38 protein-coding genes and 1 pseudogene (1 of these 39 only partly in view) are annotated in these 56530 nt (G+C 74.4%); 15 read left to right on the forward strand and 24 right to left on the reverse strand.

What is annotated here, in order from left to right:
* The 3 genes from ACIPSC_RS18845 to ACIPSC_RS18855 form a co-directional block, all read right to left on the reverse strand.
* Positions 1-329, reverse strand: partial view of a rhomboid-like protein gene (locus ACIPSC_RS18845; RefSeq protein WP_400826912.1) — the beginning only. The gene continues 397 nt to the left of window position 1, outside the view; only the first 329 of its 726 coding nucleotides appear in the window; it begins with the start codon at positions 327-329; the stop codon falls past the left edge of the window.
* Between the two features lie 113 nt (positions 330-442).
* Positions 443-1864, reverse strand: a complete 1422-nt coding sequence (locus ACIPSC_RS18850; protein WP_400826913.1) for a glycosyltransferase — start codon at positions 1862-1864, stop codon at positions 443-445.
* Between the two features lie 248 nt (positions 1865-2112).
* Positions 2113-4725 (reverse strand): SpoIIE family protein phosphatase, encoded by a 2613-nt coding sequence (locus ACIPSC_RS18855; protein ID WP_400826915.1) that lies wholly within the window; start codon positions 4723-4725, stop codon positions 2113-2115.
* A 362-nt stretch (positions 4726-5087) separates the two neighbouring features.
* On the opposite strand from ACIPSC_RS18855, the gene ACIPSC_RS18860 reads away from it, so the two are divergent.
* Together ACIPSC_RS18860 and ACIPSC_RS18865 are read left to right on the forward strand one after the other, a co-directional pair.
* Positions 5088-6005 carry a diiron oxygenase gene (locus ACIPSC_RS18860; protein ID WP_400826916.1) on the forward strand — a complete coding sequence of 306 codons (918 nt, stop codon included), beginning with the start codon at positions 5088-5090 and terminating at the stop codon, positions 6003-6005.
* Positions 6006-6117: 112 nt separating this feature from the next.
* Entirely contained in the window at positions 6118-7749 is a 1632-nt protein-coding gene (locus ACIPSC_RS18865) for an FAD-dependent oxidoreductase (protein ID WP_400826917.1), read from the forward strand.
* A 108-nt stretch (positions 7750-7857) separates the two neighbouring features.
* On the opposite strand, the gene ACIPSC_RS18870 is transcribed toward ACIPSC_RS18865, so the two are convergent.
* The 9 genes from ACIPSC_RS18870 to ACIPSC_RS18910 all read right to left on the reverse strand — a co-directional run bounded on the left by ACIPSC_RS18870 (position 7858) and on the right by ACIPSC_RS18910 (position 19320).
* On the reverse strand, positions 7858-9333 hold the full coding sequence (locus ACIPSC_RS18870; RefSeq protein WP_400826918.1) for an oxidoreductase: 1476 nt from the start codon (positions 9331-9333) through the stop codon (positions 7858-7860).
* A 39-nt stretch (positions 9334-9372) separates the two neighbouring features.
* Complete coding sequence (locus ACIPSC_RS18875; RefSeq protein ID WP_400826919.1) at positions 9373-10686, reverse strand: MFS transporter; 1314 nt, start codon at positions 10684-10686, stop codon at positions 9373-9375.
* A 127-nt stretch (positions 10687-10813) separates the two neighbouring features.
* Positions 10814-11833 (reverse strand): N-acetylglucosamine kinase, encoded by a 1020-nt coding sequence (locus ACIPSC_RS18880; protein ID WP_400826920.1) that lies wholly within the window; start codon positions 11831-11833, stop codon positions 10814-10816.
* Positions 11834-11964: 131 nt separating this feature from the next.
* Entirely contained in the window at positions 11965-13254 is a 1290-nt protein-coding gene (locus ACIPSC_RS18885) for a 6-phospho-beta-glucosidase (protein ID WP_400826921.1), read from the reverse strand.
* Entirely contained in the window at positions 13254-14165 is a 912-nt protein-coding gene (locus ACIPSC_RS18890) for a carbohydrate ABC transporter permease (protein WP_400826922.1), read from the reverse strand. Before ACIPSC_RS18890 ends, ACIPSC_RS18885 begins: the two co-directional genes overlap by 1 nt.
* Before the next feature lie 21 nt (positions 14166-14186).
* A complete protein-coding gene (locus ACIPSC_RS18895) occupies positions 14187-15185 on the reverse strand; it encodes a carbohydrate ABC transporter permease (RefSeq protein WP_400826924.1) in 999 nt (332 codons plus the stop codon).
* Between the two features lie 23 nt (positions 15186-15208).
* Positions 15209-16564: an ABC transporter substrate-binding protein gene (locus tag ACIPSC_RS18900; RefSeq protein ID WP_400826925.1), complete on the reverse strand. Its 1356-nt coding sequence runs from the start codon at positions 16562-16564 to the stop codon at positions 15209-15211.
* A gap of 208 nt (positions 16565-16772) precedes the next feature.
* Positions 16773-18002, reverse strand: a complete 1230-nt coding sequence (locus ACIPSC_RS18905) for an ROK family transcriptional regulator (protein ID WP_400826927.1) — start codon at positions 18000-18002, stop codon at positions 16773-16775.
* A gap of 193 nt (positions 18003-18195) precedes the next feature.
* Entirely contained in the window at positions 18196-19320 is a 1125-nt protein-coding gene (locus ACIPSC_RS18910; RefSeq protein ID WP_400827173.1) for a mechanosensitive ion channel family protein, read from the reverse strand.
* Between the two features lie 632 nt (positions 19321-19952).
* Here ACIPSC_RS18910 and ACIPSC_RS18915 point away from each other — a divergent pair.
* The gene (locus ACIPSC_RS18915) at positions 19953-20594 is read left to right on the forward strand and encodes an HNH endonuclease (RefSeq protein WP_400826928.1); all 642 of its coding nucleotides are present in this window, start codon (positions 19953-19955) and stop codon (positions 20592-20594) included.
* A gap of 104 nt (positions 20595-20698) precedes the next feature.
* On the opposite strand, the gene ACIPSC_RS18920 is transcribed toward ACIPSC_RS18915, so the two are convergent.
* Positions 20699-24652, reverse strand: a complete 3954-nt coding sequence (locus ACIPSC_RS18920) for a beta-N-acetylglucosaminidase domain-containing protein (RefSeq protein WP_400826929.1) — start codon at positions 24650-24652, stop codon at positions 20699-20701.
* 282 nt (positions 24653-24934) lie between these two features.
* Between ACIPSC_RS18920 and malQ the strand changes: the two genes are divergently transcribed.
* Positions 24935-27055, forward strand: coding sequence for a 4-alpha-glucanotransferase (malQ, locus tag ACIPSC_RS18925; RefSeq protein ID WP_400826930.1), 2121 nt, complete (start codon positions 24935-24937; stop codon positions 27053-27055).
* A 21-nt stretch (positions 27056-27076) separates the two neighbouring features.
* Positions 27077-27307: a hypothetical protein gene (locus ACIPSC_RS18930; protein ID WP_400826932.1), complete on the forward strand. Its 231-nt coding sequence runs from the start codon at positions 27077-27079 to the stop codon at positions 27305-27307.
* Positions 27308-27480: 173 nt separating this feature from the next.
* On the opposite strand, the gene pepN is transcribed toward ACIPSC_RS18930, so the two are convergent.
* The gene (gene pepN, locus ACIPSC_RS18935; protein WP_400826933.1) at positions 27481-30072 is read right to left on the reverse strand and encodes an aminopeptidase N; all 2592 of its coding nucleotides are present in this window, start codon (positions 30070-30072) and stop codon (positions 27481-27483) included.
* A 147-nt stretch (positions 30073-30219) separates the two neighbouring features.
* The gene (locus ACIPSC_RS18940; RefSeq protein ID WP_400826934.1) at positions 30220-31917 is read right to left on the reverse strand and encodes a PQQ-binding-like beta-propeller repeat protein; all 1698 of its coding nucleotides are present in this window, start codon (positions 31915-31917) and stop codon (positions 30220-30222) included.
* A gap of 491 nt (positions 31918-32408) precedes the next feature.
* On the opposite strand from ACIPSC_RS18940, the gene ACIPSC_RS18945 reads away from it, so the two are divergent.
* From ACIPSC_RS18945 to ACIPSC_RS18955, 3 genes are all read left to right on the forward strand, one after another.
* Positions 32409-33611 carry an ROK family protein gene (locus tag ACIPSC_RS18945; protein WP_400826935.1) on the forward strand — a complete coding sequence of 401 codons (1203 nt, stop codon included), beginning with the start codon at positions 32409-32411 and terminating at the stop codon, positions 33609-33611.
* Between the two features lie 244 nt (positions 33612-33855).
* Positions 33856-35769 (forward strand): 1-deoxy-D-xylulose-5-phosphate synthase, encoded by a 1914-nt coding sequence (gene dxs, locus ACIPSC_RS18950; protein ID WP_400826937.1) that lies wholly within the window; start codon positions 33856-33858, stop codon positions 35767-35769.
* 126 nt (positions 35770-35895) lie between these two features.
* Complete coding sequence (locus ACIPSC_RS18955; protein ID WP_400826938.1) at positions 35896-37413, forward strand: ArnT family glycosyltransferase; 1518 nt, start codon at positions 35896-35898, stop codon at positions 37411-37413.
* A 137-nt stretch (positions 37414-37550) separates the two neighbouring features.
* Here ACIPSC_RS18955 and ACIPSC_RS18960 read toward each other — a convergent pair whose 3' ends face one another.
* From ACIPSC_RS18960 to ACIPSC_RS18980, 5 genes are all read right to left on the reverse strand, one after another.
* Positions 37551-39680 carry a 3-hydroxyacyl-CoA dehydrogenase NAD-binding domain-containing protein gene (locus ACIPSC_RS18960; protein ID WP_400826940.1) on the reverse strand — a complete coding sequence of 710 codons (2130 nt, stop codon included), beginning with the start codon at positions 39678-39680 and terminating at the stop codon, positions 37551-37553.
* A gap of 2 nt (positions 39681-39682) precedes the next feature.
* Positions 39683-40900 carry an acetyl-CoA C-acyltransferase gene (locus ACIPSC_RS18965; RefSeq protein WP_045703814.1) on the reverse strand — a complete coding sequence of 406 codons (1218 nt, stop codon included), beginning with the start codon at positions 40898-40900 and terminating at the stop codon, positions 39683-39685.
* A gap of 305 nt (positions 40901-41205) precedes the next feature.
* On the reverse strand, positions 41206-42459 hold the full coding sequence (locus ACIPSC_RS18970; RefSeq protein WP_400826941.1) for an HRDC domain-containing protein: 1254 nt from the start codon (positions 42457-42459) through the stop codon (positions 41206-41208).
* A gap of 171 nt (positions 42460-42630) precedes the next feature.
* Positions 42631-43347, reverse strand: coding sequence for a response regulator transcription factor (locus ACIPSC_RS18975; protein WP_313765886.1), 717 nt, complete (start codon positions 43345-43347; stop codon positions 42631-42633).
* Positions 43348-43668: 321 nt separating this feature from the next.
* Positions 43669-44331 carry a DUF3000 domain-containing protein gene (locus tag ACIPSC_RS18980; protein ID WP_400826942.1) on the reverse strand — a complete coding sequence of 221 codons (663 nt, stop codon included), beginning with the start codon at positions 44329-44331 and terminating at the stop codon, positions 43669-43671.
* 259 nt (positions 44332-44590) lie between these two features.
* Between ACIPSC_RS18980 and hemE the strand changes: the two genes are divergently transcribed.
* Complete coding sequence (gene hemE, locus ACIPSC_RS18985; protein ID WP_400827174.1) at positions 44591-45604, forward strand: uroporphyrinogen decarboxylase; 1014 nt, start codon at positions 44591-44593, stop codon at positions 45602-45604.
* A gap of 91 nt (positions 45605-45695) precedes the next feature.
* On the opposite strand, the gene ACIPSC_RS18990 is transcribed toward hemE, so the two are convergent.
* Positions 45696-46757 carry a DUF4349 domain-containing protein gene (locus ACIPSC_RS18990; protein WP_400826943.1) on the reverse strand — a complete coding sequence of 354 codons (1062 nt, stop codon included), beginning with the start codon at positions 46755-46757 and terminating at the stop codon, positions 45696-45698.
* 168 nt (positions 46758-46925) lie between these two features.
* On the opposite strand from ACIPSC_RS18990, the gene ACIPSC_RS18995 reads away from it, so the two are divergent.
* Genes ACIPSC_RS18995 through hemQ form a run of 3 tightly spaced genes read left to right on the forward strand, consistent with a single transcriptional unit; the run spans position 46926 to position 49715 of the window.
* Positions 46926-47522: a Uma2 family endonuclease gene (locus ACIPSC_RS18995; protein ID WP_400826944.1), complete on the forward strand. Its 597-nt coding sequence runs from the start codon at positions 46926-46928 to the stop codon at positions 47520-47522.
* A 34-nt stretch (positions 47523-47556) separates the two neighbouring features.
* Positions 47557-48993 carry a protoporphyrinogen oxidase gene (hemG, locus tag ACIPSC_RS19000; RefSeq protein ID WP_400826946.1) on the forward strand — a complete coding sequence of 479 codons (1437 nt, stop codon included), beginning with the start codon at positions 47557-47559 and terminating at the stop codon, positions 48991-48993.
* Complete coding sequence (gene hemQ, locus ACIPSC_RS19005; protein WP_400826947.1) at positions 48990-49715, forward strand: hydrogen peroxide-dependent heme synthase; 726 nt, start codon at positions 48990-48992, stop codon at positions 49713-49715. Before hemG ends, hemQ begins: the two co-directional genes overlap by 4 nt.
* Positions 49716-49799: 84 nt before the next feature.
* On the opposite strand, the gene ACIPSC_RS19010 is transcribed toward hemQ, so the two are convergent.
* The 3 genes and pseudogenes from ACIPSC_RS19010 to ACIPSC_RS19020 form a co-directional block, all read right to left on the reverse strand.
* Positions 49800-50582, reverse strand: a complete 783-nt coding sequence (locus ACIPSC_RS19010) for a TIGR04222 domain-containing membrane protein (RefSeq protein WP_400826948.1) — start codon at positions 50580-50582, stop codon at positions 49800-49802.
* An 88-nt stretch (positions 50583-50670) separates the two neighbouring features.
* A complete protein-coding gene (locus tag ACIPSC_RS19015) occupies positions 50671-51705 on the reverse strand; it encodes a TIGR04222 domain-containing membrane protein (RefSeq protein WP_400826949.1) in 1035 nt (344 codons plus the stop codon).
* Between the two features lie 43 nt (positions 51706-51748).
* A pseudogene (locus ACIPSC_RS19020) lies at positions 51749-53042 on the reverse strand (DUF692 domain-containing protein).
* Between the two features lie 257 nt (positions 53043-53299).
* On the opposite strand from ACIPSC_RS19020, the gene ACIPSC_RS19025 reads away from it, so the two are divergent.
* The 3 genes from ACIPSC_RS19025 (at position 53300) to ACIPSC_RS19035 (ending at position 56363) form a co-directional block, all read left to right on the forward strand.
* Positions 53300-54232, forward strand: a complete 933-nt coding sequence (locus ACIPSC_RS19025; RefSeq protein WP_400826950.1) for a GNAT family N-acetyltransferase — start codon at positions 53300-53302, stop codon at positions 54230-54232.
* 170 nt (positions 54233-54402) lie between these two features.
* On the forward strand, positions 54403-55149 hold the full coding sequence (locus ACIPSC_RS19030; RefSeq protein ID WP_400826951.1) for a hypothetical protein: 747 nt from the start codon (positions 54403-54405) through the stop codon (positions 55147-55149).
* 179 nt (positions 55150-55328) lie between these two features.
* The gene (locus ACIPSC_RS19035) at positions 55329-56363 is read left to right on the forward strand and encodes an MBL fold metallo-hydrolase (RefSeq protein WP_400826952.1); all 1035 of its coding nucleotides are present in this window, start codon (positions 55329-55331) and stop codon (positions 56361-56363) included.
* The last annotated feature ends 167 nt before the right edge of the window (positions 56364-56530 follow it).

Genomic DNA, 56530 nt, shown 5'->3' on the forward strand with positions numbered 1-56530 from the left:
AACGCCCGCGCGGTGCCCAGCCGGTACTCCAGCCAGGCCAGGCAGGCGGCGACGCCGATGCCCAGGGTGATGAACGTGCTCACGAAGCTGGACGAACCGAGGTCGGTCAGGGTGCCGTCGAAGAACAGGGCGCTGCCGAACAGGGCGGAGAGCGGGTGGTCGGTGAGGTTGTCCAGGTTGGTGCTGACGTGGTGCAGCAGGACGGCCGAGTTGTCGGCCGGCAGCACGGACTCGACCCAGACGTGGGTGAGCAGCAGCAGGCACACATAGGCGAAGGTCAGCGGCGATCGCCTCGGGTAGGCCCGGACGGCGAGCGGGAGGCGGCCCATGGCTTCGGTTCCGTTCTCTTGCGGGCGGGGCATCGGCCCCGGGGAGGTCGTCCCCGGGGCCGGTGCCCCGCCCCTTGTGCGGGGGAGGGCTGGGAGGCTGCGTGTTCCGGTGCTCAGCCGGCCTCGGCGGCCAGCGCCTCGGCCCGGTCGGTGCGGCCGGGCCGGTCGGCGAGGTCGGCCGGGCCGGCCTGGTCGGTGCGGTGGGTCCGGTCGGCCGGGGTGGGGGTCAGGCCGGCGACCAGGTCGGCGATCACGTCCAGCGCACGATAGGCCTCCAGTTCGGTACGCAGCTCCTCGGCACGCCGACGGTACCCGGGGTCGGTCAGGACCCGCTCGACCGCGGCCGCCACGGCCTCGGCGGACGGCCGTCCGGTGCGCAGGTTGACCCCGGTGCCGGTCCACTCCACCCGGGCGGCGACCTCCGGCTTGTCCTCGCTCTCGCCGGCGACCACCAGCGGCACGCCGTGCCCGAGCGCGGTGTGCACGCCACCGTAGCCGCCGTTGCTGACCAGCACGTCCGCGTGCGGCAACAGCGCGTCGAACGGAACGTACCCGGCCGCTCGGACGTTGGCGGGCAGCCGGGACACCTCGGCGGCCAGCAGCCGCTCCCCGTCCCGGCGGCCGGTGGCCGCGATGACCAGCAGGTCCGGGCGCTCGCCCAGCGCGCGCACCGACGGTGCCAGCAGCGCCGTCACATCCCCGTTGGCGGCGGTGCCCTGGGTCACCACGACGACCTTGCGGCCCTCCGGCCGTGCCCGGGTGAGCTCGGGCCACCACGCCGGCAGCGGTGCGCCGTCCGGTGCGGGCAGCGGCAGGGCGCCGACGAACCGCAGGTTGGCGGGCAGGTCGCCGCGCGGGTACTCGAAGCCGGGCACGGTCAGCTGCAGGAAGTGGTCGGCGGCCTCGGTGACGGCCCTGGCCCGCTCGCCGGCGGGCAGCTCCACGCCGGCGGCGGCGAAGGCGCGGCGCACGTGCGCGGTGACCGGGCGGCCCCGCTCGGCCAACTGCTCGGCGAGCGCCGCGTAGCGGGCCCGCTCGGCCTCGTCCGCCGGGGGGAGCAGGCCCGGGCCGAACGGTGCGGTGTCCCGGCTCCCCACCATGACCGGGAAGGTGCCGACGGCTACCACGACCGGGCGGTCGCCGGCCTTCCGCTCCAGGGCCAGGGCGGCCCCGCCCAGGAAGAGGCTGTCGTAGATCAGGGCGGTCGTCGGGAACTGTGCCAGCAGCTCGTGCAGGGCGGCGAGTTGGGCGGGCACCGGGTCGCCGAAGATGTGCATGGCGTCCCAGGCGGTCCGTTCCGGGCCGGGCGGGACCAGCTCCCGCTCCGGGAAGCTCACGGCGAGGTCGCGGTCGTCGAAGTCGGCCTCCGCGGGCAGTGCACGGAAGCCGAGGCCCGCCGCCGCGACCGGTTCGGCGAAGCGCGCGCCGCCCAGGAACACCACGTCGTGGCCCAGACCGGCGAGGTGGCCGGCGATCCGCAGCAGCGGCCCGGTGTGCCCGGCGGCGGGCGTGGCCGCGACGATGATCTTGGGCATGGGGGTTCCCTTCGGGGGGAGGGCGGCAGCCGGGGGAGGCGGCGCCGTCGGCAGGGGGACGACGGCGTCGGGGCCGTCGGCACCACGGTGGCCGAGCGGAATGAACATCCGATCAACGTCCGATCGCCGCGGCGGGGGCCCAAGCCGACCGGCTCCTGGGAACGGCGGTGCGCACACCATGCTGACGGATGCTCGGCGGCCGCGTCACCATGCCATCGGCGGTCGGTCCGGTGATCCGGCGATGTGCTCTACGGCAGCTCCTGCTCGGCCCAGATGGTCTTGCCGTGCCGGGTGTAGCGGCTGCCCCAGCGGTCGGTGAGCTGGGCGACCAGGTAGAGCCCGCGGCCGCCCTCGTCGGTCACCTGGGCCCGGCGCATCCGCGGCTGGGTGGCGCTGGGGTCGGACACCTCGCAGGTCAGCCGCTCGGCGTGGATCAGCCGGACCTCCACCGGCCCGCCCGCGTAGCGGATGGCGTTGGTGACCAGCTCGCTGAGCACCAGCTCGGTGGTGAAGACCAGGTCCTCCAGCCCCCAGGCGGTCAGGCACTCCGCGGTCCGCTCGCGGACGGAGGCAACGGCGGCCGGGTCGGCCTCCACCGACCAGGTGGCGGTGGACTCGGGCGGCACGGCCCGGGTGCGGGCCAGCAGCAGCGTGACGTCGTCGGCGAGCCGGTCCGCCGGGCGGCCCTCGACCAGCTCCCGGCCGAGCTCCGGCAGCGGGGCGGTGGTGGTGCCGGGCCGGGCGAGGCGGCGGCGCAGCTCGGCCATGCCCTCGTCGAGGTCGACCGCGCCGCCGCGGCCGTGGATCAGGCCGTCGGTGTAGAGCGCGAGGAGGCTGCCGGGGGCGACCTCGACCTCCACCACCTCGAACGGGAGGCCGCCGACGCCGAGCGGCGGGCCGGGGCGCACCGGCACGTACTCGACGCTGCCGTCGGGAGCGGCGACGGCGGGCGGCGGATGGCCGGCCGAGGCGACCGCCAGCCGCCGGGACACCGGGTCGTAGACGGCGAAGACGCAGGTCGCGCCGAAGGCGACGGCGCGGCGGGGAGCGGGCCACTCGTCGCCGTCGGCCGGGCCGCCGGGGGCGGCCGCCGACCCGGCGCCGGAGCGGGACGCTGCGCCGTGCCCGTCCGGGCGGTTCCCGCCGAGGTCGAGCGCGTGCCCCCACCCCTGGTCGAGGCCGCCGCCGGGCGCCTCGGGGGCGTAGGGCTCGTCCTCGTCGGCCAGCAGCCGGGAGACCAGGTCGTCGAGGTGGACGAGCAGTTCGTCCGGCTCCAGGTCGAGGTCGGCGAGCGTGCGGACGGCGGTGCGCAGCCGGCCCATGGTGGCGCTGGCCTCCAGCCCGTGGCCGACCACGTCACCGGTGACCAGGGCGACCCGGGCCGAGGAGAGCGGGATCACGTCGAACCAGTCGCCGCCGACGCCGGTGGCGGTGTCGGTCGGCAGGTAGACGCTCGCGGTGCTGACGGCAGAGGTCTCGCTCTGCGCCGGTGGCAGCAGGCTCCGCTGCAGGCCGACGGCGGCGCGGCGCTCGCGGGTGTAGCGGCGGGCGTTGTCGAGCGCCAGCGCGGCGCGGGCGGCGATCTCGCGCAGCAGGTCGTGGTCGGCCGGCCCGTACGGCGGGCGGCGCGGGCCGCGGCGGACGGTCACCCGGCCGAGCAGGGTGCCGCGGGCGCGCAGCGGCGCGGTCATCGCGGTGGTGGGGTCGTCGGCGGGGTCGTCGCCGGAGGCCGGGGCGGAGGCTTCGGCGGTGGGCGCGGCGGTGGGCGCGGCGGTTGGCGCGGTGGTGGGCGTGGCGGTGCCGGCGCCGCCCGGCGGGTCGGTGGCGTCGACCAGGACCTGCTCGGCAGCCGGCACGGCGAGGGCGTCGACGCCGGAGCCGGGGTGCTGGTCGACGGCGACGGCGGCCCGCCGGAGCAGCAGCCGGCCGTTGCGGTCCGGCGCCGGCTCGTCACCGCTGAAGACCGCCTCGGCGATCTCGACCACCGCGAGGTCGGCCAGCCCGGGCGCGAGCACCGCGGCCAGCTCCTCGGCCGTCCTGGCGACGGAGAGCGAGCTGCCGACCGCGGCGGTGGCGCGGTGCAGGACGGCGAGGCGTTCACCCGTTCGGTGGAGCTCGGTCACGTCCGTGAACAGCGCGGTGACGCCGATCGCCTTGCCGTCGGGCGCCTGCAGCCGGAACGCCGAGACGGCCATCACCGCGCCGCGGCCCGGGTCGTCGATCGTGCGGACCAGCTCCTCGGCCAGCACCAGCGGCCGGCCGGACTCCAGCACCTCGTGCAGGTGGCGCTCGACCGCGGCCGCGTCGGCGGCCTGGAGGAAGTCCCCCAGGCGGTGGCCGCCGAGGTCCGGCGGGAGGCCGGTGTAGGGGAGCAGGTGGGTGTTGGTCCTGACCAGCCGGAGTCGGTCGTCGAAGACGGCGAGGCCCACCCGGTCCTGGAGGAACAGCTCGCGGGTGAACGCCTGGTCCTGGCGCCACTGGGCGACCAGGCCGGCGGGGGCGGCGAGCACGAAGTAGCGGGGCTGCGCGGCCCCGGGGTCGCCCGTGGCGGGGGTGGGGACGGCTTCGGAGCCGGAGTCGGGGGCGGCGAGCGGGAGGACCTGGAAGACGACCCCCAGGTCGTCGCCCCCGCCGGAGCGCACCACCGCCTGGCCGGACCAGGTGCCCGGCACCCGGTCCGCCAGCAGCGCGGGCCAGGTGTCCGGGTCCGCGAGCAGTTCCCGGACCGATCGGCCGCAGACCTGGTCGGCCCGCAGGGAAAGCAGCTGCTCGGCCTCCGGCGTCCAGCGGGTGATCCGGCCGGCCGCGTCGAGCAGCGCGCCGGCCGCGCGGTCGACGTAGGGGAACCGCCGGCTGTCCATGTGCACACCTCGGATGTGTCTCGCCCGTGTCCCGCCGACCGGCCGCCCGCCGTCCGGCGGTCGTGACCGCGACCGACCCGCGACTGACCGTGCTGCCCGTGCCGGCCGTCCGCTCCCGGCCGTGCACGCCCACCCCGCCATCATCCCTCCGACGGGCGCAGCCGCCAGCGGTACGGGGCGGCGCGGGCACGGCGCGCAGTGCCGCGGGCGCGCGGAGTGGCGGTGCGGGGTGCCAGGAGTGGCTGCGCGAGGAGCGGGAGGAGTGGCTGCGCGAGGGGTTCTCGGGCCGGGGCTCTTATTGTACTCTCCGTCAATAAGCGGGGTCGGCGGGGACCTCGCAGGCCACGCACCTGGAGGCAGCCATGACCCGGACCGGTACGGCGGCACGTTTCCCCGGCCACACCGCGGCCGACGACGACGTCTCGAAGCGGCTGCTGGACTCGGCCGCGACCCTCTCCTACGACCCGGCGACCGAGATCGACTGGGAGGCCCCGCTCCCCGACGGCCACTACGGCCTCAACCCCGAGTGGAGCACGCTGTACGGCACCCGCCTCTGGGGCGAGATGTCGGAGGAGCAGCGGGTCACCCTCACCCGGCACGAGGTCTGCTCGATCATGACCACCGGGATCTGGTTCGAGATGATCCTGCAGCAGATGGTGCTGCGCGACCAGTACCTGAAGGACCCGGGCAGCGCCGAGTTCCGCTTCGCGCTCACCGAGATCGCCGACGAGTGCCGGCACTCGATCATGTTCGCCCGGGCCTGCGAGAAGATGGGCGTCCCGCAGTACAAGCCGAACCGGCTGATCGCCCAGGCCGGCCGCCTCTACAAGGCCACCGCCCGCGGCGAACTCGCCTACGGCGGCATCCTCGTGGCCGAGGAGGTGCTCGACGTCATGCAGCGCGACTGGATGCGCGGCGAGAACGTCCTGGAGATCGTCCGCGGGACGTCCCGGATCCACGTGGTCGAGGAGTCCCGGCACATGAAGTTCGCCCGCCAGGAGATCCGCGAGCGGCTGCGGGACGCGGGCCCGGCGCGGCGGAGGGCCGCGGCGACCGGCATCGCCGCCGGCGCGTTCGTGATCGTCAGCAGCATGGTCCACCCCGGCGTCTACCGGGCCGCGGGCCTGGACATCGAGCGGGCGGTCGCCGAGGTGCGCGGCAGCGAGCACCGCAGGGCGATGATGCGGACCAGCTCGCGCCACCTGATGGCGTTCCTGGCCGAGGCCGGCCTGCTCACCCGCGCCTCGACGGCGATCTACCGCCGCATCCACATGCTCTGAGCCCGCCAACTGCTCTTCGTCCGAGCCGGGCCGGGCCGCGGTGCCGGCGGCCCGGCGCCGCAGCCCGCCCCGACCGACCCTCCCCCCACGCAGCGAGGACCCCACCCCGGCCATGGCCTACGCGATCACCCAGACCTGCTGCAACGACGCCTCCTGCGTCTCCGTCTGCCCGGTCAACTGCATCCACCCGACGCCAGACGAGCCCGCGTTCGGCAGCACCGACATGCTGTACATCGACCCGGTCGCCTGCATCGACTGCGGCGCCTGCGCCGACGCCTGCCCGGTCGACGCCGTCTTCCCGGTCGACCGGCTCGCCGGCCCCGACACCGTCTTCGGCGACCTCAACCGGCAGTACTTCCAGGACCACCCCAGCGACCACGCCTGGAGCGCGCCGGCCTTCCCCCGCAGCCTGCCCGACGGCCTCGGCCCGCTGCGCGTCGCCATCGTCGGCACCGGCCCCTCCGCGAGCTACACCGCGCAGTCGCTGCTCCGCACCACCGGCGCCGACATCACGATGATCGACCGCCTGCCCGTGGCCGGCGGGCTGCTGCGCCACGGCGTGGCCCCCGACCACCAGGCCACCAAGCGGATCGCCGAGAGCTTCGCCTCCGTCTTCCACCACCCCCGGCTCACCGTCCACCTCAACGTGGAGGTCGGCCGCGACCTCAGCCACGCCGAACTGGCCGCCCACCACCACGCGGTGGTCTACGCGGTCGGGGCCGCCGCCGATCGCCGGCTCGGCCTCCCCGGTGAGGACCTGCCCGGCAGCCTGCCCGCGACCACCGTCGTCGGCTGGTACAACGCCGACCCGACCGTGCCGGCCGACGCCGTCGACCTCTCCGCCGAACGGGTCGTGGTGGTCGGCAACGGCAACGTCGCCGTGGACGTCGCCCGGATCCTGCTGCTCGACCCGGACCGGCTCGCCGCCACCGACATCGCCGACCACGCGCTGGCCGCGCTGCGCGGCAGCCGGGTCCGTGAGGTGGTGCTGCTGGCCCGCCGCGGGCCGGAGCAGGCGGCCTGGACCAGGCCGGAGTTCCTCGCGCTGCGGCAGCTGCCCGGCGTCGAGGTGGTGGTGGAGGACCACCCGGAGGTCCGGGCAGCCCTCGCCGACGCCGCCCCCGGCTCCAAGGCGGCGCTGCTGGCCGGCCTGCCGCTGGAGACGGTCGACACCGCCGCGCCGCCGCGCCCCGGGAAGCGGATCGTGCTGCGCTTCCTCGCCACGCCCACGGCCCTGGTCGGCGACGGCCGGGTGGAGGGGCTGCGGGTCGAGGACGGCCGGGGTGGCGGGGGGACCGTCGCGGCCGGCCTGGTGGTGCGGTCCATCGGCTACCGGGGCGTGCCGGTGCCCGGCCTCCCCTTCGACGAGGACACCGCGGCCGTCCCGCAGCGCGCCGGCCGGGTGGTCGACCCGGTGACCGGCGCACCGCTGCCGGGCACGTACGTGGTGGGCTGGGCCAAGCGCGGCCCTTCGGGCGGTATCGGCGCCAACCGGGCCTGCGCCCAGGAGACGGTCGATGCCTTTCTGGACGACGCGGCCGCCGGGGTGCTGCCCGTGCCGACCGGGGGCGGCAAGGAGCTCGCCCGGCTGGTCCGTAGCCGTCGGCCGGACGCCCTCGGGCTGAAGGAGCTGCGCGCGATCGACCGCACCGAGCGCGACCTCGGTCAGGCGGCCGGCCGTCCCCGGATCAAGTTCACCACCGTCCCCGCCCTCCTCGCCGCCACCCGCCGCCGCCCTCGCTGACCCACGGGGCCGCGGGGCCGCGGGGCCGCGGGGCCGCGGGGTTCACGGGCTGCCCGCGCGCAGGAAGTCGATGGGGCCGACTTCTGGTGCGGGGGTGGGTGGTGGGCGTCACGCCCGGTTGAGCGCCCGGGTCACCCCCGCCAGCGCCGCGGTGGTGAGCAGCCACCCGGCCCCGACCAGCCCGTACCCCACCCACTGGTGGTAGTCGGACCAGTACCAGGCCGTGCGCTGCCCGAAGCCGCCGATCGGGATCAGCAGATCGAGCGTGTACACCACGGGGTTGAACGGCGCGCCCTGGCCGGGCTGGGTCTGCGTCGGCTGCCCGTGGGCGAACACCGTCGCCCCGGCCGCGACCAGCACCGCCAGCCACACGGCGGCCTGCCAGGGCCGGTAGCCGTACCCCACCGTGACGTCCAGCAGCCGTCCCCACACCCGGCCGAGCGGGCTGAGCGTGCGGCGCCGCCGCCGCTGCTTGGCGAGCAGGACCCGCCGGGCGTCGTCGTCGTGCCCGATCTTCCGGTACCAGGCGGCGAGTTGCTCGTACGGCTGCGGCGCGTACCCGGGCAGCGCCTCCAGCCAGGCGATCCGCCGGGCGACCGGCTCGACCCCGCCGGGCGGGAGGTGGAGCGAGGTGTAGACGAACCCGTCGAGCCGGCTGTCGGCCGGCCAGGTGTGGCCGTTGTCCTCGACCACGCCGACCTGCGCCTCCTGGAGGTCCACCGTTCCGGCCGGCGGCTGCGCGACGGTGAGCCGCAGTTCGCCCGCGCGCAGCCGGTTCGCCTCCAGGGCGACCGGGGCGCCGCCCAGTACCGCAGCGTCGAGCGAGAGCCGGCTGCGGACCGTCGCACCGGGCAGCCGGAGCGCGCCGTCCGCGGTCAGGCCGTCCAGGACGAGGGTGGAGGCGCTCAGGTCGTCGCCGGTCAGCGCGTCGCCGCCCGGGTTCTCGATCCGGGCCCGTTCCACGAACAGTCCGCCGTTGAACTGCGCGCCCACCAGGCGCAGTCCGCCGCGGGAGACGAAGCCCTTCCGGGCGAAGCAGCCGCCCTCCATCACCAGGCCGCCGGCCCACAGCGCCCACGCGCCGTGCTCCGCCGGGCCCTCCGACAGCTCCGGCGCGGTCAGCCGGACGCCGCTGAGCCGCAGTTCGCCGGTGATGTGGGCGCGGGTGAGGGTGAGCCGGCCGTCGATCACCGAGTCCTCGAAGAAGAGGTTGCCGTCGACCCGCAGCAGCCAGCCGTCCAGCCCGGGCAGCCGGCAGCGCACCAGGCCGGTCGAGCGCATCACCGCGCCCCGGAGCAGCAGCGGCTGCTCGAAGTGGCAGCCCTCCAGGTGCAGTCCGCGGGCCACCGTCGTGTCCGCCAGGTCCAGCCGGCCGGTGATCCGCGCCCCGGCCAGCCGCAGCGCGCCGCCCCCGGCCCCGAGCAGCAACTCCCGCAGCAGCGCGGCTGGTACGGTCCGTTCCTCGCCCCACTCGCCGCCGAGCGCAGGATCGTCCGCCGCGGCGTCCCCGCTGCGCAGGTCGACCGCCGTCCCGCTCTCGACGGCCTCTCGTATCCGCTGCTCCGGCCCGCCCGACTCCGCCACGCCGCTGCCCCTCCCGCCCCTGGTCCGAACCGCAGCACCCTACCGACCGGGCCCGTTGCACGCCGAGCCCGGGAGCCCCGGCTCCGTGAAATGGGAGGCTCGGGCGCCGGTCGCCGCCACGCCGGTGCTCCCGGCGGCCAGGGGCGTGCCGGAGCCGTCCGCGGCCGCACGAGAAGTCGGCCGGTCCGACTTCTCGTGCAGCAGGGACGGCACCACCGCCGCCGCCACCAGCGGGAACGCCACCACCAGCGCGTACGCCGGGCCGTAGCCGGCCGCCCCGATCAGCGCGCCCATCGTCGGGGCGACGCAGGCCGCGACCGCGTTCTGCACGGTGGTGTGCACGCCCAGCGCCCGGCCGGCCCAGGCCGAACCCGCGTACTCGGCCACGGCCGTGAACGACAGGCCGTTGGTCGACACCGTCAGCACGCCGGCCGCCGGCAGCGCCGCCACCGCGACCGCCGAGCCGGTGAGCGCGCCGGCCGCGAGCACCGCGAGCACGCCGGCCGCGGTCAGCGCCAGCCGCCGCATCGGGCCCACCCGGCTGCCGGCCACGTCCGACCAGCGCCCGGCCGCCAGCCGCGCGCCCGCTCCGGCCACCTGCACGCAGGCCAGCAGCGGACCGGCCGCCGCGGGCGGCCACCCGCGCTCGTCCACCAGGAAGACCAGCGCGAACACCGACACCGTGAACTGCGGCACCACCAGCAGCGTCGCCGCCCCGTGCAGCCGCCACAGCACCGGCGTCCGGTACGGGCTGCCGGCCCGCCGCCCGGCACCGGCCGGCGGACGCGCCGGATCGCGGACGACCGCCGCCACCAGCAGCGCCGCCCCCAGGCTCAACCCGCCCAGCACGACCAGCGCGGTCGCCCGCCCGTGCCCGGCCAGCGGCGGCAGCAGCAGCGCCGCGACGGCGACGCCCAGCGGCAGCGAGGTCTGCCGCAGGCCCATCGCCAACCCGCGCTGCCGCGCCGGGAACCAGCCGAGGATCAGCCGCCCGCTGGAGGCGTGCGCGGACGCCCCGGCCGCGCCCGCGAGCAGGAAACAGGCCCCGAGCCCGACCGTGCTGTGCACCCGCGCCGCCCCCAGCAGCACCAGCCCGCCGAGCCCCAGCCCGGATGCCAGCACCCACCGCTCGCCCCACCGGTCCGCCGCCGCGCCCCACGGGGTGAGCGTCAGCACCAGGCCGATCGTCGGGCACGCGGCCAGCAGGCCCGCCTGCGAGAGCGACAGCCCCTCGTCCCGCAGCGCCGGGATCAGGTACGGCAGCCCGTACTGGAACGCGCACCCGGAGGTCATCGCGAACATCCCGACCGCCAGCACCAGCCAGCGCCGCCGATCGCCCTGCTCCTCGTCCATGCGGGGCAGCTCATCAGATGAACGGAGGATTCAGTAGGGCCGCCCACCTGGCGGACGGCGGCTTCGCGTTCCCGTTCCCGCCGGGTGTGCGGACCCGGCGGGAACGGAGTCGGGGGAGGAGCCGCCGCTACGCCGCCAGGCGCCGCGCCGGGTCGTACGCCTCCCGGACCCGCGCCTGGGCGCCCGGGCCGGCCCCGAGGTGGTCCAGGCCGAGCAGGGCGGCGCCCAGCACGGGCGGTGCGACGACGACGCGCGGCTCGGCCCGCGGCGCCGCCGCGGCCAGCCGGGCGGTGACGTTGTCCAGCAGCAGCGGCTGCCGGGAGGCGAGCACCCCGCCGCCCAGCACCACCGGGGTGGGCTCGTCCAGCAGGTCCAGCCGGCCGAGCGCGACGACGGCGAGCCGGACGATCTCGTCGGCCTGCCGGTCGATCAGCTCCCGGGCCACCTGGTCGCCGCCCTCGGCCACCGCGAACAGCACCCGGACGATCTCGTGCAGCCGGGCGAACGGCAGCTGTCCGAGGTGGACGGCCTCGGCGACCGCGCCGGTGCTGGGCAGCGCGAAGTGCTCGGCGATGGCCGGGGCCAGCGCGGTGGGCCCGCCGCGGCCGTCCTCGGCGCGCACGGCGTGCCACATGCTGCTGACGGCGAGGCCGCCGCCACCGCCCCAGTCGCCGGTCAGCTCGCCGAGGGCGGGGAACCGGGCGGTGCGGCCGTCGGGAAGCAGCCCGACGCAGTTGATCCCGGCGCCGCAGACGACGGCGATGCCGCGCGGGCCGTCGGTGCCGGCCCGCAGGAGCCCGAAGGTGTCGTTGGCGACGGTGGTGCTGCGCCCCCAGGGGTGGGACTCCAGGGCGGCGCGCAGCGCCTCCTCCTCGACCGGCAGGTCGGCGTTGGCCAGGCAGGCGCTGACGTGGCTGGTCAGCACGCCGCTGCGGAGGGAGAGGCCGGCGGCGGCCGCCGCCTCCTCGACCAGGGGCGCGAGGCCGGCGACGGCGGCCGCGCCGCCGATGGTCTGGGGGGCGAAGCCGCCGCCCCGGGCGGAGCCGTGGACGGTGCCGTCGGCGCCGATCAGGGCGACGTCGGTCTTGGAGTTGCCCGCGTCGATGGCGAGGACGCCGGGCAGGAGTGGTTCGGGCTGGTGGGTCATGAGGTCCCCGCGGCTCGTCAGTGGCCCGGCCGTGGTCCCCGGCCGGGGGTGGTGGATCTCCTCGCGGCCCGGCCCGCGGGGCCCTCCGCGCACGGGCGGACGGGGCGCGCGGGCCGGGTGCGGCGGGCCGGTCAGGCCCAGGCGAGGTGCTCGCGGTTGTGGGCGAGCAGCCGGTCCGTCAGCTGGTCGGCGAGGTCGATCTGGCCGACCAGCGGGTGGGCGAGGAGGGCGTCGAAGACGCGGTCGCGGCCGCCGTGCAGGGCGGCGTCGAGGGCGAGGTGCTCGTAGGCGGTGACGGCCGCGATCAGGCCGGCGTACAGCGGCTCGACGGGCCGCTGCGGCAGCGGGCGCACGCCCGCCGCGTCGACCTCGGCCGGCACCTCGATGACGGCGTCGTCGGGCAGGAACGGCAGCACGCCCTCGTTGCGGGCGTTCACCACCTGCACCGACGTCCCGCCGCCGGTCCCCAGCAGGGCGGCGATCAGCTGCACCGCGGCCTCGGAGTAGAACGCCCCGCCGCGCTTGCCCAGCAGCTCGGGCTTGGTGTCCAGGGTGGGGTCGGCGTACAGCTCCAGCAGCTGCCGCTCGATCGCGGCGACCTCGGCGGCCCGGGAGCCCTTGGCCCGCAACTCCGCCACCACGGCGTCGTGCTGGTAGAAGTAGCGCAGGTAGTAGGAGGGGACGACGCCGAGGCGCTCGATCACCCGCTGCGGCAGCAGCAGTTCCTCGGCGATCTCCTTGCCGAAGCCGCCGAGCAGTTCGGGCAGCACCTCCCGGCCGGTGGCCGCACCGGGGGCGTCGAGCAGGGTGACGCCGCGCTCCCAGGTGAGGTGGTTGAGGCCGACGTGGTCGAGGCGGATCAGCTCCGGGTCGACGCCCAGGTGTGCGGCGAACCGCCGCTGGAAGCCGATGGCGACGTTGCAGAGGCCGACGGCCCGGTGCCCGGCGTTCTGCAGCGCGCGGGTGACGATGCCGACGGGGTTGGTGAAGTCGACGATCCAGGCGTCCGGGTTGGCGCGGCGGACCTTCTCGGCGATGTCCAGTACCACCGGGACGGTGCGCAGAGCCTTGGCGAGGCCGCCGGCCCCGGTGGTCTCCTGGCCGACGCAGCCGCACTCCAGCGGCCAGGTCTCGTCCTGGTTGCGGGCCGCCTGGCCGCCGACGCGCAGCTGCAGCAGCACCGCGTCGGCGTCGGCGACACCGGCCCCGACGTCGGTGGTGGTCGTGACGGTGGCGCCGTGGCCCTGCCTGGCGAAGATCCGCCGGGCGAGGCCGCCGATCAGCTCCAGCCGGTCGGCGGCCGGGTCGACGAGCACCAGCTCGCCGATCGGCAGGGTGTCCCGCAGCCGGGCGAAGCCGTCGATCAGCTCCGGGGTGTACGTCGAACCTCCGCCGACGATGGCCAGCTTGAGTGAGGACATCAGCCCTTGACCCCTGTCAGTGTCACGCCTTCGATGAAGGCTCTCTGGGCGAAGAAGAAGAGGACGATCACCGGCGCCATCACCAGCAGCGTGGCGGCCATGGTGAGGTTCCAGTTGGTGTGGTGGGCGCCCTTGAACGACTCCAGGCCGTAGGAGAGGGTCCAGGCACCGGGGTTGTTGCTGGCGTAGATCTGCGGGCCGAAGTAGTCGTTCCAGCAGTAGAAGAACTGGAACAGCGCGACGGCGGCGACGGCCGGCTTCGCCATCGGCAGGACCACCCGGAGCAGGGTGCGCAGGTCGCCGCATCCGTCGATCCGGGCGGCCTCGATGTACTCCTTGGGGATGGTCAGCAGGAACTGGCGCAGCAGGAAGATCGAGAAGGCGTCGCCGAAGGCCATCGGGACGATCAGCGGCCAGAGCGAGCCGCCGAGGCCGAGCTGCTTCGCCCAGAACAGGTACATCGGGATGACGGTGACCTGCGGCGGCAGCATCATCATCGCGATGACCGCCATCAGGGCGAGGTTGCGGCCGCGGAAGCGGAACTTGGCGAGCGCGTAGGCGACCGGCAGGCTGGAGACGATGGTCAGCAGGGTGCCGAGGCCCGCGTAGAGCAGGGTGTTGCGCCACCAGGTGAGGAAGCCGGGCGTCTCCCAGACCTTGGCGAAGTTGCCCCACTGCCACGAGGTGGGCCAGTAGTCGGTGGTGAGCGCCTGGCTGTCCGTCATCACCGCGGTGAGGAAGGCGAAGACGAACGGCAGCAGGAAGAACAGGGCGGCGGCGATGGCCAGCGCGTGGACGGCCACCCAGTTGAGGATCGTGCGCCGGCGGGCGGCGCGGGCGGCGGCGGTGGGCACGCGGCGGGCGGGCCCCTTCGCGGGCGCCTCGGCGGCGAGGGTCGGGCTGAGAGTCATGATCGGGTCCTCACTGGTCCGCTAGTCGTCGCTCGCCATGAAGCCGGACTTGCGGCGGAGCAGGATCGAGGTGACGGCCATCGAGATGGCGAACAGCACCAGGGCGACGACGCAGGCCGCGCCGTAGTTGAAGCGCTGGAAGCCGAGGTTGTAGACCATCTGGGGCAGGGTCCAGGTGGAGCCCTGCGGGTAGCCGGGCTCGAACTGCTGCCCGGAGTTGCCCGCGATGCCGCCGGCGACCTTCCCGGCGACGATCGCCTGGGTGTAGTACTGCATGGTCTGGATCACCCCGGTGACCACCGCGAACATGATGATCGGCGAGATGTTCGGCAGGGTGACGTACCGGAACCGCTGGAACGGGCCGGCCCCGTCCAGCTCGGCGGCCTCGTACTGCTCCTTGGGGACGTCCAGCAGCGAGGCCATGAAGATGACCATCAGGTCGCCGATGCCCCACAGTGCGAGCATGGTGAGCGCGGGCTTCGACCACTCCGGGTCGGCGAACCAGCCGGGCTGCGGCAGGCCCAGCTCCCCCAGGAGGTGGTTGAGCGGGCCGGTGCCGGGGTTGAGCAGGAAGGCGAAGGCGACCGTGGCGGCCACCGGCGGGGCCAGGTAGGGCAGGTAGAACACGGTGCGGAAGAAGCCGACGCCGGTCTTGATCCTGGTGATCAGCAGGCCGATGCCGAGGCCGAACGCCACCCGCAGGCCCACCATGACGACGACCAGCCAGAGGGTGTTCCGCAGGCCCTGCCAGAACGCCGGGAGGTCGTTGAGGACGTAGTCCCAGTTCTTCAGGCCGTTGAAGGCGGGCGCGCCGAAGCCGTTGTACTTGGTGAAGGAGAAGTAGACGGTGGAGATCAGCGGGTACAGGAAGAAGACGCCGAAGCCGATCAGCCAGGGGGAGAGGAAGGCGAGGGTGCGGGCCGCCTCCCGGCGGCGCTTCCGGCGCAGCAGGTGCTGCGTGGAGGGCGCCGCCGGGTCGGTCGGTCCGGTGCCCCTGCGGGTGCCGAACGTGAGTGACATGGGAGCTCCGTGGGCCGTTCCCGCTACTTCGCCTGGGCGATGGCGGCGTCGATCTCCTTGGCGGTGGCGGCGAGGCCGGCCTGGAGGTCGGTCTGCTTGCCGGACTCGTACTCGTAGCCGAGGTTCTGCAGCGAGACGATGTAGCCGCCGCCGTTGACGCTCGCCGGGGTGGTGCCCGAGTGGGCGTTCTTGGCGACGTCCAGGAAGGTCTTGAAGTTCGGGTCGCTGACCAGCTTCGGCGAGTTGAGCGCCTCGAAGGTGCTGGGCACGTTGTGGATCGCGTTGGCGAAGGAGACGACCGCGTCGGTGTCGGTGGTCAGGTACTTGACCAGCTCCCAGGCGGCGGCCTGCTTCTTGCTGGTGCTGGCGATGCCGACGATGGTGCCGGTCTGGTAGCCGCGGCCGTAGGTGTCGGCCTGGTCGTCCGGGACGGGGAACGGCGCGGTGGCCCACTCGAAGTCGGGCTTGTTCTCGGCGAGCGAGGCGGTGCGCCACTCGCCGTCGATGGCCATCGCGACCTGGCCGGTGTGGAAGGGGTTCTTGGCGCTGAACTCCTCGCCGAAGGTGGCCCGGTACTTGTCCAGCTTGTCGTAGCCGCCGAGCTTGTCGACCAGGCCCTTCTGCCACTTCAGCATCGCGGCGACCTTGGGGTCGGTGGCCAGGCCGGACTTGCCGTCGGTGCCGAAGTAGGCCGGGCCGTACTGGCCGAGGAAGTGCTCGGTGGTGGACTCGTAGCCGTGGTACAGCGGCATGAAGCCGAGCTGCTTGTAGGAGTCGCCGTCGGCGACGGTCAGCTTGGCGGCGGCGTCGGCGAACTCGCTGAAGGTCTTCGGCGGGGCCGTGATGCCGGCTGCGGCGAAGGCCTTCAGGTTGTAGTAGAGGCCGTAGGCGTCGCCGAGCAGCGGCAGCGAGCACTGGTTGCCCTGGAACTGCGTGTAGCCGAGCATCGCGGCCGGGAAGGTCTTGGCGGTGTCGATGCCGCTCTTGGCCAGGAAGGGCTTGAGGTCGACGAAGGCCTTGGTCGAGCAGAACATGCCGACGTTGTTGGTGGTGAAGGAGGAGACCACGTCCGGGGCGTCGTCGCCGCCGGCCCGCAGGGACTGGTTGATCTTGTCGTCGGCGATGTTGCCGACGGTCTTCACGTGGATGTTCGGGTGGGCCTTCTGGAAGGCGGCGATGTTCTCGTCGATCGCCTTCACCTCGGACTCCTGGCTCCAGCCGTGCCAGAAGGTGATGGTGACGTCCTTGCCGCTCGCCGAGTCGTCGTTGCCGCCGGCGTCGCTGCTGCCGGTGCAGGCGGAGGCGAACAGGGCCAGGACGGCGGTGCCGGCGACGGCGGCGAGCGTACGGCGGCCTCTGCGGGGGGTGTTGGCGTGCACTTCGAGGTCCTCCTGGGGGTGCGCGGGCAGGCGCCATTGCCTCCGGGCCCGCGTTCGGGGGTTGGGGGAGAGGTGTGCAGGGTGCGGGTCGGTGGTGTCGGCGGGAGCGGTCCGTGGACGGCGGTGCGGGCGGTGCGTGGTGCGGACGGTCCGTGGGCGGCGGTGCGGGCGGTGCGTGGTGCGGACGGTGCCGGTGGACTTCGGGCGGTCAGTGGGTGGAGAAGACCGCCTCCCGGGCGGCCGACAGCGCGCGTTGCAGCGCGCCGAGCAGAACGGGGGAGCCGGTCAGCGCACTGCTGCGGACCTCCGGCCGGGCGATCGAGATCCGGGCCAGCTCCTCCTCGACGAGCGCGCGCAGCCGTTCGCCGCCCGCCGTCGGCACCCCGCCGGAGACCACCACCAGCTGGGGGTCGACGACGGCGACGATCACGGCCAGGCCGACGGCGAGCCGTCCGGCCAGCGCGGCGAGGAAGTCGTCCCCGGCACCCGGGGTCTCCAGGGCCTTCGCGAGCGACTCCTCCGCGGTGGGCGCGCCGAGCCCGTGCTCCCGGGCCAGGGCGCGGACGGCGGGCGCGCCGACCAGCTCCTGGAACCCGCCGGAGTTGCGCCGCCTGACGTCCCGCAGCACCGGGGTGCCGGGCACCGGCATGTAGCCGACCTCCCCGGCGCCGCCGGTGAAGCCGCGGTGCAGCCGGCCGGCGATCACGATCGCGGCGCCGGTGCCCTCGCCGGCCCAGAGCAGGACGAAGTCCTCGGAGCCGCGGGCCGCTCCGGAGGCCTGCTCGGCGACGGCGGCGAGGTTCACGTCGTTCTCGATCGACACCGGGGCGCCGATCGCCGCGCTCAGCTCCTGGAGCAGCTTCGGCGCGTGCCAGCCGGGCAGGTGGGAGGCGTAGCGGAGCTTGCCGGTGACCGGGTCGGGGGCGCCGCCGACGCCGATGGTCACGGTGTGCAGGCTGCCCTCGGCGAGCCCGGCGGCGCGGACGGTCTCGGCGACCGCCCCGGCCACCCGGGCCACCGTCTCGGCGGCCGGCCAGCCCTTGGTGGGGGCGGTGTGCTCGGCCAGGGTGGTGCCGGTGATGTCGGCGACGGCCACCCGCACCTCGCTGGTGGTGACGTCCAGCCCGGCGACGTACCCGGCGGCCGGATTCACCTGGTAGAGCTGCGCGTTGGGGCCGGGTCCGCCGGCGGTGGTGCCGACCGGCAGGACCAGCCCGGCCGCCTCCAGGCGGGCCAGAAGCTGGGAGGCGGTGGGCTTGGAGAGCCCGGTCAGGGTGCCGATCTGGGTGCGGGAGAGCGGTCCGTTCTCCAGCAGCAGTTCGAGGGCGGCGCGGTCGTTGATGGCGCGCAGCAGGCTGGGGGTCCCGGCGAGGGGGGTCTTGGCGGTCGACTTGGTCACGCGGAGATCCTCCCTCTTCCCGCTGGTCGCGGCGGCCATCGGGCCGACTCGGCGCGAACTGTTAGGAAACTTTCCAGTCGCTTGGCACAGGACCGTACGGCGCCCGTCCGGAGGGTGTCAATGGCCCTTCCGCCGGAGGATGCCGAAGCGTTACCGGGCAGCACGAAGCCCCGCCCCCCGAGCGTTCGGGAGGCGGGGCCTTCGTCCGGTTCCGCCGCGGCTTCGCGGGCCGTCAGGGCGTCTTGGCGCCGTCGTCGGCCGGCTTGACCGGCGCCGGTATCGGCGCCGTCGCCAGGTAGCGCGGCGAGGTCGGGTCGGCCAGCGCGGACGGCGGGGCGGCGTCGGTGGGCGCCGCGGCCGCGGCCGTCGTGAGCACCACCGCGGCGGCGGCCGTACCGGCGGCGGCAGCGGCGGCCCCGGCCGGCGCGACCTCCTCCTTGACCTTGATCCCGGCCAGCTGGAACGCCGTCTTCAGGCGGTGCCGCAGCGCCCGCGCCACGGTCAGCGACCTGCCCGGCGCCGTCCGGGCCTCCACCCGCAGCACCACCGAGTCCGCGGCGACCGACTCCATGCCCAGGATCGACATCGGGGCCCAGACCAGCTCGTCGAACGGGGCCTCCTTGGCCATCGCCTCGGCCGTCTCCCGGATCAGCTCCTCGGCCCGGTCGAGGTCCTCCTTGTAGCCGATCTGGACGTCCACCGTGGCGGTCGACCAGCCCTGGCTCATGTTGGCGATCCGCTTCACCTCACCGTTGCGGATGTACCAGATCTCGCCGTTCGCGCCGCGCAGCTTGGTGACCCGCAGGCCGACCTCCAGCACCGTGCCGGTGGCCACCCCGGTGTCGATCTCGTCGCCGACGCCGTACTGGTCCTCCATGATCATGAAGACCCCGGAGAGGAAGTCGGTGACCAGGTTGCGGGCGCCGAAACCGATCGCCACACCGGCCACACCGGCGCTCGCCAGCAGCGGCGCGAGGTTCACCCCGAGCGCCGAGAGGACCATCAGCGCCGCGGTGCCCAGGATGGTGAACGAGGCGACGCTGCGCAGCACCGAGCCGATGGCCTCGGAGCGCTGCTGCCGGCGCTCCGGGTTGACCACCCCGGTGTTGGCCAGCAGCCCGCCGAGCATGCCCGGCTCGTCGTGGCGCTCGGCCGGCTTGATCATCCGCGCTATCAGCTGGGTGATCAGCTTGCGCACCACGGCACGCAGCACCAGCGCCAGCACGACGATGAAGACGATCCGGATCCCGCTCGCCAGCCACTCCTGCCAGTGCGAGTCGAACCAGCCGGCCGCCTGCTTGGTGGTGTCGCTGACCTCCTGCGCGCTGGTCGGGATTCTGAGGTCGAGCTGCGGCACCGCCGGGGCCGTCGGGCTCGGCGACGGGCTCGACGGCGTGGAGGTGAGCGTCGTCGTGGACGCGTCGGCCAGGAGACCGGCGTCACCGGAGCTGAACACAGACGGGACCTTCCTGCAGGGTGCGTGACACAGCCCGCCGGCGCGGAAGCATGCCGTGGCGTGCGGACCGTCCGCCTTAGCCTATCGGCCGCCGGAGCGCTCCCCGGACACGCCGGGAGGGCGCCCGGGGGCGGAACGCCCGCAGGTCGCGCGCGGTTCCCGGGCCTTCCAGGGACTCTTCGGAGGGCGCGCGGAGACGGCCCGAACGCCCCGTCAACGCCTCTGCACGCCCCTGTGGCGCCCCTGGACACGGCCCCGGTCCCGCCCCGCCCCCGGGCTGCTCCGACCGGCCGAGCCGTCCCCCGGGCGGGCGCGGGAGGGGCCGGCGGGCACCCGCGTGCAACCCGTCCTTCCCCCGGGCATACCGGGTATGACAGAAGCCACACCCGGAGTTCACGTCAGGTCCGTTACACAGGAGTGGTGGCGCCGTACGAAGGCGTAAGGCGACACTGGGGGAGATCACGCACCCGTTGTGTGATCCAACCGCTCGTCCCGGCGCGAGCCACGCGCCGCAGGCGTCCAAGGAGGCATCCGTGCCGCATGTCCTGGTCCTCAACGCGTCCTACGAGCCACTCGGCGTCGTATCGATGCGCCGCGCACTCATCCTGGTCCTCAACCACAAGGCGGTCAGCCTGGAGGACTCGGGAGTCACTCTGCACAGCGCCACCAGCGCCCTTCCGGCGCCGTCCGTCGTCCGCCTGACCCGCTTCGTCCGGGTTCCGTTCTGCGGGCCCGTCCCGCTCACCCGCCGGGCGCTGTTCGCCCGCGACCACGGCCGCTGCGTCTACTGCGGGGCCGCCGCCACCAGCGTCGACCACGTCATCCCGCGCAGCCGGGGCGGCCAGCACCGGTGGGACAACGTCGTGGCGGCCTGCCGCCGCTGCAACCACACCAAGGCCGACCGCCACCTCACCGAACTCGGCTGGCGGATGAAGCGCCCGCCCGCCCCGCCCAGCGGCCTCGCCTGGCGCATCATCGGCACCGGGATCAAGGACCCGCGCTGGCGGCCCTACCTGGAGCCGTACGGCGGCGCGGACCAGCTGCGCGCCCCGCAGTGGGGCGAGTACGAGCACCACGACCATACCGAGGCGCACCCCGTCCCGCTCGGGCGGGCCCACGCCGCCCACCCCGCCCCCGTCCGCCGCGGCGAGCAGCCCGAACCGCTCTCCGCCTGACCCCGCTCCACAAGGGCCTGCCCGTCACGATTTCCGGTACGCCTCATGGGCCGCCGCGCACCCCGCACGGGGAGCGCGGCGGCCCGCCGTCGTGCGGGGGCCCGTCAGGGCTTCTGCGGCGGCGCGCTCGGGGCGGTCGTCGGCTGCGCGGCCGGCGGCTGGCCGGCCGGGGCGGCCGGGGCGGCCGGCTGCTGCTGCGCGGCCGGCGGGGTCGTCGCCGGGGTGACGGCGTAGACCTCGACGCCGTAGAGCGAGTAGCCGAACTTGGTGGCCCGGGCGACGCCCTGCACCCGGAGGAACTTCGCCCCCGGCGCGTCGAAGCGCACCGTCTCGTTGCCGCCCTTGCCGTCGTCCACCGTGGCCACCGTGGTCCAGGAGACGCCGTCCGCCGAGGTCTGGATCTTGTATGACGACGCGTACGCGGACTGCCAGTGCAGCACCGCCGAGCCCAGGTGGGTGGCCTTCGGCAGCTCCAGCTGCACCCAGGCGTCGTCCTTGGCCAGCGAGGACCAGCGGGTCTTGGGGTCGCCGTCGGCCACCGCCGCGGCGGGGAAGTTCGGCGTCTCGTCGGCCGAGGAGCTCGCCTGTGCGGTGGTGGCCAGGTCCGGCCCGCCGGTCGGCGGCACCACGTGGACCTGCAGCACCTGCCGGACCGTGGTCGAGCCGGAGACGAACAGCACCGGCACCTGGTACGTCCCGGCCGGCGTGTCGGCGGCGGCGCTGACCTGCAGCGGCACGCCCACCTTGCCACCGCGCGGCACGGTCACCCCGCTGACCGGGGCGACGGTCAGGCCCTTGGCGGCGGCCGGCACCTCGGTGCGCAGCTCGCCGGTCGCGCCCTCCGGGCGGCCGGCCTCGACCACCGCGCGGGCCTGCGCCGGCGCGGCCGCGCCGGTCACCACGTCCAGTGAGGCGTCGGCCAGGCTGAGCCGGGCCGCCGGGACGTCCGCGTACCAGGGGATCACCTGGTTGACCACCGGCGGCTCGCCGCCGGCCTTCCATGCCATCCGGAACGCGTCCGCGCTCTGGCCGCCGGCCGCCAGCTCGTTGTAGCCGGGCTGGACGGTGCCGATCTCCACCCACGTCCCGTCCGCGCGGCGCAGCGAGACGGTGGCGCTGGCCCGCACGGACGGGTCGGTGAGGATGGTCAGCCGGTCCAGCGGCCGGGCCGCGCCCAGCTCCACGGTGAGCGGCTCGTCCGCGACGGTCGGCGCGGTGGCCGCCCGGTACGCGGTGTCGGGGTTGCCGTCCAGGACGGCGGAGGCCGAGGCGCCGGGCAGTGCGGCCGGGCCGCCGGAGACGCTGGCCGGGGCCTCGTCGGGCGCGGCCACGGTGAACTCGCGCACCGCCACGGCGGTCTTCTGGGCGGCGGTGGCGCGCAGCCGCACCCCCCGGACCACCGTGCCGGCGGGCACCTGGGCGCTGATGTTCTTCTGGTTCTTCACCACCGCGAGCTGCTTCCAGCCGCCCTCGCCGGTGGAGTACTCCAGCACGCCGTCGCGGATGTAGTCGTCCATCGCGGTCCGGCCGTCCGGGCCGCTGCCCCAGGAGCCCATCAGCACGGTGACGGTGCCGACCGGGCGGCCGCCGCCGAGGTCGAGGCCGACCGAGTCGCCGGGCTGCGGGGGCGCCGAGCTCCAGTAGAAGGTGTCGGCCACGCCGTCGGTCATCAGCGCGGGCAGGTGGTCGTGCGCGGTGCCCATGCTGGTGGTGGGCGTGATGCCGCCGCCGACCACGCCGGCCCAGTTGTCGGCGGCCTGCACGGCGCGCTCCAGGAACGGGCCGAGCACGCCCGCGCCGATCGTCGCCGGGCTCTGGCCGAGCTGCTCGCGCAGCCTGTTCAGCTCGACCCGGGCCTTCCAGGCGGCCGCGCCGTCGCCGCCGCGCTGGGCGAGCAGCATGTCCAGCGCGGACTGGCCGGCCAGGCCGTAGTCGTGCAGCGAGGCCAGCCACGGGCCGGACTCGGCGGCCAGCGCGGCGGTGGCCGGGGTGGCGGCCAGCGTCCGCTGGGCGTTCGCCATGGCGGCGAAGGCGTCCCGCAGCGGGGCCGCCGCCTCTATCAGCTTGGCGAGGTCCGGCGCGGCACCGGAGTTCGGCTCGGCGGCCGCCCAGAACCGGTCCAGCAGCGGCGCGAGGTAGCCGGACTCCTGCTTGGCGAGCGGGGAGGAGGAGCTGTTGCCGGCCAGCGCCGTGACGGCCGCCAGTGCCTCCCCGGCGGGCGTGGCGGAGGTGCCGGTCGGGCCGGCCAGCGAGCGCAGCGCGGCCTGCCAGGACTCCTCCGGCTTGTACCCGGCCGGGTTCCAGGCGAAGTCGCCCGCGGTGGCCAGCGCGATCCGGGAGGCGACCGGCTGCTGCATCGCGCCGGTCAGCAGCACGGCCGAGCGGGTGGCGACCTCGGTGTCGCGCCCGCCGTAGGCGCCGAGGAAGAGCCGGTCCGGGTTGGCGTCGTTGACCGGGTAGTTGTCCATGGTGACCAGCGGACGCCCGTACAGGCCCGCGGTCTCCGAGGTCTGAGCGCCGGTGATCTTCTCCGGGATCACCCCGCCACCGCTCCAGGCCACCTGGACGGCGTCCGGCAGGGCCGCCGCCAGCGCCTTGCGGTACGGCGTGGCGCCCTGCTTGTGGTACTCGGTCGGGACGATCGACAGCGGCGCCAGCCCCGGGTTCCGGGCGATCAGCCGCTCCTGCACCTTGGCCGCCAGCTCGGCCTGCGCCTTGGCGGCGGCGGCCGGGCCGGTGCCGTACTTGGAGCGGTCGTCGCTGCAGTGCCACTCGTCGTAGGAGACGTCCAGGAACTGCAGCTGGAAGGCGGTGAAGCCGAGCTTGCGCAGCCCGTCCAGCTTGGCCACCAGCGCGTCCGCGTCCTTGGCGGAGCTGTAGCAGAAGGCCTGCCCGGGGTCGATCGCGTACCCGAGCGTGACGTGGTTCTTCCGGGCGCGGGCGGCCAGCGCCTTCAGCTCCTCGGCCTTGGCGGCCGGGTAGCCGTCGCGCCAGCGGGAGAGCCGGTACGGGTCGTCGCCCGGGGCGTACAGGTAGAAGTTCTGCTTCGACCGGCCGAGGAAGTCGACCTGGTCCAGCCGCTGCTGCTGGGTCCACGGGGTGCCGTAGAAGGCCTCCGCCGTCCCGCGCACCGGCGCGCCGGTGGGCCAGTCGCGCAGCGTGATCCCGGGCAGCCCGAGCCCGGCCGCGCCGGCGTCCGGTCCCTGCCCGGCCGGTACCGCGGCCAGCAGCTGACGCATGGACTGCGCCGCGTAGAAGGTGCCCGCGGCGTCCGTGCCGGCCAGCACCACCACGCCGTACGTCCCGCCGCCCTGGGCCGGCAGCTGGCCCGCCGACAGCACGTAGCCGCCGGCCGGCATCCCGGCGGTGGACGGCGCGGCGCCGTCCTTGCCGGCCGCGGCGGCCAGCTCGCCCAGCACCCGGTCCACCTCGCCGCCGGCGCCCTCGGCGGCCCCGCCGACGTACACCACCAGCGAACCGGCGGCCGGCGTGCCCGCGTCCGCCTGCGGCGTCACCGACGTCGCCCCGGCCACGCCCAGTACCTCGCGCACCGCGTCCACCGCGCCCAGGTCCGCCTTCGGGGCGGTCACCAGGGTCACCGCGGCGGGCACCGCGACGGCCTTGCCCGCCACGGTCTGCTCCTGCGGCCGCGGGAACACCTGCGGGTTGCTCATGCTGCCCAGCGGCGTCTGCGACGCGGTGCTCACCACGTCGGGCGCCGGGCTGTACGCGTACGCGGGCGGCCCGCTCACCAGCAGCCCGCCGACCACGGCCGCCGCCGACAGCGTCGCGGCCATCTGCAGGGTGCGCCGGCTCGGCGCCCCCGGCCGTGCGGCCGCGGCCCGTTCGGCCCGGACCGACGCCAGCAGCGGCTCCGTCCCCTTGAGGTCCGCGATCAGCCGGTCCGCCGTCCTGGGCGCCAGCTGACGGCACGTCCGCGCGGTCGCCCGCCGGGCCGCGATCGCCGCGGGGTGGTGCAGTACGTCACGCAGCGCCTGGCTCTGCTCCAGCTGCTGCCGCAGCCGACGACCTGCCGCGACGGACACTCGGGCTTGCACAGGAGCCTCCTCGCAGGCGGATACGACATCGCCGCCAAAGCCCACCAGTTGGCCCAGCCGGTGTCAATGTGACGGACAGCTATGACCGGTTTGTCGTATTTGCTCTCCTTCCCCGTTCATCTGCGAGCCATCCGCGCGCAGCGTGCTGACGCTCCGTTACTCACCGGAGCCCCGCTCATCCACGGGCCGCGCGGTCGTGTCGCACTGGGTGATCGAGGCGTTACGCGGGTAGGACTGTGGCTGTTCTGACCGGGCGTTGCCGAGACACCGCAGGAGCCGCGAGTGGCCGCTTATCTCGATCGTGACGGAGCCGAGGGCCTGGAGGTGCCGGCGCAGGACGCCCCGCCGCCCCCGGCCGAACTGGTGGCGCTGGCGCAGGCGTACGGAGTGGACACGACCTACCGGCCCTCGGCGCGGACGCTGGTCGCGGTGCTGGCCGCCCTGGGGGTGGAGGCGGGGACGCCCGAGGCCGCACGGGGAGCCCTGGAGCGTCACCGGGCCGAGCAGCGGGCGCGGTTGCTGCCGCCGACCGTGGTGGTGCGGCAGGGGCGCCGGACGGCGCTGGACGTGCCGGCGGACGCGCGGCTCGCGGTCGAGCTGGAGGACGGCGGCGTCTGGGAGCTGCCGTGCGGTCACTCGCACTGGCTGCCCGCCGACCTGCCGCTCGGCCGGCACACCCTCAGGGCGGTGACGAACGGGACGGAGCAGCGCGCCCACCTGATCGTCGCCCCCGAGCGCCTGCCGAAGCTGCCCGGCCGCAGCTGGGGCTTCCTCGCCCAGCTCTACTCCGTCCTGTCGGAGCGCTCCTGGGGCATGGGCGACCTCGGCGACCTCGCCGAGCTCACCCAGTGGGCGGCGGGCCTCGGCGCGGGGTTCGTGCAGATCAACCCGCTGCACGCGGCCCTGCCCACGACCCCCTCCGACCCGTCGCCCTACCGCCCCTCCTCCCGCCGCTTCGCCGACCCGGTCCACCTGCGGGTCGAGGCCGTCCCCGAGTACGCCTACCTGACCGGCGAGCAGCGCGCCGAGGCCGACGAGCTGGTCCGGCGCGCCGCCCGGCTGCGCGCCGAGGTCCTCTCCCACGACGGACTGATCGACCGGGACGCGGTCTGGGCGCTGAAGCGCCGGGCCCTGGAGCTGCTGCACGAGGTGCCGCGCGGCGCCGGGCGCCGGGCCGCGTACGAGGCGTACCGGCGGCGGGAGGGCGAGTGGCTGGAGCGGTTCGCGCTCTGGAACGCCCTCGCCGAGGTGCACGGCGCCGACCGGCACACCTGGCCGAAGGGCCTGCGCCACCCGGACAGCCCGCACGTCCGGCTGGCGGCCGAGGAGCACGCGGAGGCCGTCGAGTTCCACCGCTGGCTCGCCTGGCAGGTGGACCAGCAGCTCGCCGGCGCCCAGCAGGCGGCCCGCGCCGCGGGCATGCCGGTCGGCCTGATCCACGACCTCGCCGTCGGGGCGCACCCGGACGGGGCCGACGCCTGGGCGCTGCAGGACGTGCTCGCCACCGGCATCTCGGTCGGCGCGCCGCCGGACGCCTTCAACGCCCACGGCCAGGACTGGGGCCTGCCGCCCTGGCGCCCGGACGCCCTGGCCGCGGCCGGCTACGCCCCGTACGCGGAGCTGCTCCGTTCGGCGGCCCGGCACGCGGGCGCGATCCGGATCGACCACGTGATGGGCCTGTTCCGGCTCTGGTGGGTGCCGGCCGGCCACGCGGCGACCGAGGGTGCGTACGTCCGCTACGACGCTGAGGCGATGCTCGGGGTGCTGGCCCTGGAAGCGCACCGGGCGGGCACGGCGGTGATCGGCGAGGACCTCGGCACGGTGGAGCCGGGGGTCCGGGAGGAGCTGGCGGTGCGCGGCATCCTCGGTACCTCCGTGCTCTGGTTCGAGCGGGACTGGCAGGCGAAGGGCGAGATCCTCGCCCCGGAGCGCTGGCGGCCGGGCAGCCTGGCCACCCTGACCACCCATGACCTGCCGAGCACCGCCGCCCGGCTGTCCGGCGAGCACGTCGAGCTGCGGCACCGGCTCGGCCTGCTGGCCCGCACGCTCGGCGAGGAGCAGACCGAGGCGGCGACGGAGCTGGCCGACTGGCGGGCGGAGCTGGCCTCGCTCGGCCTGCTGACCGAGGACGAGCCGCTTTCCGCGCAGGCGCTGTACCGGTTCCTGCGGGCCACCCCGGCCGAGCTGGTCGGGGTCTGGCTGCCGGACCTGGTGGGCGATCCGCGCCCGCAGAACCTGCCCGGGACGTGGGACCAGTACCCGAACTGGCGGCTGCCGATCGCCGACGGCGAGGGGGCCCCGGTGACCCTGGACGGGCTGGCCGCGGACCCGGCGGCCGCCGCGCTCGCTTCCGTCCTGCTCGACGGGCCCGAAAGGCCGACCCCGCCGCGCGCGGCGACGTAAGCGGCGGGTAAGTTGGGCGACGTGGACAAGAGGAACGCTTTGCGAGCCGGCGCGGTCACCGCAACGGTCACGCTGATGATGCTGCTGTCGTCGCCCGCCATGGCCCTCACCCGGGACGACGGCGACGACCCGGGTACGGGCCTGAGCGTCGCCCAGACCCTCGGCCTGTTCGTGCTCCTGCCGATCGGCCTCTTCGTGGTCATCGGCGCGCTGGCCGGGATGCCGTACGGCAGCAAGGACAAGAAGAAGTAGCCGCGGGCCCTCCACCAAGCCCCGTACAACGCCCGAGGGGGCGCCGGACGTGCTGTCCGGCGCCCCCTCGGGCGTTTTTACGGCGTCCGGGCGTTCCCGCGCCGTCCGGGCGGCCGACGGCCCCCGGTGCCCGTGGGGGCCGCGGGCGGAACCCGCGGCCCCCACGGCCGACGTCAGTGCCCCAGCGCCCGGGCGCCGGCCGCGTGGTCCGCCGCCTGCGCCTTCAGCGCGCGCTCGACCCCGGCCCGCGCCTCGACGACCTGCCGGCGCAGCGCCGGAGCCGGCTCGGCCGCGGCCAGCCAGGCGTCGGTCGCGTCCAGCGTGGCCTGCTCGACCTGGAGCGACGGGTACAGGCCGACGATGATCTGCTGCGAGATCTCGTGGCTGCGGGTCTCCCAGACGCCCTTGACGGCCGCGAAGTACTTCGCGGCGTACGGCGCCAGCAGCTCCCGCTGGTCGGCCTGCTGGAAGCCGGCGATCACGGCCTCCTGGACGTAGTTGGTGAGCTTGTCCGACTCCACCACCGAGGCCCAGGCCTCCGCCTTGGCCTCGGCCGTCGGGCGGGCGGCGCGGCAGGTGGCGGCGTGCTCCTGGCCGGCCGCGGTGTTGTCCCGCTCCAGCTCGGCCGCGATCGCGGCCTCGTCGGCGCGCCCGGTGGCCGCCAGCCGGCCGAGCAGCGTCCAGCGCAGCTCGGTGTCGACGGCCAGGCCCTTGACCTCGACCGAGCCGTCCAGCAGCCCGGCGAGCAGGCCCAGCTGCCCCTCGGTGCGGGCGACCGCGGCCAGTGCGCGGGCCCAGGCCAGCTGGTGGTCGCTGCCCGGCTCGGCGGCGCGCAGCTGCGCCTCGGCGGTCTCGGCCCAGCGGGCCAGGCCCTGCTCGCGCCAGGCCGGGTCGGCGTAGGCGTCCAGGGCGAGCTTGACCTGGCGGTGCACCGACTGGACGACGCCGATGTCGGACTCCCGGCCGAGGCCGGAGACGGCCAGCGCCAGGTAGTCGCGGGCGGCCATCTCGCCGTCGCGGGTCATGTCCCAGGCGGAGGCCCAGCAGAGCGCGCGCGGCAGCGAGTCGGTGAAGTCGCCGAGGTGCTCGGCGACGACGGCCAGCGAGTCCTCGTCGAGGCGGACCTTGGCGTAGGAGAGGTCGTCGTCGTTGAGCAGGACGACGGCCGGGCGGTGGCGGCCGACCAGCTGCGGCACCTCGGTGCGCGGGCCGTCGACGTCCAGCTCGATCCGGTCGGTGCGCACCAGCGCGCCGTCGGCCAGCTCGTACAGGCCGACGGCGATCCGGTGCGGGCGGAGCACCGCCTCGCCCTTGGCGCCGGCCGGCAGCGCGGGGGCCTCCTGGAGGACGGCGAAGGACTCGATCTCGCCGTCGGTGTTGAGGGTGATGGCCGGGCGCAGCACGTTGATGCCGGCCGTCTCCAGCCAGGCCTTGGACCAGGCCTTGAGGTCGCGTCCGCTGGCCTCCTCCAGGGCGCCGAGCAGGTCGCTCAGGCGGGTGTTGCCCCAGGCGTGCCGCTTGAAGTAGGCCCGCACGCCCTCGAAGAAGGCGTCCTGGCCGACGTAGGCCACCAGCTGCTTGAGCACCGAGGCGCCCTTGGCGTAGGTGATGCCGTCGAAGTTGACCTGGACGTCCTCCAGGTCGTTGATGTCGGCCATGATCGGGTGGGTGGACGGCAGCTGGTCCTGCCGGTACGCCCAGGTCTTCATCTGGTTGGCGAAGGTGGTCCACGAGTGCGGCCACCGCGAGCCGGGCGCCTCGGCCTGGCAGACGGCCTCGGCGTAGGTGGCGAACGACTCGTTCAGCCAGAGGTCGTTCCACCACTCCATGGTGACGAGGTCGCCGAACCACATGTGGGCGAGCTCGTGCAGGATCGTGGCGGCCCGCGCCTCGTACGCGGCGTCGGTCACCTTGGAGCGGAACACGTACTGGTCGCGCAGGGTGACGGCGCCGGCGTTCTCCATCGCGCCGGCGTTGAACTCCGGCACGAACAGCTGGTCGTACTTGGCGAACGGGTAGCGGTAGTCGAACTTCTCCTGGAAGTAGTCGAAGCCCTGCTTGGTGACCTCGAAGACGGCCTCGGCATCCAGGAACTCGCGCAGCGAGGGGCGGCAGTAGACGCCCAGCGGCACCTTCTGGTCGCCGTTCTCGTAGGCGTCGAAGACGCCGACGTACGGGCCGGCGATCAGCGCGGTGATGTAGCTGGAGATCCGGCCGGTCGGCTCGAAGGTCCACGTCCGGGTCGGGCCGTCGCCGGCCGGGGTCGGGGTGGGGGAGTTGGAGACCACGACCCAGCCCTCGGGCGCGGTCACGGTGAAGGCGAATGCGGCCTTGAGGTCGGGCTGTTCGAAGGAGGCGAAGACCCGGCGGGCGTCCGGCACCTCGAACTGGGTGTAGAGGTAGGTCTCGCCGTCGACCGGGTCGACGAACCGGTGCAGGCCCTCACCGGTGTTGGTGTAGGCGCAGTCGGCGACGACCTTCAGCACGTTCTCGGCGGCCAGGCCGGGCAGCGCGATCCGGCTGTCGGCGAAGTTGGCGTTGTCGAGCCGCTCGCCGTTGAGGGTGATCTCCTCGACGCTCGGGGCGACGAGGTCGATGAAGGTGGCCGCGCCGGGGGTGGTGGCGGTGAACCGGACCACGGTGGTGGACCGGAAGGTGCCTCCCTCACGGGCCGAGCTCAGGTCGAGCTCGATGTCGTACGCATCCACGTGCAGGAGGTCGGCCCGGGTACGGGCCTCCTCACGGGTCAGGTTGGTGCCGGGCACTCGCTGGACTCCTTCGTCAGGCTGGTGGTCCGCATCCTCCCATGCCCGCCGTGCCGCTCCGGGGGAAATAGCTCCGGGCGGGGCGGGCAGGCCTCGGGGGCCCGCCCGCCCCGCCCGGAGGGGTGGAGCGTCAACGGTGTCGGCGCGTCACTTCTTCGCGTACTTCAGCACCGGGGAGTCCGAGCCGGAGCTGCGGGAGAACCCGTACAGCGAACCGTCCGACTGCAGCACGTACTCGGTGCTGGTGATGCTGATGAAGTCGGTGCTCTTCTGCGAGGTGATGGTGCCGAGGTCGGTCGGCTTGCCGTCGGTCGGCGAGAGCGTGACCAGCTTGGCGTCCTTGTTGTAGCCCATGTCCACCACCGCGCGGACCTTGCCGTCCTTGTCGGTGCCGGAGACCAGCCGGATGTCGTCGTCGTTGCCGCCGTTGGACGACCAGAGCCGCTTGCCGGTGGTCAGGTCGTAGGCGTTGACGGCCGGCTTGCTCGGGTTGACCTGGACGTAGAGCGTGTTGCCGCTGACCACGTTCTGGGTGAACGCGTCGGACTGGCCGGAGAGGCGCAGGCTGTCGGCGCCGGGCTCCTTGACCGACATCGGGGTCATCGGCTTGGTGCTCTTGTCGAACGGCAGGATGTAGTCGCCGTTCGGGCCGTTGGTCACCAGCAGCACCAGCGGCTGGTCCGAGATGACCTTGTCGACCCGCTCGATGCTGCCGGTGAGCGTGATCGGCGCCGAAGTGGCGGTCTTGCCGGTGTCGGCGTCCACCACGACCAGCTGGGACTTGGTGGTGGTGTTGAGGCCGTAGCAGCGGTCGCTGACCGCGATCTGGTTGCCGGCCGCCTTGCCGTAGACGCTGCAGTCCTTCTCGCGCGGCTGGAACTGCCAGGCCGGCGAGCCGTCGGCGACGTTCACCGCGCCGACCACGTTGCCGGCGCCGATGCCGATGACCTTGTCCGTGACGGTCAGGGTCGGGTAGGACATCCGCTCCTGGCTGGCCTTGACGGTCCAGAGCAGCTTGCCGGTGCTGACGTCGATCGCGCCGACGGTCGAGCAGTCGCTGTCGCCGGTGTTGAGCGCGACGGCGGCGATGTGCTTGGAGTTGACCCCGTACGAGGCGGCGCAGAACTCCTTGCTGCCGGACGGCGGCGCGATGCTCCACAGCTCCTTGCCGTCGGCCGCGTTGAGGCCGCGGATGCCGTAGCTGTCGGCGCGCACCACGGTCTTGTCGGCGCCCCAGATGCCGAGCAGCTGCGAACCGCTCGCCGCGGCGGTCGGCTTGGGGGCGCTCCAGGCGAGGTTGTAGGCACCGGCCTTGCCGCCGCCGCCACCGCCCGAACCGCCGCTCGAACCGCCCGAGCCGGTCGAGGCGCTGGGGTCGGTGTTGGGGCCGGTCGACGTACTGGGGTTGGCGGTCGGGTTGTCCGGGTTGTCGTTCTGGGTGAACAGGACGACCAGGCCGGCGATGATGGCGATCGCCAGCACACCGCCGATGATGCCGCCCCAGAGCATCACGGGGTTGCGCTGCTTGGGCGGCTGCGCCACCGGCGCGCCGGGGTAGCTGAACCCGGTCTGCTGCTGCGGGTAGCCGTAGCCGCCGTCGGCCTGCTGCTGGCCCGGGTAGCCGTAGCCCTGACCGTTGGTCGGGGCCGGGTCGTACGGGCCGAGGGGCGCGGCGCCCGGTGGTGGCGGAGCCTGGGCGGGGAAGCCCGCGGCGGCGGTGGGCGCGTAGGCGTAGTCGCTGCCCGGTGCCGGCGGCTGGGCCGGGGGCTGCGGCGGCGTGCCGGGCGCGGCCGGTGCGGCCGGGCCGCCCTGACCCGGGATCGGCGCCCCGTCGAGCCGTGTCATCTGGTCCGCCACGGCCGCCGGGTCGACGCCCGGCTTGCGTCCGAGCGATACGCCCCGGTTGTCCGCCGGACTGCTGCCGGGCGAGTCGCCCGCCCCTGGAGTAGGGTGATCCCCTGCCATCTGATGCCCCGTCATGTCTGGAAATCGTCCCCCGGCCGGATCGCATCCGTGGACCGTGGGACGGGTGAGATTGGGCACCATGGTACGGGTGGCCCGATTTCACCCGGTCGCAGGAGCCCCGCAGCGCCCCCGTCATCCCGCTGAGCTGCCGGGCTTCCCCGCCGTCCGCCCCTTGCCCGGCCGGGCGTGTCGCCACGTCGGGCGGCGCCGCCCGACCGCTTCCCGCAGGTCGCCGTGGCGCCCCGGTGCGCCCCCGCCCCCCACCCGCCTCGCCGGTCGCCGCCCCGTCCGGACGCGTCAGGGCCTAGGCTTCAGGAGTTGAAAGGGGAATACCCGGCCGAGCGGTTCCCCTGCCCTTGGGAGGGTGGATCATGTCGACGGACACACCGGGCTCGCAGTCCTCACTGCACCGGGCGAACCTGGAGCGGGTGCTCCGCGCGGTACGGATGGCCGGCTCGCTGACCCAGGCCGAGATCGCGCGCAGCACCGGGCTCTCCGCAGCCACCGTGTCCAACATCGTCCGGGAGCTCAAGGAGAGCGGCACCGTCGTGGTGGCCGACACCTCCTCCGGGGGCCGCCGCGCCCGCAGCGTGTCGCTCAGCGGCGACGCCGGCATCGTGGTGGGGATCGATTTCGGCCACACCCACCTCCGCGTCGCCGTCGGCAACCTCGCGCACCGCGTGCTCGCCGAGGAGAGCGCCCCGATCGACGTCGACGTCTCCGCCGCCCAGGGCTTCGACCGCGCCGAGGCGCTGGTCGAGCGGCTGCTCCAGCAGGCCGGCTTCCGCCCGGACAAGGTGATCGGCGTCGGCCTCGGCGTCCCCGGCCCGATCGACGTGGAGACCGGCGCGCTCGGCTCGACCGCGATCCTGCCCGGCTGGACCGGCATCGCCCCCGGCCACGAACTGGCCGAGCGCCTGGGCATGCCGGTGCACGTGGACAACGACGCCAACCTCGGTGCGCTCGGCGAACTGGTCTGGGGCGCCGGCCGCGGCCTGAGCGACCTCGCCTACATCAAGGTGGCCAGCGGCGTCGGCGCCGGCCTGGTGGTCAACGGCCAGATCTACCGGGGCCCGGGCGGCACCGCCGGCGAGATAGGGCACATCACCCTGGACGAGGCCGGCCCGGTCTGCCGCTGCGGCAACCGCGGCTGCCTGGAGACCTTCGTCGGCTCCCGCTACCTGCTGGGCCTGCTCACCTCCACCCTCGGCCCGGACCTCACCCTGCCCCGGGTGGTCGAGCTGGCCCAGCAGGGCGACCTCGGCTGCCGCCGGGTGATCGCCGACGCCGGCCGGCAGATCGGCACCGGCGTGGCGACCCTGTGCAACCTGCTCAACCCCCGCCGGGTGATCCTCGGCGGCGACCTCGCCGACGCCGGCGAGCTGGTGCTGGCCCCGATCCGGGACTCGGTGGCCCGCTACGCCATCCCGAGCGCCGCCCGCCAGCTCTCGGTGGTCCCCGGCACCCTGGGCGGCCGGGCCGAGGTGCTCGGCGCGCTGGCGCTGGTGATGAGCGAGATGGGTGACTCCGGGGCGCTCGGCCGCCCCGCACAGGCGTCCGCCGCCCGTACGTGAGTGCGATACGGGCGGCCCGCGGGAACCGCCACGCGGGCCGCCACGCCCGGCTCCGGGGCGAGAACCGCAGGATGAGGGGGGTTACCGGCGTACGGCACCGGGCACCCCGCTCGGCGTCGGGTGGGCGGACATTAGACTCGACCGGTCGGCACCGACCGAGACGACCGTCGGAGCACGTCGGCACACCGGGCAGCGACGCCCGCCGGACCGCCCGCGGTCCGCGAACTTGAACGAGGAGGAACGGGTGGCCCTGCTGACCCGCATTCGGGGACCGCGCGATCTCGACCGGCTCACGCCCGCACAGCTGGCCACCCTGGCCGAGGAGATCCGGACCTTCCTGGTGACGGAGGTCTCCAAGACGGGCGGCCACCTCGGCCCCAACCTCGGCGTGGTGGAGCTCACCGTCGCGCTGCACCGGGTCTTCGACTCGCCGCGCGACCGCATCCTCTTCGACACCGGCCACCAGAGCTACGTCCACAAGCTGCTCACCGGCCGCCAGGACTTCTCCCGGCTGAAGATGAGCGGCGGCCTGTCCGGCTACCCCTCGCGCGCCGAGTCCGAGCACGACGTGATCGAGAACTCGCACGCCTCCACCGTCATCTCCTACGCCGACGGCCTGGCCAAGGCCAACAAGATCCTCGGCAAGTCGGACCCGGTCGTCGCGGTCATCGGCGACGGCGCGCTCACCGGCGGCATGGCCTGGGAGGCGCTCAACAACCTGGCCGACGCCCAGGACCTGCCGGTCGTCATCGTCGTCAACGACAACGAGCGCTCCTACTCCCCGACCATCGGCGGCCTCGCCAACCACCTCGCCACGCTGCGCACCACCCAGGGCTACGAGCGCTTCCTGTCCTGGGGCAAGGACGCCCTGCAGCGCACCCCGGTGGTCGGCCAGCAGCTGTTCGACACGCTGCACGGCGCCAAGAAGGGCCTCAAGGACTTCATCGCCCCGCAGGGCATGTTCGAGGACCTCGGCCTCAAGTACATCGGCCCGATCGACGGCCACGACCTCACCGCGCTGGAGTCCGCGCTCACCAAGGCGCGCGGCTTCGGCGGCCCGGTGATCGTGCACTGCCTCACCGAGAAGGGCCGCGGCTACCACGCCGCCGAGAACAACGAGGAGGACCGCTTCCACGCGGTCGGGGTGATCCACCCGGACACCGGCCTGCCGGTGAAGAGCTCGGGCAAGGACTGGACCTCGGTCTTCGGCGAGGAGATGGTCGCACTCGGCCACGAGCGCGAGGACATCGTCGGCATCACCGCCGCGATGCTCCACCCGGTCGGGCTCGCGCCCTTCGCCAAGGCGTTCCCGGACCGCATCTTCGACGTCGGCATCGCCGAGCAGCACGCCGTCACCAGCGCGGCCGGCCTCGCCACCAACGGCCTGCACCCGGTGTTCGCGGTCTACGCGACCTTCCTCAACCGGGCCTTCGACCAGGTCCTGATGGACGTTGCGCTGCACAAGCTCGGCGTCACCTTCGTGCTGGACCGGGCCGGCGTCACCGGCACCGACGGCGCCTCGCACAACGGCATGTGGGACATGTCGATCCTCCAGGTCGTCCCGGGCCTGCGGATGGCCGCCCCGCGCGACGCCGACCAGGTCCGCGCCCAGCTGCGCGAGGCCGTCGAGGTCAAGGACGCCCCGACCGTGGTCCGCTACTCCAAGGGCACGGTCGGCCCGGCCGTCCCCGCGGTCGGCCGGATCGGCGGCATGGACGTGCTGCGCGCCGACGAGGACGGCACCGAGGGCCGCCGCGCCGACGTGCTGATCGTCTCGGTCGGCGCGATGGCCCAGACCAGCCTGGAGGTGGCCGACCTGCTGGCCGCCCAGGGCATCACCTCGACCGTGGTGGACCCGCGCTGGGTCAAGCCGGTCGACCCGGCCCTGCCGGGCCTGGCCGCCGAGCACCGCGCGGTCGTCACCATCGAGGACAACGGCCGGGTCGGCGGCGTGGGCGCCGCGGTCGCGCAGGCGCTGCGCGACGCCGAGGTGGACGTCCCGCTGCGCGACTTCGGCATCCCGCAGGAGTTCCTGGACCACGCCTCGCGGGGCGAGATCCTCGCCGAGATCGGCCTCAACGGTCCGGACATCGCCCGCCAGGTGACCGCCCTGGTCTCCCGGCTCGCCCGTCTGGACGTGGCGCCCGTCGAGGCCTGACCCGTTCGGCCCACGACCGCCGTTTGCGACAACTGGGCAACAGTTCCCCGGGGAACACGCTGATAATCGCACCGAAAGGCGGGACCGGCGCAGCCCGCGCCGATCCCGCCCGGTAGGTTGTCATCCGTGCCGACCCCCACCCGCCCCCGCCTCGCCGGGCTCGCCGAGCGCCTGCGCGACCGCGTCCGCCAGGGTTACTGGACGAGGCTGGTGCCGGTGCTGGCCCTGGTCGCGCTCGTGACCCACATCCCGTCCTTCGTCAGGCCCGTCTGGAGCCCCGACGAGGGCTTCCTGGCCACCCAGGCCCGGATGCTGGCCGACGGCGGCGTGCTGTACGACACCGTGGTCGACCGGAAGCCACCGCTGCTGCCCTGGCTCTACCAGGCCTGCTTCGCGGTCTTCGGCTCGGCCTCGCTCTGGCCGCTGCGCACCCTGGCGGTGGCCGCCCACCTGGTCACCGCGATCCTGCTGGCCTCGATCGCCCGCGGCCGCTGGGGAAACCGGGCCGGCGCCGGCGCGGGCCTGCTCTACCTGCTGGTCTCCATCGGGCTCTCGCCGGAGGACACCCAGGCGGCCACCTTCGAGGTCTTCATGCTGCCCGCCATGGTGGCGGCCTTCCGGTACGCCGAGCGGCGCCGCTGGCTGGCCGCGGGTATCGCGGTGGCCCTCTGCTCGCTCACCAAGCAGACCGGCGGCGCGGTGCTGCTGCCGGTGCTCTGGATGCTCTTCCAGGACGCCCGCCGGCGCGGCGTGCGCTGGCCGCCCGCGCTGTTCAAGATCGGCTTCGGGTTCACACTGCCGATAGCGCTGGTCGCGGTGATCCTCACCAAGCCCAAGGGCTTCCTGTTCTGGGTGGTCACCGGCAGCGGCGACTACGCCTCCTTCGGCGGCGCCTGGCTGCAGATGACCGGCCGGGCGCTGGGCAACTCGGCGATCCTGGCCGCGGCCGGCCTGGGCTTCCTGTTGCCGGTCGGCCGCCGGCTCTGGCTGAAGCACCGGCACCGGCCGCTGCCGGTCGCCGGCGAGGAGCACGGCTCCACCGCCGACCTCTGGGTCTGGCTGCTCTCCTCGGCCGTCGCGGTCAGCGTGGGCTTCCACTTCTTCGGCCACTACTACCTGCAGCTGATGCCGCCGCTGGTGCTGCTGGGCACGGGCGCGGTCGCCACCTCGGCGGTCCGCTGGAAGCCCGTCCTGGTGTACACCACGGTCGCCGCCACGGCCTTCTGGACGCTGGCGCTGGCCTGGCCGGGGGAGCGGCTGGACCGGACCACCGAGGTGGCCACCGCGGTCGCCGCTCAGACCACCCCCAAGGACACCGTGCTGGTCTGGGGCATGCACCCCGAGCTGTACTGGCTGGCCGACCGGAAGCCGGCCACCCGCTACCTGACCGCGGGCTTCCTGACCAACTACAGCGGCGGCAAGGACGGCAGCCTCAACGTCGGCGAGCAGTTCAGCGTCAGCAACGCCTGGCAGACCTTCGACAAGGAGCTGGTCGACAACGGCCTGCCCGAGGTGGTCGTGGACGACTCCGGCCTGTCGCCGTACCAGCCCACCCAGATCCCGAAGATCGAGAACCTGCTGGACACCCACTACGAGATGGTCGGCGTCTTCGCCGACACCGTGGTCTACCGCCTCAAGCGCTGAGACCCGCCCGGCGCCGGGGGCCACCCCGGCGCCGGGCCACGCGGCCGCGCCGGTACAGGGACGCCCGGAAGCCGCCCCCCATGGACGCGGAAGGGCCCCGGTGACCATCAGGTCACCGGGGCCCTTCCGCGTCACTGCTAGGCGGGCACCGAGGCCACACCCGGGGCGAGGAACCGCTTGCCGTTCACCCGCTCCGAGACGCCCTCACGGTCCAGGTACGGGGTGATCCCGCCCAGGTGGAAGGGCCAGCCGGCACCGGTGATCATGCAGAGGTCGATGTCCTGGGCCTCGCCGACGACACCCTCCTCCAGCATCAGGCCGATCTCCTGCGCCACGGCGTCGAGGGCGCGGCCGAGGACCTGCTCCTCGGTCAGCACGCTGTCGCCGAAGGAGAGCAGCTCCAGCACCTCGGGGTCGAGCACCTGCTTGCCGTCGACCCAGGTGTAGAAGCCGCGCTTGCCGGCCTTGACCACCTTGCCGAGGTTCTCGGAGACGGTGAACCGCTCCGGGAAGGCGCCGTGCAGGGTCTCCGAGACGTGCAGCGCGATGGCCGGGCCGACCAGCTCCAGCAGCATGATCGGGGACATCGGCAGGCCGAGCGGCTCGACGCCCTTCTCGACCGTGGCGATCGGGGTGCCCTCGTCGATGATGCCCTGGATCTCGCCCATGAAGCGGGTCAGGATCCGGTTCACCACGAACGCCGGGGCGTCCTTGCACAGCACCGCGGTCTTCTTCAGCTTCTTCGAGACGCCGAAGGCGGTGGCCAGCGAGGCGTCGTCGGTCTGCTCGCCGCGGACGATCTCCAGCAGCGGCAGGATCGCGACCGGGTTGAAGAAGTGGAAGCCGACGACCCGCTCGGGGTGCTTCAGCTTCGAGGCCATCTCGGTGACCGAGAGGGAGGAGGTGTTGGTCGCCAGCACACAGGTCGGCGAGACCACGTTCTCCAGGTCGGCGAAGACGGTCTGCTTGACGCCCATCTCCTCGAACACGGCCTCGATCACGAAGTCCGCGTCGGCGAAGCCGGCGGCCTTGTCGAGCGAGCCGGTGACCAGACCCTTGAGGCGGTTGGCCTTGTCCTGGCCGATCCGGCCCTTGCCGAGCAGCTTGTCGATCTCGGCGTGGACGTAGCCGACGCCCTTGTCGATGCGCTCCTGGTCGATGTCGGTGAGGACCACCGGCACCTCCATGCGGCGGGCGAACAGCAGCGCCAGCTGCGAGGCCATCAGACCGGCGCCGACGACGCCGACCTTGGTGACCGGGCGGGCCAGCGACTTGTCCGGGGCACCGAACGGCTTCTTGGCCCGGCGCTGCACCAGGTTGAAGGCGTAGATGCCGCTGCGCAGCTCGCCGCTCATGATGAGGTCGGCCAGGGCTGCGTCCTCGGCGTCGAAGCCCGCCTGCAGGTCCTCGTCCTTGACCTGGGCGATGATGTCCAGCGCCTTGTAGGCGGCCGGCGCGGCGCCGTGCACCTTGGCGTCGGCGACCAGGCGGCCCCAGGCGACGGCGTCGTCCCAGGCCTTGCCGCGGTCGATCGCCTCGCGCTCGACGACCACGTCGCCCTTGAGGACCTTGGCGGCCCAGAGCAGCGACTGCTCCAGGAAGTCGGCCGGCTCGAAGATCGCGTCGGCGATGCCGAGCTCGAAGACCTCCTTGCCCTTGAGCTGCTTGTTCTGGCTCATCGAGTTCTCGATGATGACCTTGACGGCCTTCGCCGGACCGATCAGGTTCGGCAGGATGGTGCAGCCGCCCCAGCCGGGGACGAGGCCCAGGAAGACCTCGGGCAGCGAGAAGGCCGGAACGCCCGCGCTGACCGTGCGGTAGGTGCAGTGCAGGCCGACCTCGACGCCGCCGCCCATCGCCGCGCCGTTGTAGAACGCGAAGGACGGGACGGGCAGCGCGGCGATCCGCTTGAAGACGTCGTGGCCGCCCTTGCCGATGGCCAGCGCGTCCGCGTGCTCCTTGAGCAGCTCGACGCCCTTGAGGTCGGCGCCGACCGCGAAGATGAACGGCTTGCCGGTGATGGCGACGCCGACGATCTTGCCCTCGGCGGCCTCGGCCTCGACCTGGTCGAGCGCCGCGTCCAGCTTCAGCAGCGAGCCCGGGCCGAAGGTGGTCGGCTTGGTGTGGTCGAAGCCGTTGTCCAGGGTGACCAGCGCCAGCTTGCCGGCCTGCAGCGGCAGGTCCAGGTGGCGGACGTGGGCGGTGGTGACGACCTCGCCGGGGAACAGCTCGGCGCCACGGGTCAGCAGCTCAGTCGTGGTGCTCATGGTCACTTACCACCCTCGAAGTGCGGGTTCTCCCAGATGATGGTGCCGCCCATGCCGAAGCCGATGCACATCGTGGTGAGGCCGTAGCGGACGTCCGGGCGCTGCTCGAAGCGGCGCGCCAGCTGGTTCATCAGGCGCACGCCGGAGGAGGCCAGCGGGTGGCCGAAGGCGATCGCGCCGCCGAACGGGTTGACCCGCTCGTCGTCGTCCGCGATGCCGTAGTGGTCCAGGAAGGCCAGCACCTGGACGGCGAAGGCCTCGTTGACCTCGAAGGCCTGGATGTCGTCGATGGTCAGACCGGCCTTGGCCAGCGCCTTCTCGGTGGCCGGCACCGGGCCGATGCCCATCACCTCGGGCTCGACGCCCGCGAAGGCGTACGAGACCAGGCGCATCTTGACCGGGAGGCCGAGCTCCTCGGCGACGTCCTCGGCGGCCAGCAGGGAGGCGGTGGCACCGTCGTTCAGACCGGCCGAGTTGCCCGCGGTGATGTTGCCGTGCGGGCGGAACGGGGTCTTCAGGCCGGCCAGGGACTCCATCGTGGTGCCCGGGCGCAGCGGCTCGTCCACGGTGGCCAGGCCCCAGCCGGTCTCGCCGACCTCGGGGTTGGTGTTGCGGATCGAGATCGGCACCAGGTCCGGCTGGATGTCGCCGTTGGCGTACGCCTTGGCGGCCTTCTCCTGCGAGCGCACGGCGTAGGCGTCGCAGCGCTCCTTGGTGATGTGCGGGAACCGGTCGTGCAGGTTCTCCGCGGTCATGCCCATGAACAGGGCGGACTCGTCGACGAGCTTCTCGGAGACGAAGCGCGGGTTCGGGTCGACGCCCTCGCCCATCGGGTGACGGCCCATGTGCTCGACACCGCCGGCCACGACCACGTCGTACGCGCCGAAGGCGATGCCGCCGGCGGTGGTGGTCACGGCGGTCAGCGCGCCGGCGCACATGCGGTCGATCGCGTAGCCCGGAACGGACTTCGGCAGGCCGGACAGCAGGGCCGCGGTGCGGCCGATGGTCAGACCCTGGTCGCCGATCTGCGTGGTGGCCGCGATGGCGACCTCGTCGATCCGCTCGACGGGCAGGTTCGGGTTACGGCGCACGAGCTCCCGGATGCACTTGACGACGAGGTCGTCGGCGCGCGTCTCGTGGTAGATGCCCTTCGGGCCGGCCTTGCCGAACGGGGTGCGGACGCCATCGACGAAGACGACGTCCCTCGCGGTACGAGGCACGGGGGCTCTCCTCCCAGGGACCAACAGGTTGAGGTGGGCAGGCTGCCGCCGTCCGTCGCAGTCGGGACGTGAGCGGCGCCGCTTCACGGTCATGCTACCCGCCGGTAACCAACCTGCCCAGGCCCGGCGGCCGGATCTCCGGGTGTGTCCCGCGACACGTCCCCCCGGGACACCTCTGCAGGTCCGCGGGGACGGCGAAGGGGATGCCGCCCTCGGACGGCATCCCCTTCGGTGTGCTGTGGCCGCGCGGTGGCGGCGGTGTGGCGGTGCTGTGGCGGCCGCCGCCCGGCGGGCGGCGGCCGGCCTCAGTCGGCCTGCGGCGGCTGGGCCGCGGCCTTGGCGAAGGCGGCGGCGACCACCGGGGCCACCAGGTCGACCTGCCACTGCCGGGCGCCGAGCCGGCGCAGCGCGGCGGCCACGTCGGCGGCGCTCGGGTCGGCCGGCGGCTCCCACGAGACGCGGCGGACCAGGTCCGGGGTGATCAGGTTCTCGGCCGGCAGGTTGTGCGCCTCGGCCAGCTCGGTGACCGCGGCCCGCGCCCCGGACAGCCGGGCGGCCGCCACCGGGTCCTTCTCGGCCCAGGCGCGCGGCGGCGGCGGGCCGTCGTGCGGCGCGGTGGCCGGCGGCAGCTGGTTCTCCGGGACGTCCCGGCCCCGCTGCACGGCGGCCAGCCACTGCTCCAGCTGCCGCCGGTGCACCCGCGGCCCGAAGCCCTGGACGGCCTGCAGCCCGGCGAGGTTGAGCGGCATGGCCAGCGCGGCGTTGACGATCGCGGCGTCGGAGATCACCCGGCCCGGCGAGACGTCGCGCTCCTGCGCCATCCGGTCGCGGGCGAGCCAGAGCTCGCGCACCACGGCCAGCTGGCGGCGGCGGCGGACCTTGTGCAGCTGGGAGGTGCGGCGCCAGGGGTCGGTGCGCGGTGCCGGGCGGGGCGCGGCGGCGATGGCGGCGAACTCCTCCATCGCCCAGCCGAGCTTGCCCTGGGCGTCCAGCTCCTGTTCGAGTGCGTCGCGCAGCTCGACCAGCACCTCGACGTCCAGAGCGGCGTAGCGCAGCCACGGCTCGGGCAGCGGCCGGGTGGACCAGTCGACCGCCGAGTGCTCCTTGGCGAGGCTCAGCCCGAGCACGCTCTCGGTCATCGGCCCGAGGCCGACCCGGGCGAAGCCGGCGATCCGGCCGGCCAGCTCGGTGTCGAACAGCAGCTTCGGGCGCATGCCGACCTCGGCGAGGCAGGGGAGGTCCTGGGTGGCCGCGTGCACGACCCACTCGGTGTCCGCCAGGGCCGCGCCCAGCGCGGTCAGGTCGGGGCAGGCGATCGGATCGATCAGCGCGGTCCCGGCGCCCGCGCGGCGCAGCTGGATGAGGTACGCCCGCTGCCCGTAGCGGTAGCCGGAGGCCCGCTCGGCGTCGACGGCGACCGGTCCGGTACCCGCGGCGAAGGCGGCGACGACGGCGGCCAGCGCCCGCTCGTCCGCCACCACTGGCGGGATCCCCTCCTTCGGTTCGAGGAGTGGGACCGGGGCTGCTTCTTCTGGGATGGCTGCTACGGCGTCGGTCACCCACCAAGGGTACGACGGTCCTCGCGGCCGGGAGTGTTGTCGGACTGGTCAGACCGGGAGTCCGCATATGCCCTTGCGCCCGCGCGGGCGCCGACCGGGACCGGACAGGACCGCTGCGGCGGTCTTGAAGGAACGTTCCTCCAAGACCGCCGCAGCGGTCCTACCGGGTGATCAGTGGATGATGCCGGTGCGCAGCGCGACCGCGACCATGCCGGCCCGGTCCCCGGTGCCCAGCTTGCGGGCGATGCGGGCGAGGTGACTCTTGACGGTGAGTGCGGACAGTCCCATCGCGACGCCGATCGCCTTGTTCGACTGCCCTTCGGCGACCAGTCGCAGCACCTCGACCTCGCGGCCGGAGAGCTCTCGGTAGGCGGCCTGCTGCGCGCCCGGCGCACCGGGGGCCCCGGGGGCGCCCGGCACACCGGCCGCACCCGGCACGCCCGGCATGCCGGGACGGCGCATCCGGCCGGCCAGACCGCCGGCGCCGAGCGGCAGGCCGGGGCGGCCTGGCATGGCGACGTTGGTGCGGGTGCCGGTGACCACGTAGCCCTTGACGCCGCCGGCCAGCGCGCTGCGGACCGCGCCGATGTCGTCGGCGGCGGAGAGCGCCAGGCCGTTGGGCCAGCCCGCGGCGCGGGTCTCGGCCAGGATGGTCAGGCCGGAGCCGTCCGGCAGGTGAACGTCGGCGACGCAGATGTCGCGCGGGGTGGAGACCCGGGGGCGGGCCTCGGCGATCGAGGACACCTCGATCACGTCCCGGACGCCGAGCGCCCAGAGGTGGCGGGTGACGGTGTTGCGGACGCGGGGATCGGCGATGACCACCATGGCGGTGGGCTTGGTCGGACGGTAGGCGACCACGTTTGCGGGGTGCTCAAGAAGGACCGACACCAGGCCTCCTGCGGGGAGTGGCGGACGGAACCCCGATGGGGGCGGTCGGAGTGTTCCGCGTTTGGAAAGGGTCACAGTCTGCTTCGGCAGCTACCGTGCCCGGCTTTAGCGAAAGATCACGATCTAGTGAGTAACAATACGGACAAATCGCGCAGGTGACTGATACGACATGCCTGGAATTCGCACAAAATCGATCGGATCCGGAGCAAATCGGTCGGCCTCGACCGGTTAATTGACGCGGAGCTGATCCGAAGTCACACTCTGTCAGCCCTGGGGGTGGCGCCGGGCGCTGCCGGCGCCGACCGGCCCGGACGCCACTCGTCAGTGCGAGCGCGGACGCCGGCGGGCGGGCATCGGGACCACTCCGCCGAGTGACGGCACGTCGGCCGCGGGCTGCGGCGCGGGGGCGGCCGGCGGCAGGCCGGCGCTGATGCAGAGCAGGTCCCCCCAGGCCGCGAGGTGCCGCTCGAACCGGCCGTCGGACGGCGTCCAGGAGGCCCGGATCTCGATCTCGGTGGACGACGCGCGGTCCGCCAGCCCGCCGAAGTACTGCGAGGCGCACCTGGTCACCGTGCCGGACGGTTCCGCGTACCCGGCGCCGTGCGCCTGCAGAGCGTCCAGCAGCCAGGCCCAGCCGACCTCGGAGAGCATCGGGTCGCCGGCCATCTCGGGCTCCAGCTCGGCGCGGGTCATCGTCACCACGCGGAAGTCCCCGTTCCAGGCCTCCTGCCCGGCCGGGTCGTGGAGCAGCACCAGCCGGCCGTCGGCCAGCTCCTCGCCGTCCACGTCCACCGCGGCGGTCAGCGCGAAGGCGTGCGGGGCGAGCCGACGGGGCGCCGGAGCGGCGGAGAGTTCGATCTCGGGGCGCAGCCGCGCCCCCCGCAGAGCCTCGACCGCGGCCCGGAACTCGCTCGGTGCCGCCTCCGGACCCGTCCCGCCACCTGTTCCGCCACCCTGCGCTGGGTGCCCGCCGACCGCTGCCATGACCCGAAGACTAGGTCGAAAACGCGGGTAATCGCCGCAACTTCTGCCCGCGCGGCGTGCCGGGACGGCAAACCGGCCAGATCTTGGAGGAACCGACGAGCCCGCCCGGGGAGGACGGTGCGGGGCGCGTGCGAAGATTTGAACCGTGAGCGAGACTACGGCAGACACCTCCGCGGCCACCCGGGCAGGCGCCCCGGCCGGCGCCGCCCCCGGCCAGCAGCCCCCCGCGCGCCGCGGCGCCGCGTACGACTCGGCGTTCCTGCGCGCCTGCCGGCACGAGCCGGTACCGCACACGCCGGTCTGGTTCATGCGTCAGGCGGGCCGCTCGCTGCCCGAGTACCTGAAGGTCCGCGAGGGCATCCCCATGCTGGACTCCTGCATGCGGCCCGAGCTGGTCAAGGAGATCACCCTGCAGCCGGTGCGCCGGCACAAGGTGGACGCGGCCATCTTCTTCAGCGACATCGTGGTGCCGCTCAAGGCCATCGGCATCGACGTCGACATCAAGCCCGGCATCGGCCCGGTCATCGCCGACCCGATCCGGACCGCCGAGGACCTCCAGCGGCTCCGCCCGCTGGAGCCGGACGACGTCCCCTACATCACCGAGGCGGTCGGCCTGCTCGTCGACGAGCTCGGCTCCACCCCGCTGATCGGCTTCGCCGGCGCCCCCTACACGCTGGCCAGCTACCTGGTCGAGGGCGGCCCGTCCAAGAACCACGAGAACACCAAGGCCATGATGTACGGGCAGCCCGAGCTCTGGGCCGCCCTGGTCGACCGGCTGGCCGACATCACCTCCGCCTTCCTCAAGGTGCAGATCGAGGCCGGCGCCTCGGCGGTCCAGCTGTTCGACTCCTGGGTCGGCTCGCTCGCCCCGGACGACTACCGCCGCTCGGTGATGCCCGCCAGCACCAAGGTGTTCGACGCGGTGGCCGGCTACGGCGTGCCGCGGATCCACTTCGGCGTCGGCACCGGCGAGCTGCTGGGCCTGATGGGCCAGGCCGGCGCGGACATCGTCGGCGTCGACTGGCGGGTGCCGCTGAACGTCGCCGCCGAGCGGGTCGGCCCCGGCAAGGGCCTGCAGGGCAACCTCGACCCGGCGGTACTGTTCGCGCCGACCAAGGCCGTCGAGACCAAGGCCCGCGAGGTGCTGCACGCCGCCCAGGCGCTCGGCACCAGCGGCCACATCTTCAACCTCGGCCACGGCGTGCTCCCGAGCATGGACCCGGACGCGCTCAGCCGGCTGGTCGAGTTCGTGCACGAGGCCAGCGCGCGCTGACGCCCGGCCGGCGCGGCCGGCATTGCAGGCACGACCCGGTGGCGGGCTCCTTCCGAGGGGAGGGCCCGCCACCGCCGTACCCGGGGTGCGCTCAGGCTCCCCGGTGCTCCCCGTCCGCCTCTTCCCGCGGGCCCGGCAGGTGCTCCGGCATCGGCGGCACCGGCTGCACCGGCTCCGTCGCGGCGCCGGCGGTGCGGGCCCGGCGCCGCCGGACCAGCCAGACCGCCGGCACCGCCGGCCCGGCCACCAGCAGGAACGGCGCCACCGCCGCGAGCGCCATGGCCAGCACGCGGACCACCGTGACCAGCGCGTGCCAGCCGCCGCCCAGCGCGGAGCCGACCGAGGACCAGAAGCCTTCGTCCTTCTCCTTCTTGGCGTCCGGTTGGTCGTGGACGGGCTTCGGCTCCCGCCGCACGTCCAGCGTGATGGTGGAGAGCGACGTCCGGGCCGACAACTCCTTCAGCTGCTTCTGCAGCGATTCGAGGTCCGCCTCGCGGCGGCTCAGCTCACCCTCCAGACTGGTGATCTCGGCCAGCGACTTGGCCTGCGCCATCAGCGCCCGGACCCGGTCGACGCTCGCCTGCTGGGTCTGCAGCCGGCTCGACACGTCCGCCACCTGCTGGGTCAGGTCGTCCGCCTGGCTCCGCCGCGACAGCACCTCGCCGAGCGCGGCGAACTGGTCCAGCGTCTGCTGGAACGTCGCCGACGGCACCTTGACCGTGATCTGGCCGGTCTGCCCGGCGTTCTCGTCGCCCCCGCCGCTCACCGTCTCGCCGCCGACGTAGCCCCCGGCGGCCGAGGCCAGCTCGCGCGCCTTCGCCAGCACCGCGGCGACGTCCTTGCTGCGCAGCGACAGCTGCGCCGTGTACGCGATCAGCCGGTTGTCCGCCACCGGGACGGCACCCGGCTGCCCGGCCCCGCCGCCGGGCCGGCCCGCGGCCTCGCCGGCCGCGGCGCCCGTGGCGCCCGCCCCGCCCGGCGAGGCCGCCACCGGAGGTGCGGCCGCCGGCGCGGCGGCGCCGCGCTTGGCGCTGTCGCCCGCCACACCGGACTCGCGGCCGGCGCTGCACCCCCCGACCAGCACCGCCGCCGCGACCACCACGGCCGCCGCCGCCCCGGCTCTCCGCCCTGCCCCGCGCACTCCTCGCACCACGATCGAGCCCTCCCCAAGTCCCTCGGCCGGCGCCCGGATCCGGACGCTCAGCCCATTGGACGGACCCCCGGCCCGATCGGACCCACCCCGGAGGTCGCAACTCCATCACGGCCCGGCCACACCCCGGACAAGGCCGCGGGGACGTGCCGATCTCGTTACTGTGGGCCCATGAGCGAGCTGCCGGACTGGATGTACCCGCCCCGCGAGGAGGGGTGGTTCGCCGACGATCTCGACCACCTGCCGCAGGCGCCGCGCCACACCGAACTGATCGACGGAGCACTGGTCTTCATGATGTCCCCGCAGCGGTCCTGGCACAGCCGAGTGGTCTCCGGGCTGACGGTTGCGCTGGAGAGCCTCGTCCCGGACGGATTCCTGGCCGAGCGCGAGATGACGATCAAGCTGGACCGGCGCAATCGTCCCGAGCCGGACCTGGTGGTGGCGGAGGCGGAGTACGACCCCGACCGCACCTGGTACGCGCCGTCGGACGTGGCACTCGTCGTCGAGGTCGTCTCGCCCGAGTCAGCCGACCGTGACCGCTTCGTCAAGGTGCGGAAGTACGCCGAGGCCGGTATTCCGCATTACTGGATCGTCGAGGAGGAGGACGGCCTACCGGTGGCCCACGTCTTCGAACTTGAGACCAGTACGACCTCCTACGCCCCGGCCGGGATCTTCCGGGGCCGCCTGGAGCGGCCGGTGCCGTTCCCCGTCGTCGTCGACCTCGATGCCCTCGTGCCGGCCGTGAAGCGGACGAAGCGGGCGGATTGAGTCGTTGGTGTAAGGACCTGCAAGACTGCGAGGCATGGCGCAAGCACAGGTCGTGGTGATCGGTGGCGGGGTCGCAGGGTTGGCCGCTGCCGCGTTTCTGAGTGGGGCCGCGGGTGAGCCCGCGCGGGCCCGGGTGACGCTGCTGGAGGCGTCCGAACGGGTCGGCGGGAAGCTGCGCGGCGGAGAGGTCGGCGGGGTCCGGGTGGACCTCGGGGCCGAGTCGATGCTGGCGCGGCGGCCGGAGGCGGTCGACCTGGCCAGGGCGGTCGGGCTGGGCGACGAACTGGAGCCGCCGACCACGGCCAAGGCCGCGATCTGGACGCGCGGCGCGCTGCGGCCGCTGCCCGGCGGCCAGGTGATGGGCGTTCCCGGCGACCTCGACGCGCTGGCCGCGTCCGGGGTGCTCACGTCCGAGGGGCTGGAGCGGGCCCGGCACGAGGCCGCCGGTGAGGCCGTCGCGGACGACGTGGCGATCGGGCGGTTCGTCGCCGCCCGGCTGGGCCGCGAGGTGGTGGACCGGCTGGTCGAGCCGCTGCTCGGCGGCGTCTACGCCGGGCACGCGGACGAGATCTCGCTGCGCGTCGCCGTGCCGCAGCTGCTGGAGATCGCCCGTAGCGGCGGCTCGCTGGTCGAGGGCGTGCACGCGTTGGCCACCCGCCCGCAGATCGCCGCCACCCCGGTCTTCCAGGGCCTGCGCGGCGGTCTCGGCACGCTGCCCGAGGCGGTCGCCGCGGCCTGCGTCGCGGCCGGCGTCGAACTGCGCACCCGGACCGCGGTGGACGAGCTGCGCCGCACCCCGGACGGCTGGCGGGTGGTGACCGACGGCGGCGAGGTGCTGCACGCGGACGCCGTGGTGCTGGCCGTGCCCGCGCCGGCCGCCGCCCGGCTGCTGAAGGCCGACGCGCCGGCGGCCGCCGCCGAGCTGGACGGCATCGAGTACGCGGGGATGGCGCTGGTCACCATGGCGTTCCGGCGGGCCGACCTGTCCGGGCCGCCGGCCGGCAGCGGGTTCCTGGTGCCGCCGGTGGACGGGCGCCGGATCAAGGCCTCCACCTTCTCGTCCAACAAGTGGGGCTGGCTGGAGCGTTCGGCCCCGGACACCTTCCTCCTGCGCACCTCGCTCGGCCGGCTGCGCGAGGAGCAGCCGCTGGAGCTGCCGGACGAGGAGCTGGTGGCGCAGTCGCTGGCCGACCTGGGCGAGGCGATCGGCCTCACCGCCCGGCCGTACGACACGGCGGTGACCCGCTGGGGCGCGGGCCTGCCGCAGTACCCGGTCGGCCACCTCGACCGGGTGGGGCGGATCCGGGCGGCGGCCGCCCGGACGGGCGCGCTGGCGCTCTGCGGGGCCGCGTACGACGGGGTGGGGATCCCGGCCTGCATCGCGAGCGCGCGGGCGGCCGTCGCCGAGCTCGACAACTTGTTGACCCCGCCGACCGGGGAACACGTCACGGAGAGGACAATGGGCGCATGACTGAGAGCGTTGAGCAGCAGCCGGAGCAGCAGCCCGAGAAGAAGAAGGCCCGCGACCTGAACCAGGTCATCCGCTACACCATGTGGTCGGTGTTCAAGCTCAAGGGCGAGCTGCCCGAGGACCGCACCGCGCTGGCCGCCGAGGTGGACGAGCTGTTCGCCCAGCTCGCCGCGAAGGACGTCACGGTGCGCGGCACCTACGACGTGTCCGGTCTGCGCGCCGACGCCGACATCCTGGTCTGGTGGCACGCGGCCGACTCGGACGACCTCCAGGAGGCGTACAACCGCTTCCGCCGCACCGGCCTGGGCCGGGCGCTGGAGCCGGTCTGGTCGAACATGGCGCTGCACCGCCCGGCCGAGTTCAACAAGTCGCACATCCCGGCGTTCCTCGCCGACGAGCGGCCGCGCGACTACGTCTGCGTCTACCCGTTCGTCCGCTCCTACGAGTGGTACCTGCTGCCGGACGCCGAGCGGCGCGCGATGCTCGCCGAGCACGGCCAGATGGCGCGCGGCTACCCGGACGTGCGGGCCAACACGGTGGCCTCGTTCGCGCTCGGCGACTACGAGTGGCTGCTCGCCTTCGAGGCGGACGAGCTGCACCGGATCGTCGACCTGATGCGCGACCTGCGCCCGTCCCGGGCCCGGCTGCACGTCCGCGAGGAGGTGCCGTTCTTCACCGGCCGCCGCAAGCCGGTCAGCGAGCTGCTCAACGGCCTGGTCTGAGCACGGTCCGGCGAAGGCCCGGCCCCGGGGAACCGCCCCCGGGGAGCCGGGCCTTCGGCGTGTCCGGGCCCGGCCGGGGCCCGGTCAGTGGCGGTGGGTCCGCAGGGCCGCGCGCAGGCGCGCGTCGGGGAGGGCGGCGGAGCCGAGCATCGCGACGGCGGTGAGGAGTTCACGCTCGTCGTCGTCGGTGAGGCCGTGCTGGCGCTGCGGCCGGACCTCGCGCAGCACCTCCTGGCCGATCGGGGAGGCCCAGCGGGTGTACGGGTAGACGTCGACCCGGGCCATCAGCAGCGTGCCGGAGGTCAGCACCAGCGGCAGCGAGAACCAGGCGAGCGCCGCCGAGGCGCTGCCGTCCGCGAGGCCGCCGACGACCAGCGCGGCGGCCAGCAGCAGCACCGAGAGCAGCAGCGCCTGCCGGACCTGGCGGACCGCCAGCACGGTGTGCCGCTGCACGGCCGCGGGGGTCGCCAGGCCGGCCAGCGAGAGCCGGCTGCCGATCTCCAGCACGGTGGGATGGGCCGCCATGGCCCGGCGCAGCTCGTCGGTGCGGCACTGGCCCTCCGGCCCGACGGCGGCCACCACGGCCCGCTCCAGCCGGCTGCGGCCCCGCGGGTCGACGACGGTGGTCCAGCCGGTGTGGGCGAGGTGCAGCCGGCCCCGGGAGGCCATCAGCACGAGGGCCAGTTCGACCACCCGGTCCGGGCCGCCCGCCAGGTACGCCGTCTCGTAGAGCCCGATCCCGACCGCCTCGGGCGGCCGGGGGCCCTCCTGTTCGGCCAGCGCATCGGCGGTGGCGGTCATCCGGACGAGCCGGATGCAGGAGAGCACCGCGGCGGCGCAGGCCGGGATCAGGAAGAGCAACCACATGGGCTTGTTGTAGTCCGGAGCTCGGCGGCTGCGGAACTGACTTTCGAATCGCGATACCGAACTGTGACGCGGGCCGGCCCCGCCGGGCTCAGCTGCCGCCGCAGCCGCCGCCGCAGCTGGAGCCGCAGCTGGAGGACGAGGAGCCGCAGCTGCTGGAGCCGGAGCTGCAGCTCGACGACGAGGAACCGCAGCTGCTGCTGCCGCAGCTCGACGAGGAGGAGCCCGAGTCGGAGGAGGAGCCGCACCAGGTGGCCGGGCCGGCACAGGACGAGGAGGACGAGGACGAAGACGAGGACGAGGACGAGGAGAGCGATCCGGCGGCCATCGCCCGGGCCTGCTCGTCGGCGGCGGCCGCGGCGAGCATCGCCTCCTGGAGCTCCTCGTCGCCGAGCCCGGCCGCGGCCAGCCCGCCGAGCGCGACCGCCCCGAGCAGCAGGCCGCTGTTGGCCGAGGAGAGCCCGGCGCTGGGCTTCCACGGGTTGCCGGCGGTGGACATCAGACCGAGCTGGCGGACCCCGGCCGGCGTGATCCGGCTCTTGAACGGCCGCGTGGCGATCAGCGAGACCAGCCCGACGGCCACGAGGAGCAGCGGGAACCAGAGCGCCGGGCGCTCCGCGTCGCCCCGGTCGAGCAGGAGGGCGAGCCCGGCGGTGAGCACCACGGCCAGCAGGGCGAGCCAGATCCGCCGGTGCGCCGCCCGGGCCCGGGCCATCCGCTGCGGGTTGCGCAGCAGCCCGCGGTCGGAGAGCTTGTCGCCCAGCTCCTGGACGGCCGCCGAGCGCATCACCGCGCGCCGCAGCGGGGCGAGTTCGCGCTGCTTGCCCGGGCCGATCGCCTCGATGACGGCCAGGTCCACGGCGTCGTACGGCCGGCCGGTGGTCAGGGTGACCAGGCCGCCGCGGTTGACCACGACCAGGCCGGCCTGGTGCATCCGGACCAGCGCGGTGTCGAAGACCCGGCCGGGACCGCCGGCCAGGAACGCGGCGTCCAGCAGCGGCAGTCCGCGGCCGGGCAGGCCCTTGGCCTGCGGGACCCGCTTGACCAGCTGCTTGGTCTGCGACGCGTGGAGCACGGCCGCCATCAGCAGCACGGTGGGTACGAGGAAGTAGAAGTTGTGCCACATGGGCTTTCCCCCGGATGGTGAAACGGTGTGAAGAGGTGTCGGGTCAGGGCCGGCGCCGGCCGGGCAGCAGGGCCCGGCCCAGGCGGGCGAGCGGCCCGGGTCGCTGTTCGGCGGCGGGGCCGTGGAGCCACTGCTCCAGGGCCCGGCGCTGTTCGGGGCCGAGCCGCCCGCCGGCCTCCGGTGCGGTGTCGGCCAGCGCCCAGGCGGCGAAGGCACGGGCGTCGGCGCGGTACCCGCCGGTCTGCGGGTGTCCGGCCGCGTAGGCCAGGAAGAGCGGTCCGTAGGACCGGCCGAGCAGCCGGGGCAGCTCCGGCGCCACCTTGGCGACGGTGTCGCGGCGCTTGGCGGCCAGTGCGGCGGCCTGGCTGCGGACCTGGGCCTGGTCGAAGCCGTCCGGCACCGGGCCGCCGGCCACCAGGGCGGCCAACAGCTCCTCCTGGCGGCGGGCGAGCCGGGCACGGGCGGCGGTCACGTCCCGGACCGCGGCGTCAGCCACGGCGCCCGGCCCCGGCCAGCACGGCCCGGATGGCGTCCAGTTCCTCGGCCAGCTCGGCCGGCGGCGGGAAGTTCGCGTCCCGTTCGAGCAGCACGCCGGGCGGGTCGACCCGGGCGCAGAGCTCGGCGAGCACCTCCAGCACCGGCTCGGTGACGGGGTGGGCGTGGGTGTCGTGCCAGACGCCGTCCACCAGCTGCCCGCCCGCCACGTGGACGTAGGCGAGGGCCTCCAGCGGCAGGCGGTCCAGCTCGGCGGCCGGGTCCAGGCCGAGGTTGACCCGGTTGGTGTGCAGGTTGGCGACGTCGATCAGCAGCCGGACGCCGGTGCGCTCGACCAGCTCGGCGAGGAACTGTCCCTCGGTCAGCTCGTCGTCCGGCCAGGCCAGCTGGGCGGCGATGTTCTCCAGCGCCAGCGGCACCGGCAGCTGGTCCTGCGCGATCCGGACGTTCTCGGCGACGACCGCGAGGGCGTCCCGGGAGCGCGGCACCGGCAGCAGGTGCCCGGCCTCCAGGCCGCCGGCCCGGACGAACGCCAGGTGCTCGGTGACCAGCGGCGAGCCGAGCGCGGTGACGGTCTCGGCGAGTCTGCCGAGCCGGTCCGGGTCGGGCCGGTCGGCGCCGCCGAGGCCGAGCGCGACGCCGTGCGGGACGACGGTCACGCCGCGCGCCCGCAGGATCTGCAGCGACTCGGGCAGGTGGCCGGCGCAGATGTTCTCGGCGACCACCTCGACCCAGTCCAGGCCCGGTTGGCGCTCGACCACGACGTCGATCTCGCTGCGCCAGCCGAGGCCGACGCCGAGGGTCGCGCCGCGGGTGGGCGCGCTCGGGGCAGGGGAAGTCATCGGTGCGCCCCCTTCTGAGGGCTGGGTGGGAGGCCGTCGGCCGGCGCGGGCATCGTCGCCAGGGCCGGACCGGGCCGTGCTGCTGAGGATGTCCCCGGGCGGGGAGCCTGCCAAGCCTCATCCGGTCTTCTCAGAGGATTATTTGAGCTTGTCGGCCCGGTGATTTTGACCTTATCCCGGCGCCCGGCGCGTCCTCGCAGGTGGGGGCCGATATTCGGAGGCGAGCGGGGTCGTTCGGGGCCTATCGTGTCGACCCTATGACGACACTGACGATTCGTGACTTCCGTGCCGACGACGCCGACGACGCCGAGGCCGCCGCGGCCGCCCACCGGGCCGGGCGCGACCACCTGGTGCTGACGCCCGAGGTCTTCGTCTGGCTGAACGGCCACCAGCCCAAGGGCGCGCACTTCCGCTGCCTGGTCGCCGAGGTGGACGGCCGGGTGGTCGGCTCGGTCCGCTGCGGAGTGGTCACCGGGACGACGACCCGGGGCATCGGCCACGCCAACGGCAGCGTGCTGCCCGAGTACCGCGGGCGCGGCGCGTTCACCGCCCTGCTGGCGGCGGCGGAGCGGCACCTGGCCGAGCACGGCGTGGTGGAGGTGCACAGCTGGGTGGACGAGGAGCCGGGAGCTCTGGCCTTCGCGGCCGCCCGCGGCTACACCGAGGGCCGGCCGGCGCACTTCGGCGGCCGGGACCTCGCCCTGCCGCTGCCCGAGGCGCCCGCGCTGCCCGCCGGCGTGGAGCTGCGCCCGGCGAGCGACTGGGAGGACGACCCGTACCCGATCTTCCTGATCGAGGCGGACGCGATCCGCGACGAGCCCGGTGAGGTCGAGATGGACGCCGCGGACTACGAGGAGTTCCTGAACGGCGCCTGGGCCCGTCCGGACCTCGACCGCGAGCTCACCGTCGTGGCCGTGGTGGACGGCGAGCCGGTCGCGTTCAGCGCGGCCCAGACGGACGGCGTGGACCGGTACTGGTCGGCGTTCACCGCCTGCCGCCGGGAGTTCCGCGGCCGGGGGCTGACCAAGCTGGCCAAGCTGGAGTCGCTGCGCCGGGCCCGGGAGGCCGGCCTCCGCCGCGCGTACACCAGCAACGACGCGACCAATGCGCCGATGCTGGCGATCAACGCCTGGCTCGGCTACGAGCGGTGCGCGAGCGAGCGGAAGTTCACCAAGCGGCTCGACGGCTGATCCGCCGCCCCGGTCGCGCGGGCCCCGCGCCGCGCGGCCGGTGGGGGTGGCCGGAGCCCGGGGGGCGGGGCCGGCGCATCACCGCGGGCCTCCCACGCATCACCGCGGTCCGACGGGGCATCACCTCACGGCAGACAGTTCGTGCCCGAGTCTTCCGCGCGGGGGATGGTATGGAGATCCTGCTTCAGGTCCTGGTCGGGTTCGTTCCGGCTGTGATCGGCTTCCTGGCGGCCCGTTCCCTCGCCCGCACCCGGCTGTTCCTGCAGTACGGCTTCCTGCGGGCGCTGCTCGCGCCGTACGGCCGGGTCCAGATCATCACCCCGAGCATCGAGGTGGCGGAGTTCACCTTCGCCAAGGACGGCCGCCGGCTGACCAGCCGCGGCCCGCGGAACGTGCTGTTCATGCCGATGGCCGAGGCCCGCGCGATCGCCCAACTCATAGACCTGCTGCGGAAGGTGAACCGCAAGGCGACCATCGAGCTGGTCGCGGCCGGCGCCCAGGACCCGCGGATGCCGACGTTCTCGATCGGCGGACCGAGCGTCAACACGTACTCGGCGGGCGTACTCGGCGCCGCCTTCCCGGACTTCCGCATGGAGTACCCCGAGGCGGCGCGGGCGCGGTGGGGCGGGATGACGTTCGAAGCGCAGTACAACGCGGCCGACGAGCTGACCCGGGACCACGGCTTCGTCTTCGTGACCCGGACGCCCCGGCACGCGCCCTGCGTCGTGCTCTGCGGCGTCTTCGCCTTCGGCTCGGCGATGGCGGTGGAGGCGCTGGCGGCGGCGACCCGGAAGTCCCCGCTGGCGGCGCTGTTCCGGTCGGGGGAGAAAGGATTCGCCGCGGTCGAGGGCCGGGTGATCGGCCTGGACACCGTGGACGTGACCGTCGAGGTCTGCCGCGTGCTGCCGGTGGTGTGAGGGGCCGGGCCGGGGCCGGTGGCCCGTCGCGCCAAGGCGCCTGCCGCGCCGGGTGGGGCAGAATGGTCCAGACCGTGATACGGACAATCCGGACGGGTCGGGCGAGTTCGGGGCGGGACGTGGCTGGAATCGCAAGGGTTTCGCCTCGCCACAGTCACATCATCGGCATAATCGCGCCCATGACGACCAGCCGCGCGAACGTGAGCGCGATTGCCGAAGACCTGTACGTGTGGCTCCCGCCGAAGCGGGGCTGGGGGTTGGCCAACTGCGGTCTGCTGGCCTCGCCGAGGACCGCGCTCTGGATCGACACCCCCTACGACCCCTCCCTCGCCGCGGAGTTCCTCGCCGAGAGCCGCAAGCGGCTGCCCGAGGGCGTCGACGTCGACCGGGTGGTCGTCACCCACGCCAACGGTGACCACCTGTGGGGCGCCGGCGTGCTCCCCGACGCCGAGGTGATCGCCACCCACGAGGCGCTGGAGCACATCCACTACGAGCCCGCCCCGAAGCAGCAGCACGCGCTGGTCGCGGGCGGCGACCCCGACTCCCCGCTCGGCGGCTACCTGCAGCGCCATTTCGGACAGTTCGACTGGTCGGAGACCGAACCGGTGCACCCGCACACCGTGTTCCGCGGTGAGCTGGAGCTGCGGGTGGGAGAGTACCCCGTCCAGATCACCGGCCTGCCCGCCGCACACACCGGCGGCGACCTGATGGTCCACCTGCCGTACCAGCGCGCCGTGTTCACCGGTGACGTGGTGTTCGGCTCGACGCCCGAACAGCCCGGCGACCACCCCTCGCACTGGTCCGGCCCGCTGGAGAACATCATCGGTGCCTGCGAGCAGGCCCTGGCCACCGGCGCGGAGATCTTCGTCCCCGGCCACGGCCCGGTGCTCGACCGCTCCGGCGTCCAGGCGCACATCGCCTACCTCGCCCACGTCCGCGAGCGCGCGCACGCGCTGCACGCCGAGGGCACGCCCGCGCTGGACGCCGCCCGGCGGATCATCGCCGAGCGGCGCTACCCCGAACTCGGCCTGCCCGAGCGGCTGGTGCTCACCGTGTCCGCCGAGTACCGGCACCTGGACGGCAGCGCCGTGCCGAACGTGCTGGAGGCGATGACCCAGGTGGCGCTGGTGGCCCGCGAGATCGAGGCGTCGGCGGGACAGCCCGGGGGCACCCCGGGGCCGCGCTCCGCGCAGGACGCCGCCGCCCCCGCCTGATCCGGCCGTGGGCGGGGGGGGGGGGGGCCCCCCCCCCCCCGCGGGCCCCCCCCCCGGCCCCGCCCCCCCCGCCCCCCCCCCCCCCCCCCCCCCCCCCCCCCCCCCCGCCCCGCCCCCCCCGGGCCCCCCCCCCCCCCCCCCGGGCCCCCCCCGCGCCCCGGGCCCCC

Origin of the sequence: Kitasatospora sp. NPDC090091 (assembly GCF_044747365.1) — a bacterium.
Lineage (GTDB): Bacteria > Actinomycetota > Actinomycetes > Streptomycetales > Streptomycetaceae > Kitasatospora.

Bases quoted from the DNA above. Each gene is read 5' to 3' on its own strand.
- ACIPSC_RS18850 (WP_400826913.1), bottom strand. From the start codon at position 1,864: ATGCCCAAGATCATCGTCGCGGCCACGCCCGCCGCCGGGCACACCGGG.
- ACIPSC_RS18855 (WP_400826915.1), bottom strand. From the start codon at position 4,725: ATGGACAGCCGGCGGTTCCCCTACGTCGACCGCGCGGCCGGCGCGCTG.
- ACIPSC_RS18860 (WP_400826916.1), top strand. From the start codon at position 5,088: ATGACCCGGACCGGTACGGCGGCACGTTTCCCCGGCCACACCGCGGCC.
- ACIPSC_RS18865 (WP_400826917.1), top strand. From the start codon at position 6,118: ATGGCCTACGCGATCACCCAGACCTGCTGCAACGACGCCTCCTGCGTC.
- ACIPSC_RS18875 (WP_400826919.1), bottom strand. From the start codon at position 10,686: ATGGACGAGGAGCAGGGCGATCGGCGGCGCTGGCTGGTGCTGGCGGTC.
- ACIPSC_RS18880 (WP_400826920.1), bottom strand. From the start codon at position 11,833: ATGACCCACCAGCCCGAACCACTCCTGCCCGGCGTCCTCGCCATCGAC.
- ACIPSC_RS18885 (WP_400826921.1), bottom strand. From the start codon at position 13,254: ATGTCCTCACTCAAGCTGGCCATCGTCGGCGGAGGTTCGACGTACACC.
- ACIPSC_RS18890 (WP_400826922.1), bottom strand. From the start codon at position 14,165: ATGACTCTCAGCCCGACCCTCGCCGCCGAGGCGCCCGCGAAGGGGCCC.
- ACIPSC_RS18895 (WP_400826924.1), bottom strand. From the start codon at position 15,185: ATGTCACTCACGTTCGGCACCCGCAGGGGCACCGGACCGACCGACCCG.
- ACIPSC_RS18905 (WP_400826927.1), bottom strand. From the start codon at position 18,002: ATGGCCGCCGCGACCAGCGGGAAGAGGGAGGATCTCCGCGTGACCAAG.
- ACIPSC_RS18940 (WP_400826934.1), bottom strand. From the start codon at position 31,917: ATGACACGGCTCGACGGGGCGCCGATCCCGGGTCAGGGCGGCCCGGCC.
- ACIPSC_RS18945 (WP_400826935.1), top strand. From the start codon at position 32,409: ATGTCGACGGACACACCGGGCTCGCAGTCCTCACTGCACCGGGCGAAC.
- ACIPSC_RS18960 (WP_400826940.1), bottom strand. From the start codon at position 39,680: ATGAGCACCACGACTGAGCTGCTGACCCGTGGCGCCGAGCTGTTCCCC.
- ACIPSC_RS18980 (WP_400826942.1), bottom strand. From the start codon at position 44,331: ATGGCAGCGGTCGGCGGGCACCCAGCGCAGGGTGGCGGAACAGGTGGC.
- ACIPSC_RS18995 (WP_400826944.1), top strand. From the start codon at position 46,926: ATGAGCGAGCTGCCGGACTGGATGTACCCGCCCCGCGAGGAGGGGTGG.
- hemG (WP_400826946.1), top strand. From the start codon at position 47,557: ATGGCGCAAGCACAGGTCGTGGTGATCGGTGGCGGGGTCGCAGGGTTG.
- hemQ (WP_400826947.1), top strand. From the start codon at position 48,990: ATGACTGAGAGCGTTGAGCAGCAGCCGGAGCAGCAGCCCGAGAAGAAG.
- ACIPSC_RS19010 (WP_400826948.1), bottom strand. From the start codon at position 50,582: ATGTGGTTGCTCTTCCTGATCCCGGCCTGCGCCGCCGCGGTGCTCTCC.
- ACIPSC_RS19015 (WP_400826949.1), bottom strand. From the start codon at position 51,705: ATGTGGCACAACTTCTACTTCCTCGTACCCACCGTGCTGCTGATGGCG.
- ACIPSC_RS19025 (WP_400826950.1), top strand. From the start codon at position 53,300: ATGACGACACTGACGATTCGTGACTTCCGTGCCGACGACGCCGACGAC.
- ACIPSC_RS19030 (WP_400826951.1), top strand. From the start codon at position 54,403: ATGGAGATCCTGCTTCAGGTCCTGGTCGGGTTCGTTCCGGCTGTGATC.
- ACIPSC_RS19035 (WP_400826952.1), top strand. From the start codon at position 55,329: ATGACGACCAGCCGCGCGAACGTGAGCGCGATTGCCGAAGACCTGTAC.